53 protein-coding genes (1 of these 53 only partly in view) are annotated in these 55,875 nt (G+C 68.2%); 30 read left to right on the top strand and 23 right to left on the bottom strand.

The window, feature by feature from the left end; all coding sequences use genetic code 11:
- Window positions 1-741, bottom strand: the 5' portion of a protein-coding gene (locus tag ATO4_RS19095) for a glutamine synthetase beta-grasp domain-containing protein (protein WP_083593159.1). 300 nt of this gene lie to the left of the window's left edge; only the first 741 of its 1,041 coding nucleotides appear in the window; its start codon is at window positions 739-741; its stop codon lies off the left edge, out of view.
- A gap of 481 nt (window positions 742-1,222) precedes the next feature.
- On the opposite strand from ATO4_RS19095, the gene ATO4_RS19090 reads away from it, so the two are divergent.
- From ATO4_RS19090 to ATO4_RS19070, 5 genes are all read left to right on the top strand, one after another.
- Complete coding sequence (locus ATO4_RS19090) at window positions 1,223-1,417, top strand: DUF2735 domain-containing protein (protein WP_083593135.1); 195 nt, start codon at window positions 1,223-1,225, stop codon at window positions 1,415-1,417.
- 182 nt (window positions 1,418-1,599) lie between these two features.
- On the top strand, window positions 1,600-2,367 hold the full coding sequence (locus tag ATO4_RS19085) for a TlyA family RNA methyltransferase (RefSeq protein ID WP_083593134.1): 768 nt from the start codon (window positions 1,600-1,602) through the stop codon (window positions 2,365-2,367).
- Window positions 2,358-3,584: a class I SAM-dependent RNA methyltransferase gene (locus ATO4_RS19080; protein WP_245308833.1), complete on the top strand. Its 1,227-nt coding sequence runs from the start codon at window positions 2,358-2,360 to the stop codon at window positions 3,582-3,584. Before ATO4_RS19085 ends, ATO4_RS19080 begins: the two co-directional genes overlap by 10 nt.
- A 101-nt stretch (window positions 3,585-3,685) precedes the next feature.
- A complete protein-coding gene (locus tag ATO4_RS19075; protein ID WP_083593132.1) occupies window positions 3,686-4,321 on the top strand; it encodes a DedA family protein in 636 nt (211 codons plus the stop codon).
- 220 nt (window positions 4,322-4,541) lie between these two features.
- A complete protein-coding gene (locus tag ATO4_RS19070) occupies window positions 4,542-6,731 on the top strand; it encodes a methyl-accepting chemotaxis protein (protein ID WP_176223058.1) in 2,190 nt (729 codons plus the stop codon).
- Window positions 6,732-6,807: 76 nt separating this feature from the next.
- Here the strand turns inward: ATO4_RS19070 and ATO4_RS19065 are convergent, their stop codons facing one another.
- Window positions 6,808-7,671: a bifunctional helix-turn-helix domain-containing protein/methylated-DNA--[protein]-cysteine S-methyltransferase gene (locus ATO4_RS19065; protein WP_245308836.1), complete on the bottom strand. Its 864-nt coding sequence runs from the start codon at window positions 7,669-7,671 to the stop codon at window positions 6,808-6,810.
- A gap of 139 nt (window positions 7,672-7,810) precedes the next feature.
- Window positions 7,811-8,326 (bottom strand): DUF2244 domain-containing protein, encoded by a 516-nt coding sequence (locus tag ATO4_RS19060; RefSeq protein WP_245308835.1) that lies wholly within the window; start codon window positions 8,324-8,326, stop codon window positions 7,811-7,813.
- A 46-nt stretch (window positions 8,327-8,372) separates the two neighbouring features.
- Here ATO4_RS19060 and nth point away from each other — a divergent pair, with 46 nt between their 5' ends.
- Window positions 8,373-9,185: an endonuclease III gene (gene nth / locus ATO4_RS19055; RefSeq protein ID WP_139802554.1), complete on the top strand. Its 813-nt coding sequence runs from the start codon at window positions 8,373-8,375 to the stop codon at window positions 9,183-9,185.
- Here nth and ATO4_RS19050 read toward each other — a convergent pair.
- The 4 genes from ATO4_RS19050 to thpR all read right to left on the bottom strand — a co-directional run bounded on the left by ATO4_RS19050 (window position 9,139) and on the right by thpR (window position 12,247).
- Complete coding sequence (locus tag ATO4_RS19050) at window positions 9,139-9,912, bottom strand: sulfate transporter family protein (RefSeq protein WP_083593128.1); 774 nt, start codon at window positions 9,910-9,912, stop codon at window positions 9,139-9,141. The two genes, nth and ATO4_RS19050, sit on opposite strands and share 47 nt — an antisense overlap.
- 274 nt (window positions 9,913-10,186) lie before the next feature.
- Entirely contained in the window at window positions 10,187-10,693 is a 507-nt protein-coding gene (locus ATO4_RS19045; RefSeq protein ID WP_083593127.1) for an invasion associated locus B family protein, read from the bottom strand.
- Window positions 10,694-11,145: 452 nt separating this feature from the next.
- Entirely contained in the window at window positions 11,146-11,514 is a 369-nt protein-coding gene (locus ATO4_RS19040) for a YkvA family protein (RefSeq protein WP_083593157.1), read from the bottom strand.
- A gap of 136 nt (window positions 11,515-11,650) precedes the next feature.
- Window positions 11,651-12,247, bottom strand: a complete 597-nt coding sequence (thpR, locus tag ATO4_RS19035; RefSeq protein WP_083593126.1) for an RNA 2',3'-cyclic phosphodiesterase — start codon at window positions 12,245-12,247, stop codon at window positions 11,651-11,653.
- A 417-nt stretch (window positions 12,248-12,664) separates the two neighbouring features.
- Here thpR and ATO4_RS19030 point away from each other — a divergent pair, with 417 nt between their 5' ends.
- Window positions 12,665-13,300, top strand: coding sequence for a GNAT family N-acetyltransferase (locus tag ATO4_RS19030; protein WP_176223057.1), 636 nt, complete (start codon window positions 12,665-12,667; stop codon window positions 13,298-13,300).
- Here ATO4_RS19030 and ATO4_RS19025 read toward each other — a convergent pair.
- Entirely contained in the window at window positions 13,275-13,955 is a 681-nt protein-coding gene (locus tag ATO4_RS19025) for an arylesterase (protein ID WP_083593124.1), read from the bottom strand. The genes ATO4_RS19030 and ATO4_RS19025 overlap by 26 nt on opposite strands.
- Window positions 13,956-14,048: 93 nt before the next feature.
- Here ATO4_RS19025 and ATO4_RS19020 point away from each other — a divergent pair, with 93 nt between their 5' ends.
- The 4 genes from ATO4_RS19020 to ATO4_RS19005 all read left to right on the top strand — a co-directional run bounded on the left by ATO4_RS19020 (window position 14,049) and on the right by ATO4_RS19005 (window position 20,284).
- Entirely contained in the window at window positions 14,049-14,810 is a 762-nt protein-coding gene (locus ATO4_RS19020; RefSeq protein WP_083593123.1) for an ABC transporter ATP-binding protein, read from the top strand.
- Complete coding sequence (locus ATO4_RS19015) at window positions 14,807-17,404, top strand: ABC transporter permease (protein WP_083593122.1); 2,598 nt, start codon at window positions 14,807-14,809, stop codon at window positions 17,402-17,404. Before ATO4_RS19020 ends, ATO4_RS19015 begins: the two co-directional genes overlap by 4 nt.
- Window positions 17,405-17,578: 174 nt before the next feature.
- The gene (locus ATO4_RS19010) at window positions 17,579-19,330 is read left to right on the top strand and encodes a hypothetical protein (RefSeq protein WP_139802552.1); all 1,752 of its coding nucleotides are present in this window, start codon (window positions 17,579-17,581) and stop codon (window positions 19,328-19,330) included.
- Window positions 19,331-19,525: 195 nt separating this feature from the next.
- Window positions 19,526-20,284: a Bax inhibitor-1/YccA family protein gene (locus ATO4_RS19005; RefSeq protein ID WP_083593120.1), complete on the top strand. Its 759-nt coding sequence runs from the start codon at window positions 19,526-19,528 to the stop codon at window positions 20,282-20,284.
- A 125-nt stretch (window positions 20,285-20,409) separates the two neighbouring features.
- Here the strand turns inward: ATO4_RS19005 and fabI are convergent, their stop codons facing one another.
- From fabI to fabA, 3 genes are all read right to left on the bottom strand, one after another.
- Window positions 20,410-21,252: an enoyl-ACP reductase FabI gene (fabI, locus tag ATO4_RS19000; RefSeq protein WP_083593119.1), complete on the bottom strand. Its 843-nt coding sequence runs from the start codon at window positions 21,250-21,252 to the stop codon at window positions 20,410-20,412.
- 17 nt (window positions 21,253-21,269) lie between these two features.
- Window positions 21,270-22,499 carry a beta-ketoacyl-ACP synthase I gene (fabB, locus tag ATO4_RS18995; RefSeq protein ID WP_083593118.1) on the bottom strand — a complete coding sequence of 410 codons (1,230 nt, stop codon included), beginning with the start codon at window positions 22,497-22,499 and terminating at the stop codon, window positions 21,270-21,272.
- 134 nt (window positions 22,500-22,633) lie between these two features.
- Complete coding sequence (gene fabA, locus ATO4_RS18990) at window positions 22,634-23,161, bottom strand: 3-hydroxyacyl-[acyl-carrier-protein] dehydratase FabA (protein WP_083593117.1); 528 nt, start codon at window positions 23,159-23,161, stop codon at window positions 22,634-22,636.
- Between the two features lie 285 nt (window positions 23,162-23,446).
- Between fabA and ATO4_RS18985 the strand changes: the two genes are divergently transcribed.
- Together ATO4_RS18985 and irrA are read left to right on the top strand one after the other, a co-directional pair.
- Window positions 23,447-23,911, top strand: a complete 465-nt coding sequence (locus tag ATO4_RS18985; RefSeq protein WP_139802551.1) for a hypothetical protein — start codon at window positions 23,447-23,449, stop codon at window positions 23,909-23,911.
- A 164-nt stretch (window positions 23,912-24,075) separates the two neighbouring features.
- Window positions 24,076-24,525, top strand: a complete 450-nt coding sequence (gene irrA / locus ATO4_RS18980; protein ID WP_083593115.1) for an iron response transcriptional regulator IrrA — start codon at window positions 24,076-24,078, stop codon at window positions 24,523-24,525.
- 149 nt (window positions 24,526-24,674) lie between these two features.
- On the opposite strand, the gene ATO4_RS18975 is transcribed toward irrA, so the two are convergent.
- Window positions 24,675-26,222, bottom strand: a complete 1,548-nt coding sequence (locus ATO4_RS18975) for an SH3 domain-containing protein (protein WP_083593114.1) — start codon at window positions 26,220-26,222, stop codon at window positions 24,675-24,677.
- Between the two features lie 263 nt (window positions 26,223-26,485).
- On the opposite strand from ATO4_RS18975, the gene ATO4_RS18970 reads away from it, so the two are divergent.
- Window positions 26,486-27,337: a sulfotransferase gene (locus tag ATO4_RS18970; protein ID WP_083593113.1), complete on the top strand. Its 852-nt coding sequence runs from the start codon at window positions 26,486-26,488 to the stop codon at window positions 27,335-27,337.
- A gap of 102 nt (window positions 27,338-27,439) precedes the next feature.
- Here ATO4_RS18970 and ATO4_RS18965 read toward each other — a convergent pair whose 3' ends face one another.
- Both ATO4_RS18965 and aceA read right to left on the bottom strand, forming a co-directional pair.
- Window positions 27,440-27,697 (bottom strand): hypothetical protein, encoded by a 258-nt coding sequence (locus ATO4_RS18965; RefSeq protein ID WP_083593112.1) that lies wholly within the window; start codon window positions 27,695-27,697, stop codon window positions 27,440-27,442.
- A 256-nt stretch (window positions 27,698-27,953) separates the two neighbouring features.
- Complete coding sequence (gene aceA / locus ATO4_RS18960) at window positions 27,954-29,261, bottom strand: isocitrate lyase (RefSeq protein WP_083593111.1); 1,308 nt, start codon at window positions 29,259-29,261, stop codon at window positions 27,954-27,956.
- A gap of 428 nt (window positions 29,262-29,689) precedes the next feature.
- Here aceA and ATO4_RS27815 point away from each other — a divergent pair, with 428 nt between their 5' ends.
- From ATO4_RS27815 to ATO4_RS18950, 3 genes are all read left to right on the top strand, one after another.
- Entirely contained in the window at window positions 29,690-29,830 is a 141-nt protein-coding gene (locus ATO4_RS27815) for a hypothetical protein (protein WP_176223056.1), read from the top strand.
- A gap of 226 nt (window positions 29,831-30,056) precedes the next feature.
- On the top strand, window positions 30,057-31,478 hold the full coding sequence (locus tag ATO4_RS18955; protein WP_083593110.1) for an XRE family transcriptional regulator: 1,422 nt from the start codon (window positions 30,057-30,059) through the stop codon (window positions 31,476-31,478).
- A gap of 84 nt (window positions 31,479-31,562) precedes the next feature.
- Window positions 31,563-34,121: a M23 family metallopeptidase gene (locus ATO4_RS18950; RefSeq protein ID WP_083593109.1), complete on the top strand. Its 2,559-nt coding sequence runs from the start codon at window positions 31,563-31,565 to the stop codon at window positions 34,119-34,121.
- Between the two features lie 15 nt (window positions 34,122-34,136).
- On the opposite strand, the gene moaB is transcribed toward ATO4_RS18950, so the two are convergent.
- The 4 genes from moaB to ATO4_RS18930 form a co-directional block, all read right to left on the bottom strand.
- Window positions 34,137-34,688 carry a molybdenum cofactor biosynthesis protein B gene (gene moaB, locus ATO4_RS18945; RefSeq protein WP_083593108.1) on the bottom strand — a complete coding sequence of 184 codons (552 nt, stop codon included), beginning with the start codon at window positions 34,686-34,688 and terminating at the stop codon, window positions 34,137-34,139.
- Window positions 34,685-35,656, bottom strand: a complete 972-nt coding sequence (locus ATO4_RS18940) for a 4-(cytidine 5'-diphospho)-2-C-methyl-D-erythritol kinase (RefSeq protein WP_083593107.1) — start codon at window positions 35,654-35,656, stop codon at window positions 34,685-34,687. The genes moaB and ATO4_RS18940 overlap by 4 nt, the downstream gene beginning before the upstream one ends.
- 47 nt (window positions 35,657-35,703) lie before the next feature.
- On the bottom strand, window positions 35,704-37,623 hold the full coding sequence (locus ATO4_RS18935) for a tetratricopeptide repeat protein (RefSeq protein ID WP_245308832.1): 1,920 nt from the start codon (window positions 37,621-37,623) through the stop codon (window positions 35,704-35,706).
- A gap of 217 nt (window positions 37,624-37,840) precedes the next feature.
- The gene (locus tag ATO4_RS18930) at window positions 37,841-38,857 is read right to left on the bottom strand and encodes a polyprenyl synthetase family protein (protein ID WP_083593106.1); all 1,017 of its coding nucleotides are present in this window, start codon (window positions 38,855-38,857) and stop codon (window positions 37,841-37,843) included.
- A gap of 319 nt (window positions 38,858-39,176) precedes the next feature.
- Here ATO4_RS18930 and ATO4_RS18925 point away from each other — a divergent pair, with 319 nt between their 5' ends.
- The 4 genes from ATO4_RS18925 to ATO4_RS18910 all read left to right on the top strand — a co-directional run bounded on the left by ATO4_RS18925 (window position 39,177) and on the right by ATO4_RS18910 (window position 41,530).
- Complete coding sequence (locus tag ATO4_RS18925) at window positions 39,177-39,404, top strand: DUF2007 domain-containing protein (protein ID WP_083593105.1); 228 nt, start codon at window positions 39,177-39,179, stop codon at window positions 39,402-39,404.
- 17 nt (window positions 39,405-39,421) lie between these two features.
- Entirely contained in the window at window positions 39,422-40,249 is an 828-nt protein-coding gene (locus ATO4_RS18920) for a methyltransferase (RefSeq protein WP_245308834.1), read from the top strand.
- A gap of 134 nt (window positions 40,250-40,383) precedes the next feature.
- Entirely contained in the window at window positions 40,384-41,253 is an 870-nt protein-coding gene (locus ATO4_RS18915; RefSeq protein WP_245308831.1) for a S49 family peptidase, read from the top strand.
- A 94-nt stretch (window positions 41,254-41,347) separates the two neighbouring features.
- Complete coding sequence (locus tag ATO4_RS18910) at window positions 41,348-41,530, top strand: hypothetical protein (RefSeq protein ID WP_083593154.1); 183 nt, start codon at window positions 41,348-41,350, stop codon at window positions 41,528-41,530.
- A 95-nt stretch (window positions 41,531-41,625) separates the two neighbouring features.
- Here ATO4_RS18910 and ATO4_RS18905 read toward each other — a convergent pair whose 3' ends face one another.
- Entirely contained in the window at window positions 41,626-42,048 is a 423-nt protein-coding gene (locus ATO4_RS18905; protein ID WP_083593103.1) for a helix-turn-helix domain-containing protein, read from the bottom strand.
- A 126-nt stretch (window positions 42,049-42,174) separates the two neighbouring features.
- On the opposite strand from ATO4_RS18905, the gene ATO4_RS18900 reads away from it, so the two are divergent.
- From ATO4_RS18900 to ATO4_RS28120, 4 genes are all read left to right on the top strand, one after another.
- Window positions 42,175-43,029 carry an SDR family oxidoreductase gene (locus tag ATO4_RS18900; RefSeq protein ID WP_083593102.1) on the top strand — a complete coding sequence of 285 codons (855 nt, stop codon included), beginning with the start codon at window positions 42,175-42,177 and terminating at the stop codon, window positions 43,027-43,029.
- A 279-nt stretch (window positions 43,030-43,308) separates the two neighbouring features.
- Window positions 43,309-44,478, top strand: a complete 1,170-nt coding sequence (locus tag ATO4_RS18895) for a zinc-dependent alcohol dehydrogenase (protein ID WP_083593101.1) — start codon at window positions 43,309-43,311, stop codon at window positions 44,476-44,478.
- Window positions 44,479-44,736: 258 nt separating this feature from the next.
- A complete protein-coding gene (locus ATO4_RS18890; protein WP_176223055.1) occupies window positions 44,737-45,408 on the top strand; it encodes a DUF998 domain-containing protein in 672 nt (223 codons plus the stop codon).
- Between the two features lie 217 nt (window positions 45,409-45,625).
- Window positions 45,626-46,798, top strand: coding sequence for an HWE histidine kinase domain-containing protein (locus ATO4_RS28120; protein ID WP_083593099.1), 1,173 nt, complete (start codon window positions 45,626-45,628; stop codon window positions 46,796-46,798).
- A gap of 93 nt (window positions 46,799-46,891) precedes the next feature.
- On the opposite strand, the gene ATO4_RS27305 is transcribed toward ATO4_RS28120, so the two are convergent.
- The gene (locus ATO4_RS27305; RefSeq protein WP_139802549.1) at window positions 46,892-47,179 is read right to left on the bottom strand and encodes an SH3 domain-containing protein; all 288 of its coding nucleotides are present in this window, start codon (window positions 47,177-47,179) and stop codon (window positions 46,892-46,894) included.
- Window positions 47,180-47,517: 338 nt separating this feature from the next.
- Between ATO4_RS27305 and ATO4_RS18880 the strand changes: the two genes are divergently transcribed.
- Entirely contained in the window at window positions 47,518-48,468 is a 951-nt protein-coding gene (locus ATO4_RS18880; protein ID WP_083593098.1) for a glycine--tRNA ligase subunit alpha, read from the top strand.
- Between the two features lie 36 nt (window positions 48,469-48,504).
- On the opposite strand, the gene ATO4_RS18875 is transcribed toward ATO4_RS18880, so the two are convergent.
- Window positions 48,505-49,206 (bottom strand): Crp/Fnr family transcriptional regulator, encoded by a 702-nt coding sequence (locus tag ATO4_RS18875; protein WP_139802548.1) that lies wholly within the window; start codon window positions 49,204-49,206, stop codon window positions 48,505-48,507.
- 319 nt (window positions 49,207-49,525) lie between these two features.
- On the opposite strand from ATO4_RS18875, the gene ATO4_RS18870 reads away from it, so the two are divergent.
- The 3 genes from ATO4_RS18870 to ATO4_RS18860 all read left to right on the top strand — a co-directional run bounded on the left by ATO4_RS18870 (window position 49,526) and on the right by ATO4_RS18860 (window position 52,286).
- Window positions 49,526-49,777 (top strand): hypothetical protein, encoded by a 252-nt coding sequence (locus tag ATO4_RS18870; protein WP_083593097.1) that lies wholly within the window; start codon window positions 49,526-49,528, stop codon window positions 49,775-49,777.
- 346 nt (window positions 49,778-50,123) lie between these two features.
- Complete coding sequence (locus ATO4_RS18865; RefSeq protein ID WP_083593096.1) at window positions 50,124-50,327, top strand: hypothetical protein; 204 nt, start codon at window positions 50,124-50,126, stop codon at window positions 50,325-50,327.
- Between the two features lie 504 nt (window positions 50,328-50,831).
- On the top strand, window positions 50,832-52,286 hold the full coding sequence (locus ATO4_RS18860) for a glutamate synthase subunit beta (RefSeq protein WP_083593095.1): 1,455 nt from the start codon (window positions 50,832-50,834) through the stop codon (window positions 52,284-52,286).
- 195 nt (window positions 52,287-52,481) lie between these two features.
- Here the strand turns inward: ATO4_RS18860 and ATO4_RS18855 are convergent, their stop codons facing one another.
- The gene (locus ATO4_RS18855) at window positions 52,482-53,861 is read right to left on the bottom strand and encodes an SGNH family hydrolase (RefSeq protein WP_083593094.1); all 1,380 of its coding nucleotides are present in this window, start codon (window positions 53,859-53,861) and stop codon (window positions 52,482-52,484) included.
- Window positions 53,862-53,937: 76 nt separating this feature from the next.
- Entirely contained in the window at window positions 53,938-55,149 is a 1,212-nt protein-coding gene (locus ATO4_RS18850) for a lytic murein transglycosylase (protein ID WP_176223054.1), read from the bottom strand.
- Between the two features lie 543 nt (window positions 55,150-55,692).
- Between ATO4_RS18850 and ATO4_RS18845 the strand changes: the two genes are divergently transcribed.
- A partial coding sequence (locus tag ATO4_RS18845; protein ID WP_139802547.1) for a hypothetical protein occupies window positions 55,693-55,875 on the top strand: 183 nt, incomplete at its 3' end.

Raw genomic sequence — 55,875 nt, 5'->3', positions numbered from 1 at the left:
GAAATAGGCCTTCCCGCCGACTTCGCGCATGTGCTTGGTCGAGAAGTTGCAGTGCATGCCCGAGCCGTTCCAGTCGGTGTCGCCCAGCGGCTTGCAGTGATACTCGATGTCGATGCCGTAGCCCTCGGTGAGGCGCTGCAGCAGGTAGCGCGCGATCCACATCTGGTCGGCGGCCTTCTTGGAGCCCTTGCCGAAGATCTGGAACTCCCACTGGCCCTTGGCGACTTCCGCGTTGATGCCTTCGTGGTTGATGCCGGCGGCGAGGCACAGGTCGAGATGCTCCTCGACGATCTCGCGGGCGACGTCGCCGACGGCGCTGTAGCCGACGCCGGTGTAGTACTTGCCCTGCGGCTCCGGATAGCCCTGCGCCGGGAAGCCGAGCGGACGGCCGTCCTTGTAGAAGAAGTATTCCTGCTCGAAGCCGAACCAGGCGTCGTCGTCATCAAGGATCGTGGCGCGGCTGTTCGAGGCGTGCGGCGTGACGCCGTCCGGCATCATCACTTCGCACATGACGAGGGCGCCGTTGCTGCGCGCCGGGTCGGGGAAGACGGCGACCGGCTTCAGCACGCAGTCGGAGCTGTGCCCCTCGGCCTGCATGGTGGAGGAGCCGTCGAAACCCCAGAGCGGCAGCTGCTCGAGGGTCGGGAACTCGGCGAACTCCTTGATCTGGGTCTTGCCGCGCAGGTTCGGGACCGGCGTGTAGCCATCCAGCCAGATGTACTCGAGCTTATATTTCGTCATCATTCATCTTCCATGGTGGACGCGGCAGGCGCGTCGAAACACATCGATAGGTCCGGGGGCTCCACGGGAGCGCGCCGAGCGGAACCAACACCTGAGAAGCACGTTGCGTGCCAAGTGGGTTGCGCGGATCGGATCGGTCCGCCCGCCGCCTTGCTCCTGAACCATCTCGACACCGCCTCGGACCCCGCCAGGACGCTGCCGTGAGCGTTCAGCCTCCGGCTTCAGGCGGACCCCCGGTGGTTTTCTTGCCGACCGCCGTCCGTCCAGCCTGGCGCCGCCGAGCGATGGCACGATCGCAGCCGTGCCAATCATCGAAGGGATGATTGGGCATCGAGCAGCCCATCTCGATTGGGCGCTTGCGGGTGATCACGAAATCGGCAAGAATCAGCCCAAAAAAGTTGCATATTGCATAAGGGATATGCACACCTATTTACCGGAGGATCCTCCGGCACGGGGCAAGACAACGCAGAGGAAATGACCAATGACCGCAACGGAACATCATCAGGGCGCCGAGATTCTGCAGTTTCCGATCGAGGCTCGCCGCGCTGCCGTCGCAGCATCGCGGCGCTTTTCGAAGGATGCGCTGCCGGATCGTGTCGAATTCGCCATGGGCGGCGCGAGCTATCACGAAGACGCGATCCGCGAAGAGGCCGAACGCGCCAAGCAGGGCCATTGAGCGCCGGCGGTCTGTTCTGCCGAAACGGCGCCGCCTGTGCGGCGCCGGGCGTGAGCACGGTGGCAACGAAGACAGAAGCACCGACGTTTCTGATGGCCGCCACGCCTCCCGAATGATCGGCGGCTGCCGCCTTCGCCGATTTTCGGCTTGCCAAGGAAGCGACCGCGTCGCATCACCCGGGCATGGCCGAACATATTGAATCCCGCATCCGTCTCGATGCCTGCCTCGTCGAACGAGGTCTTTCGCCGACGCGCTCCCGCGCGCGGGACGCGATCCAGCGCGGCCATGTCCGCGTGGAGGGCCGGGTCGAGACGAAGGCCAGCCTCGCCGTCGATCCGGGTGCCGCCATCGCCATCGACGATCCGGCGCAGGCCTATGTCTCGCGCGCGGCGCTGAAGCTGAAGGCCGGGCTCGACGGGTTCGGCGCGAATCCGGCCGGTCGCAGCGCGCTGGACGTCGGGGCCTCGACCGGCGGCTTCACCCAGCTTCTGCTCGAACGGGGCGCGGCACACGTCCTTGCGATCGATGTCGGCCATGACCAGATGAACCCGGTGATCGCGGCCGATCCGCGCGTCAGCTGCATCGAGGGCTTGAACGCCCGGGAGATGACGCGGGAGGATCTCTTCGGGCGTTCGTTCGATTTCCTGGTCGCGGACGTCAGTTTCATCTCCCTGACCCTGGCCTTGCCTCCGGCGCTCGAACTGGCCGAGCCCGGAACCGAAGCCGTGTTGCTGGTCAAGCCGCAGTTCGAGGCGGGCCGGGAAGCGATCGGCAAGGGCGGCCTGCTGCGTGATCCCTCGCAGGCCGAGACGGTGGCTGCGCGCCTGCGGGACTGGCTGGATGCACAGCCGGGGTGGCAGGCGCTGGAACTCATCGATTCGCCGATCCTCGGCGGCGACGGCAACCGTGAATTTCTGCTGCACGGACGAAAGGCGAAATCTTGCACGTAACCATCGACAGCCTCGGGGCGAAGGGCGACGGCATCGCGCAAGGGGCGGACGGGCCGCTCTACCTGCCGTTCACCCTGCCGGGCGAGGTGGTCGAGATCGGATCGGACGCGCCGGGCGGGCGGCCGCAATTCACGCCCGTCGAACTGTCGCCGGAACGCCGGGAGCCGCCTTGTCCGCATTTCGGCGAGTGCGGCGGCTGCGATCTCCAGCATGCGAGCGAGGCGGTCTACCGGGAGTTCAAGCGCGACCTGATCGGTTCGACGCTGGCGCGGGAGGGGCTGGAAACACAGGTCGAACCTCTCGTCGGCTGCCTGCCCCGCTCGCGCCGCCGCGTGGCCCTGACGGCGACACGGCCCGGCAACCGCCTGCTTCTCGGCTACAACGCCGCGCGCAGCAACCGCGTCGTGGCGATCGAGACCTGTCCGATCGCACTGCCGGCAATCGAGGCGGCGCTGCCGTTCCTGCGCAGGCTCGCCTCGCTCCTTGCCGACCGCAAGCGGCCGCTGAAGCTGATGGTCACCGCGACGACGGCCGGCCTCGACGTCGCCGTGAGCGATGCCGCCAGGCTGTCCGAGAAGCTGCGGCAGCCGGCGGTGGCCATGGCGCTCGAGGCGGGCATCGCGCGCCTCAGCGTCGAGGGCGAGATCCTCGTCCAGATCCGGCCGCCGCTCGTCGACTTCTCCGGCGTCAGCGTCGAGCTTCCGCCGGGCGCCTTCCTGCAGGCGGTCGAGAGCGCCGAGGCCGTGATGGCGGAACTGGTGGTTGGACATCTGGCAGGCGCCAAACGCGTCGCGGACTTCTTCTCCGGCTGCGGTACCTTCTCGCTGCGGCTCGCGCGCCAGTCGGCGGTCCATGCGGTGGAGAGCGAGGCGGCGGCGCTGGCCGCGCAGGATCGGGCGCATCGCGGCGCCACGGGGCTGAAGCCGCTCTCGACCGAGCGGCGCGATCTGTTTCGCCGCCCGGTGCCGGCCAAGGAGCTCAATGCGTTCGACGGCGTCGTCTTCGATCCGCCGCGAGCCGGGGCGGAGGCGCTGGTGCGCGAACTGGCCGGATCGGGCGTCAAGCGCGTCGCAGCCGTGTCGTGCAACCCTGTCACGCTGGCGCGGGATCTGAAGATCCTCGTCGATGGCGGCTACCGGATCGTCTCGGTGACGCCGGTCGACCAGTTCCTGTGGTCCCATCACGTCGAGGCGGTGGCGCTGCTCGTGCGGGCATGACCGCGGGCCGCGGGGCCACGATCGCTTTGCCGTCTGCAGGGCTTCATGCAAGCCAGAGGCGGTATGACGGCCCTGCCTGACGCCGAGGAGAGACGCAGCCGGTGACGGAATATCTCGTACAATACGGCTGCGGCCTCCTGTTCATCGTCGTTCTTCTGGAATCGACGGGCCTGCCGCTGCCGGGCGAGAGCCTCGTCGTCGCCGGCGGGCTCTTGGCGGGCGAAGGCTCGCTGCACATCCTGCTCGTCCTCGGGGCGGCGTTCTTCGGCTCGATCATCGGCGACAACATCGGCTATCTGGTCGGGCGCCGGTACGGGCGGGCCATGGTGGTGCGGTGGGGCGAACGGTTCGGCCTCGGCGAGAAGCGCTTCAAGATGGTCGAGGAGCGGTTCCAGAACTACGGCATCGCCGTCGTCCTCGTCGCCCGCTTCATCATCATCCTGCGCCAGCTCAATGGCTTCGTCGCCGGCACCATGCACATGAACTGGCCGGTCTTCCTGCTCTACAACTCGATCAGCGCGGCGGCCTGGTCGCTTGCCTATGGCGGCCTCGCCTACCTGTTCGGCACGGCGTTCCAGACGTATTTCTCCGGCCATTCGACCTGGCCGCTCTATCTGGCCGCCATCGCCATCTGTCTCGTCGGCTGCGTCGGGACCTACAAGTTCCTGTTCAGCCGGGATGAGGCGGCTCCGCACGCAGAGGAAGGCGGCGACGTCGAGGCCGGGCAGAGGCGCTGAGCCTGGCGCGACTGCGCTTCCGCGCCGCTGGCCCGGCAGTCTTAGCGCCATTTTCCGATGCGACGGCCCATCGGAAGCGGTCGCCATCGCCGCTCGACTTCTGCCGGTAAGGAGAATCTGGCCGCCCGCGCCACGTTTTCGGATGACTTAACATTTCGTCAGATGAATCTTGGCAATGCTGCTGCAGCGCAAAACGGCCCTTGAGCCCCGGAGCCCTGCCATGCAGATGAAGTCGCTTGCCTCCAAACTTCTGGTCTTCGCCGGCGGAACCGTCGCCTCGATCCTGATCCTCGCCGTCGCCCTTTCGGCCTTCGAGACCAAGTCTCGCGTCGAGACCGACATCTACCGCTCCGCCAACACCGAGGCGCGCAATGTCGCCAGCGCCGTCGGCGCCGAGGTCGGGCTGGCGGTCGCGGCGGGCCGGAGCATGACCGGCATGATCGCCGCCGCCAATGCGGCGGGAAACCGTGATCGCGCGGCGGTGATCGAGATGCTGAAATCGGTGGCGATGCGCAACGAGAACCTCTTCGGCGCATGGATGGCCGAGGCGCCGAACGGCTTCGACGGCATCACCGAGAAGGGCGCCGTCGGCACCAATGCGGAAGGCATCTACACGCCCTACTGGACGAAGAATGCCTCCGGCGACGTCGTCTTCTCGACCTTCACGATGGATTACGCCGCCCCCTGGTACGATCTCGCCGCCAAGAGCGGCAAGCCGTCGATCACCGAACCCTACAAGGCCTCCGAGGTCGACGCCCTGATGTCGTCGATCGCCTTTCCGATGATGGCCGGCGACAAGCTCATCGGGGTCGGCGGCGTCGACTTCAGCCTCGACGGGCTGAGCCGCCTGGTGAGCACCATGGTGCCCTTCGAAGGCGGCCGGACCTACCTGCTTTCGGGCACCGGCAACTGGCTGGTGAGCGGTTCCGGCGACCAGTTGATGAAGCCCTATGACGAAGAGGGCAAGGATCTCGTCGACACGGCGCTGGCGAGCGGCGAGCCGCGGACCATCAACGGCATCGCCGACGGGGCGTTCGAACGGATCGTCTATCCCTTCGAGCTTCCCGGTCTCGGCAAGCGCTGGGCGCTGATCGTCGATGTTCCCGCGACGGTCTTCACGGCGCCCGTCTATGCCGAGGTCAGCAAGTTCCTGCTGATCGGCGGCGTCCTTTTGGCGGCGGTTCTGATCGCGATGGCGTTCGCTGCGCGCCAGGTCGTCACCCGCCCGCTGTCGCAGCTGCTTGCGGGCGTCGAAGGCCTTGCCAAGGGCAACTACGACGGCGCCGTCTCCGGCACGGACAAGCGGGACGAGCTCGGGACCTTTGCCAAAGCTCTCGAGGGCTTCCGTCACCAGCTGAAGAGCGGTGTCGCCGCCGAGGTCGCGGCCGAGAACGAGCGCGCGAACGCCGACCGCCTGCGCGACGAGAGCGAGAGCGAGCGTCGGCGGACCGCGGCGGAACAGGCGGCGGTCGTCGCCTCCCTCGGCTCGGGCCTCGCCCGGCTCGCCGCGGGCGACCTCGTCACGCCGCTGAAGGGCGAGTTCCCGAACCAATACCGACAGCTGAAGGACGACTACGAGGCCGCCCTCGACAAGCTGCGCCAGACGATGCAGTCCGTCAGCGCCTCCGTCGAGAGCATCGAGGCCGGGACCCAGGAGATCGGTTCGGCGACCGAGAACATGACCCACCGCATCGAGGGGCAGGCCGCCAGCATCGAGGAGAGCGTCGCGGCGCTGGGCGAGATCACCGGCCAGGTGGGCCAGAACGCCGATCTCGCCGGCGGAGCGGCGAAGTCGGTGCGCTCTGCCCGCGACGATGCCGAGCGCGCCGACCAGATCGTCCAGCAGGCGATCGACGCCATGCGCAAGATCGCCGAGTCCTCCCAGAAGATCGAGGCGATCATTTCGGTGATCAACGAGATCTCGTTCCAGACGAACCTCCTGGCGTTGAACGCCGGCGTCGAGGCGGCGCGGGCCGGCGAGGCAGGCAAGGGTTTCGCAGTCGTCGCCCAGGAAGTCCGCGAATTGTCCCAGCGGTCCTCCGCTGCGGCCGACGAGATCAAGGCGCTGATCAGCGCCGCCTCCGGCAATGTCGAAAAGGGTGTCGAATTCGTCGACAACGCCGCCGAGGCCCTGCGCCGGATCGTCGCCCAGGTCATGGAGATCGACGGCAAGGTCGAGCAGATCGCCAGGGGCTCGAAGTCCCAGGCGATCGGCCTGTCCGAGATCAACGGGGCGGTGGGGCAGATGGACCAGATGACCCAGCAGAACGCCGCGATGATCGAGGAGACCAATGCGGCGACCCAGGAACTGACCGCGCAGGCGGATGCGCTGAAGCGCCTGATCGCCTATTTCACGATCGCCGCCGTGGCCGCTCGTCCGGGCCACCAGCCGTTGCGCCGCGCGGCCTGATCCGAGGTTCGAGCGCCTTCCAGGATCAGGTGCTGAGCGCTGCGCGGGTGGCAGGAAGCCGATCGAGGGCGAGAGGCTATTCCCGCGCGAGCACGCCGCTCTCCCAGCCGAGCATCGCCCGCTTGCGGGTGATGCCCCAGTGATAGCCGGTGAGGGCGCCGCTCTTGCCGAGCACCCGGTGGCACGGCACGACGAAGGAAACCGGGTTTCGCCCGACCGCCGCCCCGACGGCGCGGGCGGCCTTCGGCGCCCCGATCCGCTCGGCGATGGTCGAATAGCTGGTGGCGGAGCCGAGCGGTATCTGCAGAAGGGTCTGCCAGACGCGGATCTCGAAGTCGGTCCCGATCAGGACGACCTTCAGCGGGCGATCCTCCTGCCAGCGCGAGGGCTCGAAGATCCGCCTGGCGAAGGGGGCGGTGCGCATGGCATCGGCGGTGAACCGCGCCTTCGGCCAGCGCCGGCGCATGTCTTCCAGCGCCTGTCCCTCGCCGCCGTCGGTCGGATCGGCAAAGCCGATGCCGGCGAGGCCCCGCTCGGTCGCCACCACGATGGCGAGCCCGAAGGGCGTCGGGTGGTAGCCGTAGAAGAGGTCGATCCCCTGCCCGCGGGCCTTGTAGTCGCCGGGCGAGACCGCCTCGTGCTTGACGAACAGGTCGTGCAGCCGCGACGGGCCGGAATAGCCCACCTCATAGGCGGCATCGAGCAGGGACGCGCCGTCGTCGAGCAGCCGTCGGGCATTGTCCAGCGTCACCGCCTGCAGGAACGCCTTCGGCGTCAGCCCGGCCCAGCGCTTGAGCAGCGAGGTCAGCGTCTCTTCCGAGCGGCCGACCGTCTCGGCGATCTCGGCGAGGCTCGGCTGGCTGCGATATTCGGTCGAGATGAACTCGATCATCCGGCGGACGGTCTCGTAGTCGGTCAAGGCGGCGCGTCCGGTCGGCATGATGTCGGGCAGGGGAACCGTTTCGCATGGGGCAGTGGCAAATGACAGCATGGCGATGTCTCCTTCGCCGTCATCTGTGCATGGGATCGGGCGTGTCGCCACCCGATTTCCGGTCGACCCGGAGGGCCGAGAAAGATTTTCAGCCGCGCCTGGCCGTGATCAGCGCCTTCTGGAACGCCGCGGCGAAACTGTCCTTGTCGTCGGGATTGAGGAAGCTGCCGATCTCCGTCGAGACGTTGCGCGAATCGACGCTCATCCGGGTGATGCCGATCTCCTCGTGCCGGTTGACGGAGAAGCGCGCGAAGAACGGATTGTGGTGGTCCTCGCGCACGATGCCCTTCGGCGAGATCTTGCGGATGGCGCAGTCGGTGCGCGTCACGAGAACCTCCTCGCGGGCCCTGGCCGACCGATAGCTCGCCGAGAAGGCCCACCACAGGACGAGCACGTCGAGGCCGAGGAAGCCGAAGACGGGCCAGGCGCCCTTCACCCAGAAGGCGAGGCCGGCGACGAGGCTGACGAGGCAGAAGAGGCTCATCGTCACGACGAAACCGCGCCGCCCGAGCGAGCGATAGGGCGTCAGCAGCGCCTGGAAGATCGGCCGGTCGGCGGCAGCACGCGGCGCATCGGGCGCGCGGCGTTCCGGCTCCGGGGCCAGCTGATCGCGATTGTCATCCAACGGCCAAGCTCGCTATAGGGCGATGATGGTTGAAAAGATCGACAAGCCGGCCTCCCGGGTCAAGCCAGCGGGCGCAAAGACTGCGACGAAAGCGTCCGCCAGGGCACCCGCGGGCCGCGCGGCCAAGCGTCGCATCAAGATCCCCTACGCGCCCGAGGAGATATCGGAGATCTTCCGGCGCTTCGAGATCCAGCGCCCGGAGCCCGAATCCGAGCTCGAGTATCGCAACCCCTTCACGCTTCTCGTCGCCGTCGTTTTGTCCGCCCAGGCGACCGATGCGGGCGTCAACAAGGCGACGCGCGGCCTGTTCGCCGCCGCCGACGACCCGCATGCCATGGCGGCGCTCGGCGAGGAGACGATCCGCGACCACATCAAGACGATCGGCCTCTTCCGGAACAAGGCGAAGAACGTTCTGGCGCTCTCCCAGGCCCTCGTCGCCCGCCATGGCGGCGAGGTGCCGAACGACCGCGCCGCGCTCGAGGCGCTTCCGGGCGTCGGGCGCAAGACCGCCAACGTCGTCCTCAACGTCGCCTTCGGCGAGGAGACGCTCGCCGTCGACACCCACATCTTCCGAATCGGCAACCGGCTGCATCTCGCCCCCGGCACGACGCCGGACGAGGTCGAGGAAAAAATGCTGCGGATCATCCCGCAGCCCTATCGTCGGCATGCCCATCACTGGCTGATCCTGCACGGCCGCTATGTCTGCAAGGCGCGAAGGCCCGAATGCGAGGCCTGCGTCATCGCCGATCTGTGCAAGGCCGAGGTCAAGACCAACGCCGTTCCGGCCGAGCTCAGGCCCCTGCCGCCCGGTCCGCCGCCGGCTCTCCCGAAACCCTGACATCGCCCGGATCGAGACCGACGAGGCCGCCGTCCCGCGCCGAAATCCTCTGGTGGAGATGCACCATCAGGCTGGCGGCGAAGAGCGGCGTCAAGAGATTGACGATCGGGATCGCCATGAACAGCGCGACGAGAAGGCCGGCGAGGAAGACGGTCGTCGAATGGCGCGAGCGCATGTCCCGCGCGCCCTCCTCGCGGCGGTAGCGCATCGCCGCGAACTCGAAATACTCCCGCCCGACGAGATAGCCGTTGACCAGGAAGAAGGCGACGAGGTTGACGCCCGGAACGAGGAGGAGGGCGAGCGCGATCAGATTGCCGAGGATGACGACGCCGAAGAACTTCACCGACAGGACGGCGCCCCGCCAGAACGGCATCGGCCGGCCAGCCGGCGAGCCCGGATAGGCGCCCCGCTCGACCACTTTGGCGACGTCGTCGAGGAAGAGGCCGGCGATGATCGCGCTGATCGGGCCGATCAGGAACAACAGGCCGATGGCGAGCGCGATCCCGGCGCCCCAGCCGGCGACCGTCCCCGCCTGGTCGACCCAGCCCGGGGCATCCGGAAAGAGGTTCGACAGGAAGGGCACCGCCAGCCACTCGAACACCGTCTCGACCAGGAACCACAGGACGACCAGGCACACGGCCGTCAGCCCCAGCGACTTCCACAGGGCGGCGCGGAAGGGCGGCGAGAGGACGTCGGAAAGGGCGAGGCGGGCGCTGGTGAAGATCATGGGCGTTCTCTCGTCGTCGGTTGACGATCGGCATCGTCAGGGGACGATCGGCATCGTCAGGGGACGATCGGCATCGTCTGGTGACGAGATAGGCGGCCGCAGGGCCCGCCGCAACGCCGCGGCGGCGGGCCGGTTGCTTGGGGCCGATCAAACGCGATCGGCCCCGCCGTGAGGCAGGGCCGGAAAACGTCGCTGCTCGCCGGGACGGCAGGTGAAGGACGAAGACGGTGCGGCCGATGCGGAACCCGCGTGGCCGACGCGTCGGCTCGCTGGCCTATCGGCAGTCCTTGATCGAATTCAGCGCGGCCGTCACGCCGGAGAGCGAATAGGTGTAGTTGGTGCTGGTGCCGCGCTGGGACGTCGCCTGGATGCTCAGCGACCGGCCGGACCGCATCGCCGAGACGAGCTGCGGCTCCTCGGCGGCGTTCTCCATCCAGGCCGAGTTGCCCTTGGTGAACATCATGAACTTCCGGCCGTCGACGTCGACGGTGACCTTCGAGCCTTCCTTCAGATCGTAACCCATCACCGCCTGGGGCTCGTAGGAGACGCCCTCGCCGGGTTTCTGGGACACGAGGAAGAAGATGTCGCCGTGATCGACATTGGCGGGAGCCAGCTTCTTCGGCGTCGAGAGGATGTAGCAGACCTTTCCGCCGGTGCCGGAATAGGCGTAGGTGCCCCAGTCGTTGAAGGTGTTCATCCGGGTCGGGGTCGGTGCGGCGATGACCGCGCTGGACCAGATCAGCAATGCCGCCGCGGTCGTCAGGATCGTCTTCGGATTCATGGTTTCCTGCTCTCCGGTGTGCGTCTTTCGGGCGATTGCCGCGACCTCGCCGAGGCCCGGCGACCGACAAAAAACGATGACTTGCGCCAATTTAGCCGACGGCGGTTTAGCGATGGTAAACGAACGGCAAAAGGCCACGAGGCAATTTTCAGGGTCCATGACGTTTCATCGCCATGGTCGAGGGATCGGGCCGCATCGCCGCCGATCCCGGGAAGCAGCCCCGAAAGGCGTCTCACTGCGAAAGATACGTCGAAGATCGTGCGCGGACCGCGCAACGAACAAGAAAAGGAATCGGGCGAGAGTTTGACCTTGCAGCATTTTTCGCCCGGCCGGGCTGCCGTGGCTCCACCCGGGCAGGCCCGTCCGGGGTGCCTGCCCGAGAGGGACGTCGCGCCGGTCTTCGGCCGCTTCCGGTCGGCCCTGGGCCAGCCACGCTGCGGCCGGCAAGAGGCTCAGAGTTCGTCGAGCGTCGCCCGGGCGCGCTGATAGTGCTCCGGCCGGATGTTGCCGCGCACGGCGTTGAAGGCGGTCAGGAGGACGGCGATGTCGTCGGTGAAGCCGATGCCGAGCAGCATGTCGGGCACGAGGTCCACCGGCAGGACGAAATAGGCCAGCGCCGCGATCAGGACGCCGCGGGTCGCCGATGGCGTGTCGGGATCGATCGCGCAATAATAGGACGCGACGACGTCCTCCATGAAGGGGACGTGGCGGAGCGCCCGGCGCACCGTGTCGAAGAACGACGAGCGGACTCGCTTCTCGCGCCTGGTCTGATCCTCGCTGGATCCGATCCTGAGAATGTCCTCGATCTTGCGCTCGTCGATCGTCATCGTCGTCTCCCATGCTGGTCGCAGATAGAGATGGCGAAGACCATGGCGCGGCTCAAGCCCCCGGCGCGCGCGCTGCGCGCCGGTTCGGCGTTTTTCCCAAAGGACTTAGCGTCCCTGGAACGGGCTGCCCTCAGCCGAAATCCTGCGCCAGCGGCGCATAGTCCCGGGGCGCGGCCGGCACGTAGGCGTCGCCGCCGGAAAGCTCGAAGGCTTCCTCCAGCACATAGGGGCCGCCGCCGATGGAATCGCGCGAGGAGAACAGGCCGAACCGCTCCACCGTGAAGGACCGGCTGCGGAACCCCCCGCGCAAGGCGAGGTAGTGCGCGACGTCCGCCGGCTTGCCGTTCTTCAGGCGCGCCAGCGTCACATGGGGTACGAACTTGCGCTGGTCGGGGTCGAGGCCGAGCCGCTTGCAGGCCCGCTCGATCTCGGCCTGGAGGCCGGCGAGCTCCGGCGAGGGGGCGACTTCGGCGTGGATGGAGTGAGGCTTCTTGTTGCCGAAGGCGCCGAGGCCGCTCAGCGAAATCCTGAAGCTGCGACGTTCGACCCTGTCGAGGGCGGCGACGATCTCGTCGGCAAGCCGGGGTTCGATATCGCCGAAGAAGCGCAGCGTCAGGTGATAGTTCTCCGGGTCGATCCAGCGAGCCGAAGGCAGTCCGCCTCGCAGCAGCGAGAGGGAAACGGCCACATCCTGCGGGATTTCGACGGCTGTGAAGAGTCGCGGCATCGGAAGACCTCCGTGCGTCGTGCTGGCCCCGGACGCGCAAGCGCCTTATCGCGTCACCCGTTTGCCGGCCTCACGGCCCGCCCCGGGGCATTGGGATGAGCTGCCCGGCCTGTCGCGAAGCGCGGCGATTCGCCTCGCAGGCCGATCGTCTCGAAACCGAGACTTTCATCATGCAAGCCATGTTTCAAGGACAGGGCAGCTTTGCACACGGCTTTTCGCGATTGTTTATGCCGCAGCGCACAATTATCTCGCCCTCCGGGAGGCTCGAGGAACCGAAGGCCGGATCGGCAACTTCGGACAGGCCAGGCGACCGACATCATGCATGCTCCCGCTCCCGATACCCTTGCCACCCCGCACGGTCGCCCCGAAGCCGCCGCTCCGACGCTCGGGCAGGGCGGTGCGAGCGGGCGAGGTGGTTTGGTCCCTGACGCGCCCCTGCCGGCATCCGGCGAGAGCTTCGTCAGGCGGCTGCATCCGGACGAGCAGGATCTGGTGCGGCACCATCTCGGGCGGCTCGATGCGCGGTCCCGCCGCCTGCGGTTCGGCAACTGCGTCAACGACGCCTTCATCGAGCGCTATGCCGAGGCGAGCATCGGTCTCCGCGGCACCGTTATCGCGCTCTTCGTGGGCGGCGTCGTGCGGGGCGTGGCGGAGCTTCACTTCACCTCCCGCACCGGCGAGGAGGCGGAGATCGCCTTCTCGATCGAGCCGGATCACCAGGGGCAGGGTCACGGCACCCATCTCTTCGGCCGGATCCTCGATGCCGCGCGCAATCGCGGGGTTCGCCGCCTGTGGCTGACCTGCCTCAGCGAGAACCGGCCAATCCTGGCGATCGCGAGAAAGTTCGGCGCGAGGGTGACCGTCGTCGGCGACGAGGCGACGGCCGAACTCGGCGACCAGCATCCGGGCCCGGGCAGCCTGTCGCGGGAGTTCGCCGAAGAAGGCGCGGCGAGCGTCCTTGCGATGATCGACCGGCGCCAACGCCGCTTCGCGCGGCTGCTCCGCCCGTTCCGGCGGGCCGCAGCCCCTACTGCGACGCAGTCTCCGAACTGAGCGCCTTCTCGATCACCGGCTTCATCGAAGCGACGATCTTCTCGACCCCTTCGGCGGTCGGATGCATGCCGTCGGCCTGATTGAGATCCGATTCGGCCGCGACGCCTTCGAGGAAGAACGGGTAGAAGGTGACCGGGTACTTCTTCGCCAGCTCGGGATAGATCGCGTTGAACGTCCTGCCGTAGTCGGCGCCCATGTTGGGCGGCGCCAGCATGCCCGCAAACACCACCTTCTGCCCCCGCTCGGTCAGGCGTCTCAGGATCTCGTCGAGATTGCTCCGGGTGATCTCCGGCGACACGCCGCGCAGGGCGTCGTTGGCACCGAGCTCGACGATGACGAGATCGGCCGTGGCCGGCACCGACCAGTCGAGGCGCGACAGCCCGCCGCTGGTCGTGTCGCCGGAGACGCCGGCATTCTCGACGACGACGTTCATGCCGTCCTCGCGCAGCGCCGCCTGGAGCTGCTCGGGAAACGCCTTGCCGGGGTCGACGCCGTAGCCCTGGGTCAGGCTGTCGCCGAGGGCGACGATCTCGATCGGCTCGCTCCCGGCGGCCGGCGCCTGGGCAGACGCCGGCGTTGCCGCGACGGCGAAAAGCCATGACAAGGCCGTGAGGACGAGGGCCAGGCGGCCGACGAGCGGTTGGAAGCGTTGCATGTGTCACCCATATGGTCAGCCGAGCCGGCCGTATCGCCGCGCGGACCGCATGGCCCGCAGAATTCACTGATCCTGACATAGGAAGCGACCATCTTGGCGGAAGCGGCGATCCGATTACGAAATGTTCAACTCACCCTCGGCAGCGGTCGCAGCACCGTCCATGTGCTGAAGGGCATCGACCTGCACGTCGATCGCGGCGAATCGGTCGGCATCGTCGGGCCGTCGGGTTCGGGCAAGTCGACGCTCCTCATGGTCCTCGCCGGGCTGGAGCGGGCCGACGAGGGCCTCGTCGAGATCGCCGGCACCGCCCTCGGCGACATGAACGAGGACGGTCTCGCCGCCTTTCGCGGCCGCAATGTCGGCATCGTGTTCCAGTCGTTCCATCTGATCCCGAACATGACGGCGCTGGAGAACGTCGCCGTGCCGCTGGAACTGGCGGGGGCGGGCGACGCCTTCGAGCGCGCCGGGCGCGAACTCGCCAATGTCGGGCTCAAGGACCGCGCCGGCCACTATCCGGGCGAACTCTCCGGCGGCGAACAGCAGCGCGTCGCCATGGCGCGGGCGCTGGCGCCCGAACCCGCCATCCTCATCGCCGACGAGCCGACCGGCAATCTCGACCAGGAGACCGGCCGCCAGGTCGCCGACCTGTTGTTCGCCGAGCAGGCGCGCCGGCAGATGACGCTGGTTCTCGTCACCCATGATCCGGCGCTGGCGGGACGCTGCGGCCGGACCATCGCCGTCCGCTCTGGCATCATCCATGACGACGGCCTGCGCGACGACGGCCATGGCGAGGCGAGGGGGCCGGCGACGGCCACGCCGGACGGGGCGAACGCCGCCGCGCAGGCGGCGCGATGACCGTCGCCACCGAAGACATCGCCCGGGCCCGCCACCGGGAAAGGCAGGATGCGCTCGGCCACCGGGCGCGGCTCCGGCTGGCCCTGCGCTTCGCGCTGCGCGAGATGCGCGGCGGGCTGTCGGGCTTCTACATCTTCCTCGCCTGCATCACCCTCGGCGTCGGGGCGATCGCGGCGGTGAACTCCGTCGCCGGCATGATGTCCGATGGCATCGCGCGGGAGGGCAAGGCGATCCTCGGCGGCGACCTGCGCTTCGCGCTGGTCCAGCGTGAGGCGACGCCGGAGGAGCTCGGCTATCTGAGCGGTCTCGGCGAGGTCTCCGAGACCCAGTCGCTGCGCTCGATGGTGCGGCTGCCAGACGGCAGCGACCAGGCGCTGGCCGAGGTGAAGCCGGTCGACGGCGCCTATCCGCTCTACGGCCGCATGGAGACGACGCCGCAGCAGCCGCTCGCCGATCTCCTCGCCGAGACGCCGGACGGCTACGGCGCCGTGGCGGTCGAAGGGCTCTATGATCGTCTCGGCGCCCGGCCCGGCGACAAGGTCAGGCTCGGCGATCTCACCCTGACGCTGACCGGCATCATCGACCGCGAGCCCGACCTTTTGTCGGAGGGCCTCGCCTTCGCGCCGCGCCTGATGATCTCGGAAGAAGCGCTGGCGGCCACCGGCCTCGTCCAGCCGGGCAGCCTCATTTCCTATAACTACAAGGTGAAGCTGCCGCCCGGCGCGAATGCCGAGGCGCTCGCTGCCGAGGCGAACGAACGCTTTCCCCAGTCGGGATTTCGCGTGCGCACAGCCAAGGATGCCTCGCCCTCCCTGCAGAACAACATCGAACGCTTCTCGCAATTCCTGACGCTCGTCGGCCTCACCGCCCTCATCGTCGGCGGCGTCGGCGTCGCCAATGCGGTCCGGGCCTATCTCGATTCCAAGCGCCACGTGATCGCGACCTTCAAGAGTCTCGGGGCGAGCGGCCGCTTCGTCGTCGCGGTCTATCTCATCCAGATCATGGCGCTCAGCAGCGTCGGCATCGTCCTCGGTCTCGTCCTCGGCATCATCGCGCCCTTCGTCACCGCGCGCTTCCTGGAGAGCATCATCCCCGTCGCGGCGGATGCCTCGTTCTATCCGGGCGCCTTGCTGGTCGCTGCGCTGTTCGGCATCCTGACGTCGCTCGCCTTCGCGCTGATCCCGCTCGGGCGGACCCGCGACGTTCCGGCGACGGCGCTGTTCCGCGAGGCGGGAGGCAGCGGCAGCGTGCCGATGCGCTGGTTCTATCTCGGCGCCTCGGTGGTGCTCGCTTTGATGATCTCCGGCCTCGCCATCGCCATGGCCAGCGACAGGAAGGTCGCGCTGATCTTCCTCGGCGGCACGGCGGCGGCCTTCGTCATCCTGCGCGTCGTCGCCACCGGGATCGCCGCGCTGGCGCGGCGCTCACCGCGGGTGCGCTCGACGCCGCTGCGCCTCGCCATCGGCAACATCCATCGTCCCGGCGCGCTGACGCCCTCCGTCGTCCTCTCCCTCGGCCTCGGCCTGACGCTGCTCGTCACCCTCGCCATCATCGACTACGACCTGCGCCGCGAGGTCGGCACCGGGCTCGCCAGCCGGGCGCCGGACTTCTTCTTCATCGACATCCAGAGCAGCCAGATCGATCAGTTCCGGGCAAAGGTGGCGGAGCTGGCGCCCGGCTCGACCCTCGACGCCGCGCCGATGCTGCGCGGGCGGATCACCCGGCTGAACGGCCAGGATGTCGCCACGATGACGATCCCGGCCGAGGGCGGCTGGGTGCTGCGCGGCGACCGCGGCATCACCTATTCGCCGACCGTGCCGGAGAACTCCTCGCTCAGCGAGGGCGAATGGTGGCCGGAGGACTATTCCGGCGAGCCGCTGGTCTCGTTTGCGGCCGAGGAGGGCGGCGAGCTCGGCCTCAAGATCGGCGACACGCTGACGGTCAACGTGCTGGGCCGGAACATAACCGCGAAGATCGCGAACTTCCGGCAGATCGAGTGGGAAAACCTCGGCATCAACTTCGTCATGGTGTTCTCGCCCAACGCCTTTGCCGGGGCGCCCCATGCGTGGCTTGCGACGCTGTCCATCGACAACGACACGGAAGCGGCCGAAAAGGCGGTCGTGAACGGCATCACCAACGCCTTCCCGGCGGTGACGAGTGTGCGCGTCAAGGAGGCGCTCGACGCCGTCAACGCGCTGATCGCCCAGCTGGCGCTGGCGATCCGGGTGGCTGCGGCGGTGGCGCTGGTCTCCTCGGTGCTGGTGCTGGCGGGGGCGCTCGCCGCCGGCAATCGCGGCCGGATGCACGACGCCGTCGTCCTGAAGACCCTCGGGGCGACGCGGATCACGCTGATCCAGGCCTTCGCGACGGAGTACCTGCTGCTCGGCCTGGCCACCGGCGTCTTCGCCGTCGCGGCGGGCGCTGCGGCCTCCTGGTTCGTCGTCGACCAGATCATGATGCTGCCCTTCATCTTCGACTGGACCGTGGCGCTGACGACGCTGATCGTCTCGCTGGTGCTGACGGTGGGCTTCGGCCTTGCCGGCACCTGGCGCATCCTCGGCCAGAAGGCGGCGCCGGTGCTGCGGAACCTGTAGCGGGGTGAAAGCTCGGCCGCCGAGGCAATGGCTTCGACGGCGATCGGCGCCGACGGGCGTCAGACGGGGACGGTCTGCCGGAACCGGGCGCCTTCTGACTTAACGGAAATTTCAGCCCGAGCCGCGAGCTTGGCGGGCGGCGATCGCCGCCTCGTCCAGCCTCCCGGGATCGTCATGTCCGTTCGTGCCCTCGCAGCGCCCATCCTGTTCCTGACGGTCGTCGCCGGCGTCTTCCTGCTTCTCGCCCTGCCGCTGTCGGTGCCGGTCGGCCCGTTCTACTGGGACACGCTGATCTACTATGACGGCGCGGCACGCATCGCCGCCGGCCAGACCCCCAGCGTCGACTTCATGTCCCCCGGCGGGCCGCTGGGCTACTGGCTCTTCTACGCGGTTCTGAAGGTGTTTCCGCAGGCGCAGGGGCTCTATGCCGCGTCCTTCATGCTGCTGATCGTGACCGGGCCCCTGATGGCCCTGGTCGTCCATGACGTGGCACGTCGCAACGGCTGGGTCGCGCTCGCCCTCGCCGTGCCGTTCCTGATGTTCTCGGTCCTTCCCTTCAACGTGGAGCAGCACTACCCCTATCCCGGCGCGGACGGCTTCGGGATCTACAACCGGCAGCCGGCGCAGCTCCTCTATCTCCTCCTTTCGGCGCTCCTCTTGGTCGAGGCGCGCTGGGTCCGCGTGGTCAGCGTCGCCGGCTGCCTCCTCGCCCTGTTCCTGATCAAGATCACCGGCTTTCTCGTCGCCCTGCCACTGGTTGCGCTGGCATGGCTGTCGGGCCGGCTCACCGCGCGCCAGCTCCTCGCGGTGCTGGCCGCGTTCGGGGTCGTCGTCGCCGGCCTCGAAGCCTGGAACGGAGTGGTCGGCGCGTATCTTCGCGACATCGTCCGTCTGGTCGAGCTGAATGACGGGTCGATGGTGTTCTCGCTCCTGCGGGGCGTGTCGATCCATCTCGGCCAGATCGTCCTCGCGCTGCTTCTCGCCGCGGTGCTGCTGGTCCTGGAGCGCCGCGGGATCCTCGCCGGCTTGAAGGCCGCCGCGTTTCTCAAGGTGGATCGCGCCGGACTGTCGGCCGTCTTCGACACGCATTCGGCATGGATCCTCGTCGCCATCGCCGCAGGAACGCTCTTCGAGAGCGAGAACTGGGGCGGCCAGGCCTTCATCTTCCTGTGGCCGCCGGTCATCCGCTGCCTCACCGACCCCGCGCTCGCACGGGGACGCCGACAGCTCCTCCTCTGGGTCATCGCCGTGGCGGCGCTGGTGCCAGCCGCCGAAAGCGTCGCGGGCCGCGCGATGCGCAGCTATGTCGCCCAGCTTCGCTACGAGCGCATGGTGGCGCCGGCGCTGGGGCCGATCGCGGCGGTGAGCCAGCATCCTGAGAGCTTCGAGAGGGCGCGCCTGATGCGCGAGCTGGCCGTCGCGTTTCCAGCCTATTATGCCCTGGCGGCCGATCGCGGCCGGCTGCCGAGCTACATCATGTACAACGAGCCGGAGTTCCAGATTGCCTGGCTCGCGGCGGTGGCCGAGGGGGTCTCGGCGATCGAGGCATACGAGGCAAGGACCGGCACCCGCTTCGAGACGATCCTCAGCCTCAACTTCGTCAACCCGTTTCCCTATCTTCTGGAGCGCAGGGCGCCGCGCTACGTGTCGATCGGCGCCGACCCGTTCCGCACGATCCCGCCACTGGATGCACGCACGACGAGGTCGCTGGAGGAGACGGATCTGGTCCTCTGGCCACGATGCATCGAGACGGTGGCGAACCGCCGGATCCGCGCCATCTACGCCGCGGGTCTCGCCGGTCGCCGGACGATCGCGCTGTCGCCCTGCTGGGATGGGTTCGTCAGGCCGGACCCGGCGAACGGGCGCTCTCCTCCCGGCGGCGAGGCCGAGGTTTCCTCGACACTTGCAGCGGTTGGAATTCGTTAACGAAGCTCACGGCGAATTCAGCGGCGAAAGCTTCGAAATCCCGCCGAACCGACACGCTCGCTCTTGTGCGGCAAAACGGCAATCCGCATATTGAGCGCAGGACTGCTGGGCGTCCCGCCAGCGGCGCCTCCACGCCTGCCGCGAAAGTTGCGGGCGCGGACACCGGACGGGACACGCAGAAAAGGAATTCGCTTCATGGCTGATTATCGGAATGCCAGTGTGCGGTCCGTACCCGCTGCCGGTACCCGGACTGACATCGACCAGGGCCTTCGCAGCTACATGCTGAAGGTCTACAATCTGATGGCGGGCGGCCTCGCGCTGACCGGCGTCGCAGCTTACGTGCTCTACTCGTTCTCCGTCGTCACCAACGGCGCGGGCGATGTCGTCGGCCTGACCGAACTGGGCAACGTCGTCTTCAACTCGCCCCTGCGCTGGGTGCTGATGCTGGCGCCGCTGGCGATGGTGTTCTTCCTGTCGTTCCGCGTCCACAAGATGAGCGTTGCGGCCGCGCAGGCGACCTTCTGGGCCTATGCGGCGATGGTCGGCCTGTCGCTGTCGACGATCTTCCTCGTCTACACGCAGGAATCCATCACCCAGGTGTTCTTCATCACCGCTGCCTCCTTCGGCGCGCTGTCGCTCTGGGGCTACACGACGAAGCGCGACATCTCGGGCTGGGGTTCGTTCCTGTTCATGGGCGTGATCGGCATCGTCATCGCGATGATCGTGAACATCTTCCTCGCCTCGCCGGCGCTGACCTTCGCGATCTCGGTGATCGGCGTCCTGGTCTTCGCGGGCCTGACCGCCTACGACACGCAGCAGATCAAGGAAATGTACTACGAGGGCGACGGCTCGGCCGTCATGGGCCGCAAGGCCGTGATCGGCGCGCTGCGCCTCTACCTCGACTTCCTCAACATGTTCCTCTTCCTGCTGCAGCTCTTCGGCAACCGCAACTAAGAGCGGCTGAGGACGGAAACGAAAGAAGGGCGGCCCGGCGGGCCGCCCTTTTTGTTTGTCTCGATGCCTGTTCCCAATGCGGTGGCCGGCGTCAGGCGCTGGAGCCGCGCGAGCGCCGCCCGGGATCAGCCGTCGATCGGATCCACGCCCTCGACCATCACCTTGCGCTGTTCCTGCGCCTTCAACTCGTCGAGGGCCGGCATCGACATGATGTTGTAGCCGGAATCCACATAGTGGATCTCGCCGGTGACGCCGTTGGCGAGCTCCGACATCAGGTAGAGGCAGGCGCCGCCGACCTCCTCGATGGTGGTGTTGCGGCGCATCGGCGCGTTGCGGCGCTGGTAGTTGAACATCAGCCGCGCATCCGAGACGCCGGCGCCGGCCAGCGTGCGGACCGGGCCGGCCGACACCGCGTTGACGCGGATGTTGCGGGGCCCGAAATCGGCGGCGAGATAGCGCACCGACGCCTCGAGCGCCGCCTTGGCGACGCCCATGACGTTGTAGTTCGGCATGACCCGGACGGCGCCGCCATAGGTCATCGTCACCATCGAGCCGCCGTTCTCCATCATCGCGGCGGCGCGCTTGGCCACCTCGGTGAAGGAGAAGCAGGAGATCACCATCGTCCGGGTGAAGTTCTCCCGGGTGGTGTCGGCATAGAGGCCCTTCAGCTCGCTCTTGTCGGAGAAGGCGATGGCGTGGAGCACGAAGTCGATCGAGCCCCATGCCTCCTTCAGCGTCGCGAAGACCTGGTCGAGGGAGGCCGTGTCCTCGACGTCGCAGGGGATGACCAGCTTGGAGCCGATCTCCTCGGCGAGCGGCTTGACCCGCCGTCCGAACGCGTCGCCCTGATAGGTCAGGGCGATTTCCGCGCCCTGGGCGGAGAGGGCCTTGGCGGCCCCCCAGGCGATGGAATTGTGATTGGCGACGCCCATGACGAGCCCGCGCTTGCCTTGCATCAGATCGCCCATGGCGGTCTCTCTCTTCGTCATTCGAGGATGCGCTGGAAGACCAGGCAGGCATTGGTGCCGCCGAAGCCGAAGGAATTGGACAGGACGCGGTCGAGCTGGACGTCGTCGCGACGCTCCTGCACGATCGGCGCGCCGACGAATTCCTCGTCCAGCTCGTCGATGTGGGCGCTCTTGGCGATGAAGCGGTCCCGCATCATGATGAGCGAATAGATCGCCTCGTGAACGCCGGTCGCCCCCTGGCTGTGGCCGGTCAGCGACTTGGTGGCGGAGATCGGCGGGATCGCCTCGCCGAACACCTGGCGGATCGCCATCATCTCCATCCGGTCGCCGACCTCGGTCGCGGTCGCATGGGGATTGATGTAGTCGACCTGGCCGTCCAGCGTGCCGGAGAAGCCGGCGAGCGCCTGGCGCATGCAGCGCACCGCGCCCTCGCCGGAGGGGGCGACCATGTCGGCGCCGTCCGAGGTCGCGCCATAGCCGACGATCTCGGCATAGATCTTCGCGCCCCGGGCCTTCGCCTTCTCGTAGTCCTCGAGCACGACGACGCCGGCCCCGCCCGCGATGACGAAGCCGTCGCGGTTCTTGTCATAGGCCCGCGAGGCGACCTCGGGGGTCTCGTTGAAGGCCGAGGAGAGGGCGCCCATGGCGTCGAAGAGGTTCGACAGCGACCAGTTGAGGTCCTCGCAGCCGCCGGCGAAGATCATGTCCTGCTTTCCGAGCATGATCTGCTCGGCGGCGTTGCCGATGCAGTGGCTCGAGGTGGAGCAGGCGGAGGAGATCGAATAGTTGACGCCCTTGATCTTGAACCAGGTCGCGAGCGTCGCCGAGGCCGTCGAGGACATCGCCTTCGGCACCACCGTCGGGCCGATGCGCTTCGGCCCCTTCTCGCGGGTGATGTCGGCCGCCTGGACGATCGAGATCGTCGATGAGCCGCCCGAGCCCATGATGATGCCGGTCCGCTCGTTGGAGATCTCCGCCTCGCTGAGGCCCGCATCGGCGATCGCCTGGTTCATGGCGACGTGGTTCCAGGCGGTCCCGCCGCCGTGGAAGCGCATCGCCCGGCGATCGAGCACCGTCGCCGGATCAAGCGTGGGCTTGCCGTGGACGTGGCTGCGGAAGCCCAGTTCCTTGTATTCGGGCGCAAAGGAAATGCCCGATCGCGCTGCCTTCAGGGAGCTTGCGACCTCTTCGACATCGTTTCCGATGGGCGATACGATCCCCATCCCCGTGACGACGACCCGTCTCATCGCGTGCGTCCTCTCCTGTCTTCTGGAACATGATCCGGAACGCCCGGCACCGGTTCGTGGAGGTACCCATCATGCTCGCGCAATACAATAGAGCGATCGCACCTCAACCGGAGGGCGCCCGCTCCCGGATCTCGTCACGCGCCGGGAAGCGCGACCTCGTCGCTGAACAGTCCGACCCTGAGGTCGCTCGCCCGGTAGATGATCTCGCCGTCGGCCTTGACCCAGCCATTGGCGATGCCGAGCTTCAGCTTGGAGCGCATCACGCGCCGGAATTCGACGCCGTATTCGACGAGTTTGACCTGCGGCGTCACCTGGCCGGTGAACTTGACCTCGCCGACGCCCAGCGCCCGTCCCCGGCCGATCTCGCCGAGCCAGGTCAGGAAGAAGCCCGTCAGCTGCCAGAGGGCGTCGAGGCCGAGGCAGCCGGGCATCACCGGATCGCCCTTGAAGTGGCACTGGAAGAACCAGAGCTCGGGATTGACGTCGAGTTCCGCGGTGATCATGCCCTTGCCGTTCTCGCCACCGGTCTCGTCGACACGGGTGATGCGATCGAACATCAGCATGGGTGGGAGCGGCAGCTGGGCATTGCCGGCACCGAACAGCTCGCCGCGACCATGGGCGAGAAGATCGTCGTAGTCGAAAGAGGATTTGCGCGCTGTCATGGGTCTCGAGTGTCCGCCCTGTCCATCGGTCCCGCCACGGTTCGGCGAGCCTCCGTTGCGGCCTTAGCATGGTCGCTGCGTGGGTGAAAACCGGAAGTCGTCGCGATCGATCGCCCCGCCCGGATGCCAAAGCCACAGCAATCTGCCCCCGCCAACGCGGAATGGCCGTTCGTCGGGGCAGATGTGGCAGCGCATGGCGCATTTAAAGGCCTGTCCCTCGCTGGATGACGATGACGGGGCGCACCACTTGCCCGCCTCGGAACGGGCGATGCGACAGGAGGAGGAATGGAAATGCGATCTCGGGCCCTTCTTGCCGCCGGCGTCTCGCTCGGGCTGGCCATGGCGGTCGTCCCGGTCGAGGCGGCGGGGTGGCGCTTCGTCGCCGGCGAGGCGGGGCTGTGGGTGGATGGCGGATTGAACGGCCTTGCCGTCGGCTGCGGGCCGCAGGGCCTGTCGCTCAGCGTCTTCGGCTTTCCCGCGCGCCTGGAGACGGGAACGCTCCACTCCGTCGTGGTGACCATAGACGGGACGGCCCGCCGCTTCCGCGCACGGGCAGGCCAGCGCCCGGGCGCGCCCGGTTCGGCCCTGACGGCGACGCTCTCGGGCTTTGAGGCGGAGAGCCTGGTGGATGCCCTGCGGCGGGGCAGGACGGCGGAGGTCGCGACCCCGGCGGGGCGCTACGAGCTGCCGCTGTCGGGCTCGGCGAAGGCGCTCGATGCCCTCGGCCAGTCGCCGGGTTGTCCCGGCTGACGCGGGAACTGCCGACGGCACTCTGGAAAGCTGATGCAGATTGTCAGCAATATCGCCAATTTTTGATGCGCGCCTCATGACTCTGTGCTATGGCCGGAAAGATGGACCGAGCGCACCCTCGATGTGCGACGACAACGAAAAGACGGGCAGTGGCGTTTTCAGCGATGGAAAACCGGACGCGGAATCAGAGCTTTTGTGTATTCGAGCGGCTTCGCTCGGTGGGCCTCAGGCCGACCCGGCAGCGGGTCGCCCTGTGCAACCTCATGTTCGGCTCCGGCGATCGGCATCTCTCCGCCGAGGAGCTCTACGAGGAGGCGCAGAAGGCCGGTGAGACGGTGTCGCTGGCGACCGTCTACAACACGCTGCACCAGTTCACCGACGCCGGGCTCGTGCGCCCGCTCTCGGCCGAGGGCCAGCGGACCTATTTCGACACCAACACCTCCGATCATCACCACTTCTTCATCGAAGACGAAAACGAGATGGTCGACATCCCCCTCGGGACGCTGAAGCTCAACGAGCTTCCCGAGCCGCCGGAAGGGATGGAGATCGTCAATGTCGACGTCGTCGTGCGCGTGCGCCGCAAGAGCGGCGCCAGCCGAAACGACGCGCACTGAGCGTCGTGCCTCAAGCGTCGTGCCGCGGCCGCTGAACGGCGCCGGCTGACAGATGAATGCGGAGCGGCGCCTGATGAGCGATCATCGGGCGCTTTTTTTTGTCCGGTCCGGGGGGCGGCCCCGCCAACTCGAAGTCTGGAACTGCCGGCCTATTGCTGCGCCGCCTCGTCCTCGGGCGGGTCGATGGCAAAGCGCTCGCCGCGATCGGCAAATGTCTCGGCGTGGCCTCCGACGAACCGGGCCGAGACCCAGCCCCTGGTGCCGGCCCGGCTGACGGCGTACCAGACGCCCTGGTCGTCCGCCGTCACCCGGCAGCCCGTCACCGTGATCTCGCTGCCGGCACTGAGCGTCGTCACCACCTGGCCGTTCCTGCCGGGGGCGTCGCGCAGATAGACGTCCCGCTTGATCTTCGGCCGAGTGTCCTCCGTGAAGGTTTCTGGCAGGATCGCATTGTCGCGGCAGGAATAGGCCTCGGCGAGGAAGAAGTTGCTGACCGTGTCGACGGCGGTCGGCGGCGCGGCGCAGATCGCGCCCGGCTCCTTGTCGCTGGCCCCCTCGCAGCCGGCATTGCCGCGCCAGATCCCGATGCCCACCCGAGACGCGTCGTCGACGCGGACCTGGCAGGAGAACCAGCCGCCGGTGATGTCGAAGGACCTGTCGCCGGCGCTCATCAGCTGGGTCAGGAGGGGCAGGTCGGCGCTGCTTGCGCCTTCGGAGAGGATGGGCTGGAAATTGGTGAACTCGTCTTCCGCGCCGCTCATCCGGATCGGGCCGGCGGCAAGGCCGAGATTGCACAGCATCCCGATGGCATCGGTGTCGAGGCCGGCCGGCCCGATCTCGCTGACCTCGCCGGCCGCTGTGACCGGCGTGAAGCCCATGCGCCAGGCTTCCAGGTCCGATTCGAGCACATAGAAGGACGTCGCCGTGCGGTGGCGCAGCATGCGCAGGAAAAGCTCCGGCGGATTGGCGCTGTCCTGAAGGAGCCCGACCATCTCGGCGGCGACGTCGTAGCCGAGGCCGAGCATGTCGCGCGCGCCGGCGCCGCTCGTGTCGGCCCCGTCCGGAATGTAGGGCATGTGGAAGCCGAGCCTGCCGCCGCGCTGGATGAACCGATTGTCGCCGGTGTCCGTATGGACGCGGTCGACCGATGCGGCGAAGGCGACGGCGCAGGCCGAGAGGCATTCGTCGCCGGCAAGAACGATCAGCCCCGCGATCCGCGGGTCCTGGCCCTCGATGTCGTAACGAAGCGCCTCGGCGATGCGGAAGGCCTCGGCGAAGACGCCGCCGGGGCTGTCGAAGGAGACCACCAGCGGGTAGTACGTCCAGTCCTCCAGCGCCCGCTTCACCTTCTCCGCATCGCCCTTCTCGATCGCACCCTCGATGCGCAGGACGGCGGGGTTGGTTCCCCCATCGGGGTTGGCCGGAAAGGCCTCGAGGCTGGTATATGCGTCGCTGTCCGCCGCCTTGACGCCCTCGGTGCCGGCGAGCGAGCGGGGCGGAAACAGCCGCTTCAGCCCGTTCGTGCGAGAATAGAGGTCCGGCCGCACCGTCACCTCGGCGGCGAGCGACGCCGGCGGTGCGAGTGCCGCGGCCAGGGCAGAGCCGGCGGCCGCGATGCGGATGACGGCTGCAGCGGCGAAAGCCGCGAGACGGCGGCGAGGCTGGATCCGGTGCGAGCGGGAAGAACTGGCGAACATCGTCGATGGAGATCCTGACGGCGAAGAGACCAGCCGTTGCGCGCGCTCTGCCGGGTTTGGCGGCTGTGTGGCCCGGCAGTCGAGCCGTGGCATGACGCAAAGTCAAGCGGCCAAGCCGGCAACCGCGCTGCGCGGGTACTCCGCCGCCACCCGCCGCCGGACTTTTTTGCCGGGCCGTCGATGATTTCGACCGACGGGCGCTTGATCCGGATCGGGCGCTCGTGAATGGTGCGCCGCGACGCAATCAATGAGGACATGCCGCGATGAAGACGGTCCTGCCGGATAAGCTGTTCCTCGGCGCAGGGGCGATGAAGGCCGGTACCACCTGGATGTACCGGGTCTTCCGCAGCCATCCGGAGATCTATTTCCCGCCGGAGAAGGAGCTCCACTACTTCGCGCATCGCTATGCGCACGGACCGTCGCCGCTGGGCCCTGGTCACCGGCTCAGCCGGGCGATCGCCCATACGAGGATCGACCCCGAACACTCCCAGCTGGTCGGCGTGCGATCGCGGCTCCTGTGGACGGCCGACTACCTGTCGGATCCGATCGACGATGCCTGGTATTCGCGCCTGTTCCGGGCGGCCGGCTCGCGCTGGTCGGCGGATTTCAGCAACCTGACCTGCCAGGTGAGCGAGGCCGGGTGGCGGGAGATCCGGACCAAGACGGGCAATCTCAAGGTGTCCTTCGTGATGCGCGAGCCGATCGACCGGCTGTGGTCGCAGATGCGCTTCAAGCACCAGCTGGCCGGCGACGGCCGTCCCTTCGATGAACTCGGGCCGCGTGACGCCGAGGCGATGCTGCGCCCCGAGGGCGAGTGGCGCCACGCCGAATACGGCGCGATCGTGCGGCGGATGAAGGCCGGCCTCGACCCGGCCGATCTGAAGCTCGTCTTCTACGAGGAGATGCAGGCCGATCCCGCCGCCTTCGTGCGCGACATGGAGCGCTTCCTCGGCGTCGCCCATCACAACTATCCGGCCGATCTCCTCGGCCAGCGGGTCAACGAGACCCGCGCCGGCAAGATGCCCGGCTGGTTCGTCGACATGTTCGCCAAGGACGCCAGGCGGATCGGGACGGAGCTCCGGGACGCCGGAATGACCCTGCCGAAGTCCTGGTAGGAACTGTCTGGGGCAGCATCGCAGCCGCCCCGTTTCCGCTGACATGGCATGACGGGCGGCCGAGTCTCGGCCGCCCGTTGCTTTTTCATGACACTGAAAGCCTCAGTCGCCGCTCTTCAGCACGACCGGGATGAGCAGGTCGCCCCAGTTGCCGTTGCCGCCATGGTGGCGGGCGGAGCGCACGAGTTCGACCGAGACGCCGGCCTCGACGGCCTTCATCACCGACTGGTTGAGGCGATGGAGATCGTTGGCGAGCATGCGGATCGCGCTCTGCTGCGCCTCGTCCATCGAGGAGGACTGTTCCTCCGCCCGCTCCTTGACGCGGGTGCGGGGGCGATCTTCGTTGGCGACTGCACTCATGAGACTTCTCCCTTGCTACCGGAGCCGGCCCTCGGCCGAAGCGCCCCGATCCGATGTGCCGCTTTGCGGCGGATGACGTCTGGGGGCCGGGCGAACCCTCCCGGTGGCCCGGCCCCGGGAGCTCTGCTCGAGGCATCCGGCGGGACGCGCGAGCAAAGCTCCGTTCGTCGCGGTGGCGCACCGCTCGGCCGAGAGAAAATCTCGGTTTCGGGGCGATGCAGCCGGCCGCATGGCTGGCCAACTGGCCGGCCGAAGCTCACTCCGCCGCGACGTGGAGCGGCGTCTCCTTCTTGAACTGGGCGCTCTCGGTGGATTCGCCCATGGCCGTCGTCGAGGAAAGCCCGCCGGTGATCGCCATGGAGACGGCGTCGAAATAGCCGGTGCCGACCTCGCGCTGGTGCTTGGTGGCGGTATAGCCGTTCACCTCGGCGCCGAATTCGGCCTCCTGCAGCTCCGAATAGGCGGCCATCTGCCGCTCCTTGTAGCCGCGGGCGAGCTCGAACATGCCGTAGTTCAGCTGGTGGAAGCCGGCCAGCGTGATGAACTGGAACTTGTAGCCCATCGCGCCGAGTTCGCGCTGGAATCTCGCGATCGTCGCATCGTCAAGGTTCTTTTTCCAGTTGAAGGACGGCGAGCAGTTGTAGGCGAGGAGCTGGTTCGGATGCTCCTTCTTGACCGCCTCGGCGAAGCGCCGTGCCTGGTCGAGATCGGGCTTGGAGGTTTCGCACCAGATCAGGTCGGAGTGGGGCGCGTAGGCGATGGCCCTTGCGATGCAGGGCTCGAGGCCGTTCTTCACCCGGTAGAAGCCTTCGGCCGTGCGGCCGGCGTCATAGTCGACGAAGGGCTGGTCGCGCTCGTCGATGTCGGACGTCAGAAGCTTGGCGGCTTCGGCGTCGGTGCGGGCGACGACGAGGGTCGGAACGCCCATCACGTCGGCGGCGAGGCGCGCGGCGGTGAGGTTGCGGATATGCGCCTGGGTCGGGATCAGCACCTTGCCGCCGAGATGGCCGCACTTCTTTTCCGACGCCAGCTGGTCCTCGAAATGGACGCCCGCGGCGCCCGCCTCGATATAGGCCTTCATCAGCTCGAAGGCGTTGAGCGGTCCGCCGAAGCCGGCCTCGGCGTCGGCGACGATCGGGGCGAACCAGGTCTCGACCGACAGACCGTTGCCTTCCGCCTGCTCGATCTGGTCGGCCCGCTGCAGGGTGCGGTTGATGCGCCGGCAGAGCTCCGGCCCGGCATTGGCGGGGTAGAGGGACTGGTCCGGATACATCGCCGAGGCGGTGTTGGAGTCGGCCGCCACCTGCCAGCCCGACAGGTAGATCGCCTTCAGCCCGGCCCGAACCTGCTGCATCGCCTGGTTGCCGGTCATGGCGCCGAGCGAGTTGACGAAATCTTCAGAATGAATCAGCTGCCACAGCCGGTTCGCGCCATTCTCGGCGAGGGTGTAGCGGATCTGCACCGAGCCGCGCAGGCGCTTCACGTCCTCGACGCCATAGGGGCGGTCGATGTCGTCGAAGCGTCCTTCCGGAGCCGAGGGGACGAGGTTGTAAAAGTCGGTCATGGCATGCTCTCCGCTCTGCGATTGTCACTGACGGTTCCCGGCTGCGTTCGCCGGTCGGCCGTGTCGGTCGCCGCAATATCTGTCAGTTATGCCGCGGAATGCGAAGAGAGCGGGCGCTCGGGGGCGGCCGATTTCGGGTCGGGATGTCTTGCGTTTGACAGGACCGGATTGTAATTTTGTCAAGAATGTAAATCTGCGGCGCCGGCATCTCCGCCTGGCTGGTGAGGACGGATGCCGGCGCGGCAGCGGCAGCGGGCGTGGCACACCGGGCACACCCGAAGCGGAATCATGCGGCGGGGCGACGAACGGCTGGTCGGATGGTCCCAGAATGCATGTAACCGCCTCAATTCATTCGCAGTTCATCAAGCTTCGGGAATTAGTCTCGTGCTTCCATTGGGAGGTGGAGGAACGAAACCGTCGAGGGTGTCATGACAGGCACGAATCTCATCATGTCCATGATCCGGACAGTCACCGAGTTCTTCCGCCCGAGCTATCGGCCGGAGCGCCACTACATGCGCGGACCAGGCCCGGCCTGCGCCCGCAAGAGCCGCGGCCCGCTGGCGGTCTGACGGCGGAGGGCGAGCTGCGGGCGGTCTTCCGGCGCCTTGCGCGCGCCTGCCGCGCTGAGTGCGCGGCGGACGCGGAGCGCTGCGAGGGGCTCGGTCGCCGTGGCCTCGCCCGGAAGGACGGGCGGTCTCGGCAGGCCGCTTTCGCCGGCTCGAGGCTTCATCCGCAGCCGGCGTCCCTGCCGGCAGCTCCTCTCGCCCGCAATCATGTCGAGGGAGGGCGCTAGGCGTGGCCGACAACAAGATCTTCGCCGGGCCGCGCATCCGCCGCATCCGCAACGGCCTCGCCCTGACCCAGACGGCGATGGCCGAGGAACTGGGGATTTCGCCGTCCTATCTGAACCTCATCGAGCGCAACCAGCGCCCGCTGACCGTCCAGCTCCTCCTGAAGCTGTCGGAGACCTATCAGGTCGATCTCGCCGACCTGCAGGCCGGGCGCCAGCAGGGCGTGTTCTCCGAGCTGAAGGCGATCTTCTCCGATCCGCTGCTTGCCGGCGAACTTGCCGGCGACCAGGAGCTCGTCGAACTCGCCGATGCCGCGCCCAACGCCGCGGCGGGCGTCGCCAAGCTCTACCGCGCCTATCGCGAGCAGCAGACCCGTCTCAGCGACCTGTCGCAGCTGCTCGCGCGGGAGGGGCGGATGCTCGGCTCGGCGGGCGCCCGCCTGCCGATCGACGAGGTGCACGAGGTGTTCGAGACCCGGCCGAACTTCTTTGCCGCTATCGAGACGGCGGCCGAGGCGCTGCATGGCCTGCTTTCGGCCGGCGACGATCTCTTCGGTGCCATGCGCGCCTGGCTGCGCAAGGAGCACGAGGTGTCGGTGCGGGTCCTGCCGCTGGCGACCATGCCGCTGTGGCGCCGCCGCTTCGATCGCCACTCCCGCCGGCTGTTCCTCTCCGAGCGCCTGTCGACCGCCGACCGGGCCCGCGAGACCGCCATGGAGGTCTGCCAGCTCGCCATGGGCGAGGTGATCGAGGCGGAGAGCCGCACCTTCAGCTTCGCGAGCGACGAGGCGCGCCGTCTCGCGCGCTTCGAGCTCCTGCGCTATGCCGCCCACGCGCTGATGATGCCCTATGGCGCTTTCCAGAGCGCGGCGGAACGCGCCGCCTACGACATCGACGTGTTGAAGGGCCGGTTCCAGGTCTCCTTCGAGCAGGCGGCGAACCGGCTGACCATGCTGCAGCGGCAGGGCGCGCCGGGGGTGCCCTTCTTCATGCTGGAGATCGACAATGCCGGCAACCGGTTCCGCCGGGCGGGCGCCCGCGGCTTTCCGCTGCAGCGCTTCGGCGGCGGCTGCCCGAAGCTGCCGATCCACGCGGCCTTCGCCCAGCCGGGCCAGATCCTGGTCGAGCGGGCGGAGATGCCGGACGGGGCCGAGTTCCTGCTCGTCGCCCGCACGCTGGAAGGCCTGTCCGGCGGCTTCGAGGAGCGGCCGCGGCGCACCGCGATCCTGATCGGCTGCGACATCGGCTTCAAGGACGAGACGGTCTATGGCCGGCACATCGGCGAGAAGCCGTCGACGGTGAAGATCGGCCCGGCCTGCCGGCTGTGCGAGCGGCAGGGCTGTCTCGCCCGGGCCGAACCGCCTTTGACCCGCCCGCTCGGCCTCGACGAGATGGTCACCGGGCTTTCCGCCTTCGACTTCCAGTAAGCAGAAATTGTAATTAATCAATCCCAGGTAGAATACAGGATCGTCCTGGGCTAGCATGCCGCCTCTTCCCTCGAGGCGGCGACGATGGCGGCTGGCGACGAAGCCGACACCCACCGGATCGATCCGGCCTTCCGGACCGAGCGGATCGGCCGGAACAGACAGCGCGCCGGACGACGGTTGCGCCAGCGCGTCCTCGCCGGCGGGCTCGCTGCCGCGCTCTCCGCCGTTGCGGCCGTGCTGACGCTCCTGCCGGGCGAGGCGCCGATCCCGATCGATGCCGAGCTGGTCGCCGTGCCGGAGGACGAGGCCGTGGCGGCCGGGTTCGGGGCTGACCCCGGCGAGGCGGCGTTGGCCCGGCCGGTGATGCTCGACCTGCCCGGCGATCCGCTGATCGTGACGCTGGGCGGGGCCGGCGGCCCATCCTCGAAGCTGCGGCGCATCGACCGGCCGCCGGCTCTCGAGGAGAGCATCGCGGCGCAAGAGCTGGTGCTGCTCTCCGACCGCATGGTCAGCACCAGCCAGAGCCTGGTGGTCGAGATCCCGTCGAGCCAGGCCGATTTCGCCTTCTTCCAGGCCCAGCGCGGGGCCGGCCCGGCCGCCATTCCCGAAGCCGCGGCAGCGGCAGAGATGACCGCCGCCGTGCCTCCGGCAGAAGCGGTGCCCTTTGCCGATACGGGGCTCGCGGCCGAGCCGGACGATCCCGGCACCGGCATCGAGGATGCCGAGGGCGCCGGCTGGGGCGAGACGATCGACGCCGGGGAAGCGCCGCTGCCGGTCTTCGAGAAGACCCGGATCGAGGACAATACCAGCATCGCCCGGCTGCGCCCGGAGGAGGAGCGCTTCGCCGCCACCGAGGATGTCGCCCTGCGCATCCTCGCGCCCGCTTCGCTCGCAGCTTCGCTCGCCGAGCACGGGTTCGACGAGGCGGACGCCGCCGCGGCCGCGGCCGCGGCCGTGCAACTCATCGGCACCGCGGATCTGGCCGCCGGCGACGTCCTCGCCATTCGCGGCTTGCGTCGCAGCCAGGAGGCTAGGCTCGCGGTCGCCCAGCTGTCGCTGTCGAGCGGCGAGACCTATCGCAGCACGCTCGCTCTCGACGACGAAGGCGCATTCGTCCTCGGCGCCGATCCCTTCGCCGCCGACGCGCGTCTTGCCCTGTCGGAGCCGCCGCAGGCGGAGACGCGGCAGTTCCGGCTGCTCGACGCGCTCTATTCCACGGCGCCGCGCAACGGCGTCCCGATGGAGGTGGTCGGCGAGGCCATCATGCTCCTGTCGAGGCGCCATGACCTCGACGCCATCGCGACGCCGGAGGATCGCCTCGAGCTGCTCTACGACGCGGCGGGAAGCGGGACGGCCGGCAAGGGCGAAGACGACGACAAGGGCATGGGCGAGGGCGAGGGCGAGGGCAACGGCGCAGCGGGCAGGGTGCGCTATGCCGCGCTCCACCGCCGGGATGCGCCGCTCGCCTGCTTCGTGTTCCGATCGGCGGGCGAGACGCCGGCCTGCTTCGACGAGGCGGGCTCGGCGTCATCCGGCAACGGCGGCGCGCCTGCGGGCGGTGGCGCCGGCGGCGGCGGTGGCCCGAGGGGCATGATCGTGCCGGTGGAAGGCGTCTTGACCTCGACCTTCGGGCCGCGGCGCCATCCGATCCTGCGGACCGTGCGCATCCACAAGGGGGTCGACTGGGCGGCGCCCGTCGGCGCCGAGGTCCGCGCCGCCTTCGCCGGGACGATCGTCCATGCCGGCGACGGCAAGGGCTACGGCAATGTCGTGCGGATCGACCACGGCGGCGGACGCGAGACCCTCTACGCCCATCTCAGCCGCTTCGCGCCGGGGGCAAGGCGGGGGCGGGCGATCGCGGCGGGCGAGCCGGTCGGCCATGTCGGCACCACCGGTCTGTCGACGGGGCCGCATCTGCACTTCGAACTGCATGAGGGCGGTGAGGCGGTCGATCCGATGTCCCGCGACGCGCGCGCCTCGCCGCTGCGCACTGCCGATGCCGATCCGGCGCCGGCCGGCTCGGGCGACGGGGCGGTGGACCAGCTGGTCGGCTGGATCGTCCGGGTGGAGAGCGGCGGCAATGCCCGCGCCAAGAACCCCCTGTCGAGCGCGACGGGGCTCGGCCAGTTCATCTCCTCCACCTGGCTGCGGATGATCCGCACCTATCGGCCGGATCTGTCGAGCGGCCTGTCGGAGCGCGAGATCCTCGATCTGCGCTACGACCCGACCCTGTCGCGCGAGATGATCCGCAACCTTGCCCGGGAGGGCGAGGCGTATCTCCTGCGGCGCGGCCACGCGATCACCGCCGGGCGGCTCTATCTTGCGCATTTCCTCGGCATGGAGGGGGCCGCGACGGTGCTGGCCGCCGATCCCGACGCTGATGTCGTCGACGTCGTCGGCGCCGGAGTGATCCGGGCGAACCCGTTCCTCGCCGGCCAGAAAGTGCGCTACGTCGTCGACTGGGCGGAGCGGAAGATGAGTTCGGCGCGGCGCCGCGGCCGGGCGCCGGTTCGGGCGGAAAACGTCACGGTCCCCGGGGCTCCGGCCGTCCGGCCCGCGCCGCCGCAAGGGCCGGATCCGGCCTTCGTCGCCTATCGCGAGGCGGTGCTCGGCCTCTTTGCGGCGAACGGCGCTTCGCCCTGACGGGGACGCCGCCGATCAGGCGCTGCGGCCGGCGCCCCGGCGCAGATGCTCGTCCAGCCGCGGCATGATCTCGACGAAGTTGCAGGGGCGATGGCGATAGTCGAGCTGGTCCTTCAGGATGTGGTCCCAGCCGTCGCGGCAGGCCCCGGGTGATCCCGGCAGGACGAAGACGAAGGTCGCGTCGATGACGCCGCCGGTGGCCCGGGACTGGATCGTCGACACGCCGATCTTCTCATACGAGATGCGGTGGAAGATCGCCGAAAAGCCGTCCATCCGCTTTTCGAACAGCGGTTCCAGCGCCTCCGGCGTCACGTCGCGGCCGGTGAAGCCGGTGCCGCCGGTGGTGATGACGACGTCCACGTCCGGCCGCCTGCACCAGGCCCCGACGACGGCGCGGATTGCGTCGACGTCGTCGGTGACGATCTGGCGGTCGGCGAGGTGGTGGCCCGCCTCGCCGAGCCGCCCCGCGAGCGTGTCGCCGGACCGGTCGTCGGCCAGGCTGCGGGTGTCCGACACCGTCAGGACGGCGATCGACAGGGGCACGAAGCTGCGTTCGCTCTGGCTCATGATCGGCTTCCTTGCATCGTGGGCCCCCCTTGCATCATGGAGCTGTGCGACAGCCACCAGCGCGGATGGTGTTCGCGGATCGACCGGGCGGCCCGCAATGCGGCATCGTCGTCGGCAAACAGGCCGAACACCGTCGCGCCCGAGCCGGACATGCGGGCAAACAGCGCGCCGGCCTCGATCAGCCGGCCGCGCGCCATCTCGATGCCGGGGGCGAGCGAGCCGGCGGCCAGGGCGAGATCGTTGCGGCATTCGGAGAGGAACGCGACGAGGTCGCCCACCGACGCGAAGCCCGCGGCCGGCAGCGACGGCATCGGCGGATTGTCGCGCCGCGCCAGCATGCGGAAGACCGCGGCGGTCTCCACCGCGATGCCCGGATTGACCAGCAGCATGGCGAGCTTCGGCATGGCGGCGACCGGCTCGATCGTCTCGCCGATGCCGGTGATGCGGGCCGGCTGGCCCGCAAGGCACATCGGCACGTCGGCGCCGAGGCGGATGGCGGCGGCGGCGAGCGCGGCGCGCGCATCTTCTGGCATATCGGTGGAGACGAGGTCGATGAGCGCCGCCGCATCCGCCGAACCGCCGCCGATGCCGGCGGCGACGGGCAGGTTCTTCGTCAGGTGGATCTCCAGGAGCGGAAGGCTGCGGCCGAAGTCCTGCAGGATCTCGCGGGCGAGCGCCGCGGCGGCGAAGAGGATGTTGTCGCCGCCCGCCGGAACGGCCGAAGCGAAGCGCCCCTCGACGCGCAACCGGTCGACGCGGCCGCCGGCGGCCGCGCCGTCGCCGTCACTCTCGCCGTCGTTCCCGCTGGCGCGCGGGGTGGCCGTGACGGTGTCTCCGGCGATGTCGTCGAAGACGACGAGGCTTTCGAGCAGGTGGTAGCCGTCGTCGCGGCGGCCGACGACATGGAGCGCGAGATTGACCTTGGCGGCGGCAAAGCGCGGCCCGGGCGGCAGGATCACGGCGTCCATTGCGCTGGCTACCCCGTCAGTTGCCGTCGTCGTCGACGAACCGGTCGTCAGTTGGCCGGCGCCGGCCCGGCGTCCGGTCCGGTCGCCGGCGCGGCTGCCGGGTCCGCATCCGTCGGCGCCTCGGGGGCATCCGCTTCCGGCGCCTCGGCGGGGCTTTCGGCCGGGGTCTCGTCACCCATCGCCGGCTGCGCGGCGTCGGTGCCGGCGTCGGCCTTGATGGTCGCCGCCGAGGGATCGTCGAGGCCGTCCTTGAGCTTCGCCTCGATGGCCTTGCGCTGTTCGGCCTCGGGTTCCGGCTTGGCGACGAGGGCCCGCTGCCACTGGAACCTCGCCTCGCGGCGGCGGCCGACATGCCAGTAGGCGTCGCCGAGATGGTCGTTGATGGTCGGATCCATCGGCGTGATCAGCACCGCCCGCTCGAGCTGCTCCACGGCGTCCTCGTAGCGGCCGAGCCGGAAATAGGCCCAGCCCAGGCTGTCGATGATGTAGCCGTCGTTCGGGCGCAGATCGACCGCCCGCTTGATCATGTCGAGGCCCTCGTCGAGGTTCCTGTTCATGTCGACCCAGGAATAGCCGAGGTAGTTCAGGACCTGCGGCTGGTCCGGGGAGAGCTCCAGCGCCTTCTTGAAGTCCGGCTCGGCCTTGTCCCAGAGCTTCTGGCGCTCGAAGGCGATGCCGCGCTGGTAATAGAGGTTCCAGGTCTCGGCATCGTCGGCCTTGGCGAGCTCGATCGCCAGATCCAGCTGCTCGGACGCTGCGGCATATTCCTTGTTGGCCGACAGGACGTCGGCGAGCGCGGTGTGGGCGCGCACGTCCTCCGGATAGTCGCGAACGGCCCGCTCGAGGTGCGTCTTGGCCTCTTCCTTGCGCTCGGCATACCAGAGGTCGAGGCCGATCTGCAGGTCGGCGGTGCGGCGGAAAGCGGAGTTCTCTGGCACTTCCCGGTAGTAGGCGATGGCGAGGTCGAGCTGCTCGGCCTGCTCGGCAATGCCGGCGAGCGCCGTCAGCAGCGCCGGATTGCGCGGCGCCAGCGCCCGGGCGAGCTGGAAATACAGGAGCGCCACGTCGCGGCCGTCGCCGCGGTTGATCGCCTGGCCGAGGACGTAGAGCGTCTCGGCGGCGCCCTCCTGCACCGATGCGACGGCCGGCTCGATGGTCTCGCCGCGATCGATCCGGTCCCGCAGGAACTGCAGCGGCGTGTAGTTGGGCGCGATGGCGAGGCCCGCATCGACGGCCTTCAGCGCGGCGTCCTTTTTGCCCTCGCGCGATTCCAGCCGGGCGAGCGCGTCGGCGGCGCCGAGATAGGCGTCGGGCGAGGTGCGGGCGAGCGTCTGGTCGTCGACGACCGCCTCGTAGGCCCGGCGGGCGACCTGCGGCCGGCCGCTGAGCGAGGCGAGGAGGCCCTTCTGGTAGTCGTTGAAGATGCCGTACCAGGGCGTGCCCTGGGTCTGGTCGATGCGCGACAGGCCCTCGTCGACGCGGCCGGCGCCGATCTCCGCCCAGGCCGTCAGATGAGAAAGCAGGAGCGCGTCGAGGTCGCTCGGATTGACGATGTCGAATTCGGCGATCGCGGCCTCGAAGTCGCCCTTGCGCAGGGCGTCGACCCCGAGCGTGATCCGCGCGACCTTGGAGACGGTCGCGTCGTCGCGCAGCTTGGCCGCGATGTCGACGCCGTCGATGAACCGACCGTCCGCCAGATAGGCGAACATCGCGTCCTGCTGCAGCGTCTCCGAGGTCGGATCGATGGACAGCGCCTGGGTGTAGAAGTCGGTGGCGGTCTTGAGGTCGCCGTTGGCCTGGGCCGTCTTGGCGGCGAGATAGGCGCCGGAGAGGGAACCGGCGACCGCGACGGGCGGGCGGCCGGGCGTCGCCGCCGCATCCTGTCCGGCGGACAGTGCCGTGCCGGCGCCAGCGAGCGTGATCAGCACGGATGCCGAGACGGTTGTGAAGAGGCGCGAAAGCGTCACGAGCGTTCCTTTCCTCCGGCAGGGCCGGTGCGGTTGTCCTTGCGAGCGCGCCCGGCAGGGGGCTTCGATCCCGTGGCGCGTGCCGACATGTTCCGGCGAGGTGAAGCGAAGCCGGCGCAATATGCAAGTCTCTTCGGCGTGTTGCACAAAGACCTTGGCCGCAATGCGACGCGGCGTCGGGCGAGATGGCCCGTGGCGGGCGGTCCGGAGGAGGGCCTCAGTTCAGCCTGTCGATGCAGAAGTCGACCACGCCCAGCATCGCGTCCCGGGCCGGCGAGGGCGGCAGGGTCTCGGCGGCCGCATAGGCCTCCTCGCCATAATCTCGGGCCCGCTCGATGGTCGCCTCGAGAGCACCGTGGCGCTGCATCAGATCCTTCGCCTTCGTCAGGGCGGCGTCGCCGTTCTCGCCCTCTTCCATCGCGCCCCGCCAGAACGCCTTCTCGGCGGCGTCGCCCCGGTCGTAGGCGAGGATCACCGGCAGGGTGATCTTGCCCTCGCGGAAATCGTCGCCGGTGTTCTTGCCGAGCTCGGCGGCGTTGCCGCCATAGTCGAGCACATCGTCGACGAGCTGGAAGGCAAGGCCCAGCGAACGGCCATAGTCGCGCATCGCCCGGCGCTCGGCTTCGCCCTTGCCGGCGACGACCGGGCCGACCTCGGTCGCGGCGGAGAACAAAGCGGCGGTCTTGGCGTCGATGACGGCGACGTAGTCGGCCTCGCTGGTGGTCATCTTCTTGGCCGCCGCGAGCTGCCAGACCTCGCCCTCGGCGATCACCGCGGAGGCGGCCGACAGGATCGCCAGCGCATCGAGCGAGCCGACCTCGACCATCGTCTTGAAGGCCTGGCCGAGCAGGAAGTCGCCGACGAGGACGCTGGCCTGGTTGCCCCAGATGGTGCGCGCCGTGCTCTTGCCCCGGCGCAGGTCGCTCTCGTCGACGACGTCGTCGTGGAGCAGCGTCGCGGTGTGCATGAACTCGACGCTGGCGGCGAGCTTGACGTGGTCGCCGCCGGCATAGCCGTGGGCGAGCGCCGAGGCGATGGTCAGCATCGGCCGCAGCCGCTTGCCGCCGGAGGAGATGAGGTGTTCGGCGATCTCGGGGATCAGCGTCACGTTCGAGCCCGCCATCGCCAGGATGAGGTCGTTGACCCGGGCCATGTCGGTCTTGGTCAGCGCGAGGATCGGGTCGATCGACCCGCGGGTCTGCCGTTTCGCGGCGCGGATGGCCAGGCTCACCATGCTTCTCCGTTGATTCGAACACTCGTCGCTGTGGCTTGCGCGCTGCCATACGGCTTCGACGCGGCCTTGGGCAAGGCCGGCCCCGCGCGCCGGGTACCTTCGCGCTGCCGGCCACTCTGGCCGACGTAGATGGCACGGCGGCGCCCCGCGTCCATTCGATGGCCCGTCAAAGCCGCATTTTCCCTGTCCGGCGAAGGGTGGGGCGGAGGGGACGGCGGACGGGTTTCTCGTGCCTTGCCCTCGACAAGCGCCGCCGCCATGCCGAAAGATGGCCCAAGGCCGCGTTCCGGCACGGCGAACAGCTGAGAGAGAATCCCCCATGAAGGAACTCGTGCGCTCCAATGACGCGGTCCTCATATCCTTCATCGACGCCCTGCTGAAGGATGCGGACATCCCGCATTTCGTCGCCGATTCGCACATGAGCATCCTCGACGGCTCGCTCGGCGTCTTGCCGCGGCGCATCCTCGTCGATGCCGATCATCTCGAACAGGCGCGGCGCATCCTGCGCGACGCCGACCTCGGCCACGAGCTTTCCGAGGCAGGGTGAGGGAGCCGGACGTGATCATGGCGCTTCCGGCCTCGGCAACCACCGAGGCAGCGCCCCCCGACGAGCCGGACGACCGGCCGGTGCGGCTCGACGCCTTCTATGGCGGCGCCTTCGCCGTCCTGCAGCCGAAGGGCTGGGGCTACCGCTCCGGGCTGGACGCGCTTCTGCTCGCCGCCGCGGTCCCGGCACGAACGTCCGGCCGCATCGCCGATCTCGGGGCCGGCTCGGGCGTCGTCGGCCTCGCCGCGGCCGCCCGCGCGCCAGCGGCTCATGTCACCCTGGTCGAGGCACAGCCGGTGATGGCTGCGCTCTGCCGGCGCTCGCTCGCCCTTGCCGAGAACGCCCGGCTCGCGCCGCGACTGGCGATCGCCCATGTCGATATCGCCGAACGGCGCGCGACGCGCGAGGCGGCCGGGCTGACGGACGGAGTCTTCGACCTCGTTCTCACCAACCCGCCGTTCCATCCGGCGAACCACCGCCGTCCGCCGGATCCGGTGCGCGAACGGGCGCTGTTTCCCGCCGACGACATGCCGCTCGACCGCTGGCTCGCCGTCGCGGCGGCGCTGCTCTCGCCGCGGGGCCGGCTGGTGACTGTGCTGCGGGCGGACCGTCTCGGCGAGGCGCTGGCCGCGCTGCAGCCCCGCCTCGGCGGGCTGGCGATCCTGCCTGTCCACACGCGGGTCGGCGCGCCGGCCGAGCGGATCGTCGTCGCCGCGAGAAAGGGCACCCGCGCGCCACTGCGGCTTCTCGAAGGCATCGCGGCCGCGGACGGGGCCGGCAAGACGAACGATCTCGCCCTTCGGATTTCGGCGGGCACGGCGGACCTGCCGCAGCTGTTCGCCTGACGCTCCCATCCACGTCCATCCGATGCCGCGGCTGAAGCCGGCCGCCTTGCCGAAAGCCGCATGCCTTTGCGAAGGCCGGCCGAGTGCTTACATCGCGTCAAAGCGATCCCGAACAGCACCGAAGGCAATCCGACTTGGCCAATTTCCTGAAGAGATTTCTCCCGAAGCGCTTTCGCAAGGAAGTCGTCACCATCCCGGTGGTGAAGCTCTCCGGCACGATCATGGCTTCGGGCTCCGCCTTCCGCTCGTCGCTGTCGATCGCCAGCGCCGCGCCGCTCCTCGAAAAGGCCTTCTCCGACAAGGCCGCGCCCGCCGTCGCGATCGTCGTCAACTCGCCCGGCGGCTCGCCGGTCCAGTCGCGGCTGATCTACAAGCGCATCCGGGACCTCGCCGAGGAGAAGGAGAAGACCGTCCTCGTCTTCGTCGAGGACGTCGCCGCCTCCGGCGGCTACATGATCGCCTGCGCCGGCGACGAGATCATCGCCGACCCGTCCTCGATCGTCGGCTCGATCGGCGTCGTCTCGGGCTCCTTCGGCTTCGTCGAGGCGATCGCCAAGCTCGGCATCGAGCGCCGCGTCCACACCGCCGGCCAGAACAAGGCGACGCTCGACCCGTTCCAGCCGGAAAAGCCCGAGGACGTCGCCCATCTGAAGTCGCTGCAGCTGGAAATCCACGACACCTTCATCGATCTCGTCAAATCAAGGCGCGGCCCCAAGCTCGCCCATGACGACCAGATGTTCTCCGGGCTGTTCTGGTCCGGCAAGCGGGGTCTCGATCTCGGCCTCGTCGACGGGCTCGGCGACCTGCGCGAGACCCTGCGGCTGCGCTATGGCGACAGCGTGAAGATGGAACTGATCAGCCAGGGCCGGACGCTGTTCGGCCGCAAGCCGAAGGGCGTCAGCGCCGGGTTGACGCCGGATCTCGCCTCGGTCGGGGCGGGCTTTGCGGACCGGCTGCTGGTCGAGGCCGAAGATCGCGCGCACTGGGCCCGCTTCGGCCTCTGATCCCGAAGCCGCCGCGCCGAAACCGGCGATTTGCCGCGGCGGTCCCGAAGGCGCATAATAGCTATGGAAGGTGCTTTTGGAGATGATGGAAGCGATGCCGCAGCTCATACTTCTGGGCCTCGTCGGAGCCGCCGCCTGGCTCGGCTTCAAGCAGATGGCCCGCGATGCGGAAAAGGTTTCCGAGCGCAACCGCCAGGCCGAGGCGGAAGTGCGCAGCGGCGCCCAGGGCACCCTCGTGCGCGGCCCGGACGGCGTCTACCGCGTCCGCAAGGACTGAGGCGCCCGAGGACTGACGCGACCGAAGACTGGCGCGCCGAGGACTGACGCATCCGAGGCGTCCGCACCAGATCGATCCGGACTTCGACGTCCCGTTCAGCCCCGTCCTGCCGCGACCTTTGCGGCGGGCCTGTCCTGCCGCGTCGTCTCGATCGCCGGCAACGCCGCCTCGATCCAATCCGCCAGAGCCGTCACGTGAGCGGACGCCTCCCGGCCGAGAGGGGTCAGGCTGTATTCCACATGCGGCGGCACGACGTCGCGGGCATGGCGCTCGATCATCCCGTCCGCCTCCAGCCATTGCAGTGTCTGGGCCAGCATCCGCTCGCTGACGCCGCCGATCCTGCGGCGCAGTTCGCTGAAGCGGTGCGTGCCGGTGCCGAGCACCATCAGGACGAGGACGCCCCAGCGGCTGGTGACATGGCGCAGGATCTCCCGGGACGGACAATTGGCCGCGAGGAGGTCGCCGCGGATGACCCTGTCGGAAAAGGCCGGTCCCGAGTGCCCGTTCTTCGTCGGCATCGCGTTCTCCCGTCGTCGTCATGGCTCGCGCGGCTCGTCGATCTGACGCTTACAGAAATGTACGTACTTACGAAAAATAAGCAACAGGTCTATCTCTCCTGACGCACCCAATTTCGGAGATCGACCATGAGCATTGCAATCACCGGCGTGAGCGGCCAGCTCGGCCGCCTCGTCGTCGCGGCACTCGCCGGGAAGGGCGTTATTGAGCCGATCATCGGCCTCGCCCGCACGCCCGAAAAGGCCGTCGACCTCGGCATCGAGCTGCGCGCGGCCGACTACGGCCAGCCCGACACCCTCCTCGCAGCCCTTCAGGGCGTCGACACGCTCCTGCTGATCTCCTCGAGCGAGGTCGGCCAGCGCACCGCCCAGCACCGAAACGTCATCGACGCCGCAAGGAGCGCCGGCGTCGGCCGCATCGTCTATACCAGCCTGCTGCACGCGGACACGACGCCACTGGCGCTCGGCGAAGAGCACCGTGCGAGCGAGGCGCTCATCCGCGAATCCGGCCTTGCCGCCACCATCCTGCGCAATGGCTGGTACACCGAGAACCACGCCGCGGCGATCCCGGCGGCGCTTGAGACCGGCGCATTTTACGGCTGCGCCGGCGAGGGTCGCTTTGCCTCGGCATCGCGCCGGGACTACGCCGAGGCCGCGGCGGCGGTGCTGGCGGGCGAGGGCCATGCGGGCCAGGTCTATGAACTCGCCGGCGACACTGCCTACACCCTGGCCGAGCTTGCGGCCGAGGTATCCCGGCAAACCGGCCGGACCATCCCCTACCGCGACCTCAGCGAAGCGGACTATGCCGCGCTCCTCGAGAAGGTCGGCTTGCCGAAACCCTTCGCGGACCTCCTCTCCGACAGCGATGCCGGCGCCGCGAAGGGTGGCCTGTTTTCCGACGACAAGGTGCTGTCGGGTCTGATCGGCCGGCCGACGACACCGATGCCGGCCGTCGTCGAGGCCGCGCTGGCCGATCTCGCCTGAGGCGATCCGGCCGGCTGCGGGCGATCCACGCCCGAGGCGGCAGCCGTAACGACCCGGCTGCCGCATCCGGCAGGTCGCGACGGCGGGGCCGCACATCATGGGCGACAGGCTGGCCCCGGCGGGGCCGCCGTCCACCGCCCGGCGGAGCGCCTGTCGGAGCCGCATCTTGTGCCGCGATGACCTTTAGCCGCCTGTGGAAAGCAGCGGCCATGACATGGAACATGACCCTGCTCCGCGAGATTGCCGAGACATACGCTCGAATTTCACGGAGTATCCGCCATGAAGGCCATCACCTGGCACGGCAAGCACGACATGCGCTGCGAGACCGTCCCCGATCCGACGATCGAGGACGGCCGCGACGTCATCATCAAGACCACGGCCTGCGCCATCTGCGGCTCGGACCTGCACTTCTACGACGGCTTCATGCCCGGCATGGAATCCGGTGACATCGTCGGCCATGAGTTCATGGGCGAGGTCATGGAGGTCGGCCGCGACACCAAGAAGCTGAAGGTCGGCGACCGGGTCGTCGTGCCCTTCACCATCGTCTGCGGCGAATGCGACCAGTGCAAGCGCGGCAACTTCTCGGTCTGCGAGCGCTCCAACCGCAATGCCGACGTCGCCGCCAAGATGTTCGGCCACACGGCCGCCGGCCTCTACGGCTACTCGCATCTGACGGGCGGCTATTCCGGCGGCCAGGCGGAGTTCGTCCGCGTGCCCTATGCCGATGTCGGCCCGGTCAAGGTTCCCGACGGCATGACCGACGAGGAGGTGCTGTTTCTCGGCGACATCCTGCCGACCGGCTGGCAGGGCGCCAAGAACTGCGACATCCAGCCGACCGACACGGTGGCGATCTGGGGCGCCGGCCCGGTCGGCCTGTTCGCCCTGCAGAGCGCGATCATCCAGGGGGCGAAGCAGGTCATCGTCATCGACGAGGTGCCCGAGCGCCTGGCGATCGCCCAGCGGATGGGCGCCATCACCATCGACTTCCAGAACGAGAGCACCGTCGAGCGGCTGAACGAGCTGACCCAGGGCAAGGGCCCGGAATGCTGCATCGACTGCGTCGGCATGGAGGCCCATTCCGGCTACGGGGTCGAGCATCTCTACGACCGCGCCAAGCAGGCGGTGATGGCCGAGACCGACCGGCCGCACGTCCTGCGCGAGATGATCTATGTCTGCCGGCCGGGCGGCACGATTTCGGTGCCGGGCGTCTATGGCGGCCTCGTCGACAAGATCCCCTTCGGCGCGGCGATGAACAAGTCGCTGAGCTTCAAGATGGGCCAGACCCACGTCAACAAATGGGTCGATGACCTGCTGGTGCGTATCCAGGAGGGCCAGTTCGACACCACCTCCTTCATCTCCCACCGGGGTTCGCTGGAAGACGGGCCGGAACTCTACAAGACGTTCCGCGACAAGAAGGATGGCTGCACCAAGGTCGTCTTGAAGCCGTAGTCGGTCCAGCCGTTCCAGGAACGCTTCGCTGGCCGCGGCTGATGCCGCGGCCATTTCGTGTCGCACAGGGCTTCTGCTCCGATGCGACCGATCCGTCATTTCCATGACGACGAGCTTCGCCATGGTCGGGCCGAACCGGATCAGCAATTCGGCTGAGGATCCAGGCGAGCGACGTCGGCGGCGGGCCGGATGACGAACGGTCGCTGCCGAATAGCGCATTTCCGCCGCCGATCTGACGCCGAGAGGAGAGCGAAACCAATGCTGGACATCGAGGCCGGCCACGGCAAGGAAAGCCATGACGACGCCAGCCATCCGCGCCTCTTCTACTTCTGCGGCGTCGTCGGCATCCTCGGCTGCATCGCCGCCGTCGTAGCCAACATCGTCGCGGTGATCGTGCAGCCAAGCGAGGGCATGATCGCCGACACGATCAGCGCGAACGCCGCAGGCCCCTACGCCGTCATCATGGATATCGGCCTCTATGCCTTCGCCGCCGGCATCCTCGCTACTGCGGCCGGCCTGCGTCGTCTCCATTGGGGGCACTGGTGCTGGACCGCCGGTTCCTGGCTCCTGACCCTGATGGCGGTGCTCATCGTCGTCATCGGCGCTTATGGCGAATATGGCGACGGCGAGCCGGGCGGCCTCGTCATCCATCTGCCGGTGGTCGGCGTGATGGCGCTGGTCTTCACCGCCTCGGCGCTCCTGACGGCTGCCGGCTTCTACCGCTTCCACCCCCGCTGGTTCTGGTTCAACATCGCCTGCGCCGTCCTCTGGGTGGCGGGCGCGGCGGTCTTCTGGTTCTCGCCGACCTCGATCGACGGGCTGATCGAGCGCTGCGTCGGCATGGTCATGGTCGTCTGGCTGCTCGCCGTGTCGAAGCTTCTGATCGACCGCTCGAAGGGCAAGGCGACGCGGTTGCCGGTGCTGGGGTGAGGGAGAAGTGCTGACCAGCCGTTGGTGGGGGCGATCTCGACATTTCCGACTGGTGTCCGGCCGCCGCCCTGCCCGGACGGTCTCCACAGACGACGGATCGACCTTGGCCGAAGCGCAAAGGTCGCCGGATCGCCGCCAGTTCCCGGTCGCAAATCGACAGGACCTCTCGATTTGACTAAACAGGCGAGGTGCGAGTCCCAGTACAGAAGGCATCCCCGTGCGGTCGACCGAAGCGACGGACAGAGACGGCAATGGTCGCCGCCGTCATCAGGACGAGACGGAGATCGAGCGTCTGCGCAAGGAGAACGCGGCCCTGAGGGCCGAGGTCGCCTTGCTGCGAAGCCGGGATGGTTCGGCCCTGTCGGACGGCGAGCGCGATGCGGTCATCCGGCAGGCCGTGGCCGGCGAGGCGGAACGCCGTGAACGCGAACTCGCCACCCTGACGGCGCAGCTCGACGCGCTCGTGCGCTCCTCGTCCGAAGTTCGCTACCTGATCAACGCCGACTGGAGCGAACTCGCCCAGCTTTCGGGCGGCGGTTTCATTCCGGACACCTCCGAGGGCAACGCGAACTGGCTCGAAGAATACATTCCGGAAGAGCATCGCGGCCTGGTCCGGGCCGAGATCGATCGTGCGATCCGGGCGAAGGATACCTATCACCTCGAGCACAAGGTGAACCGCGTCGACGGGTCGGTCGGATGGGCCCTGTCGCGGGCGGTGCCGCTCTTCGACGAGCATGGCGAGATCACGAGCTGGATGGGGGCGGCATCCGACATCACGGACCGCAAGACCACGGAAGAAGCGCAGCATGTCCTCAACGAAGAGCTTGCGCATCGCATGAAGAACACGCTCGCCATGGTGCAGGCGATCACCACCCAGACGCTTCGACAGGCCTCCAGCGTGGAAGAGGGCCGCGTGGCGATCGCCGCACGTCTAGGCGCTCTGGCGCGCGCGCAGGATATCCTGACCCGGGCGAACTTCGACGCGGCCGGCATCCATACGGTGGTTGCCGCCGCGCTCGCGCCGCATCAGGACGGGGCGGAACGCATCGTCGCGGACGGTCCCCCCGTCGATCTGACCTCGCAGCAGGCGCTCGGCCTCTCCCTCGCGATCCATGAACTGGCGACCAACGCCGCGAAATACGGATCGCTGTCGAACGACGCGGGCAGGGTCTCGATCCGATGGAGCCTCGCCGGCGGGGCCTTCACCTTCGAGTGGATCGAATCGGGTGGACCGCGCGTCACCGGATCTCCCCGACGCGGATTCGGCTCCCGCCTGATCGAGCAGATCGTCGGATCCTATTTCGAGGGCGACGGGAAGATCGACTTCGGGTCGCAAGGCATCCGGTTCCGCTTGACGGGCAAGGCGAGCGGCTCTGAAGCCGCCGCCTGAGGCCGCGCCGCGTCGTCACCGTCAGCGCCGTCCGCTGGTTCGACCACCTCGACCTGATGGTGGGCGGCGATCGCCACGGCAGGACAAGGCCGATCAGCAAACGAGCAATGGCAAAAATATGAATCCCCAGCTGCGCCAAAATCCATTGTAGTCGCCCTCGACCCAGGCCCATGGGCGGCCCAATGTATCGTTGCGATAGTAGTTCACCTGGACGACACGCCCGTTCCGCAGCCGGTTGATGATCTTCCCGTTCGGTGACGCTCTGACATTGACCGCGTCTTCGGTCGGATCATAGACGATGCATCGGGTCTGCGCGTGAGCGGCGGGCGCTATCGGCAATGCAACAGCAAGAAAAGAAATGAGAAATACGAGATACCGCATCGGATATTCATCCATCCTGCCGGAAATGACGCAAGGATAGGTTGCGGCATCCCGATTGTCAAAGGCAGGAGCCGCGGGCACGACGCGCCACGACCGGGGCCAAGCGAACGCGTTTGCCCTCCGATCGACCCGCGGTGATGCCCGGTGAGGCCGGCTTCGTCTTGACCAGGATTGGCGGCCATGGCACGTCGCCGGCCAACTCCTGCGTCGCGCAGCCGGATCCGCCGGCCGCTGGCGCCAGGGTCGCAACTTTGCCGTTCGACCGGGACTTGCCTGATCCGTCTTTTGGGCCGGCCTGCGAGGGTCGAGGTCGGCGTATCACGGATCGATCAAATCGCATGTCCGCGACAGCTCCTCTGCCCCCCCACATGGACCCGCGCCGCTCCTTCCAGGCGCTGATCCTGACGCTGCATCGCTACTGGGCCGATTACGGCTGCGTGGTGCTCCAGCCCTACGACATGGAGGTCGGCGCCGGCACCTTCCATCCGGCGACGACGCTGCGCGCGCTCGGGCCCCGGCCCTGGAACGCCGCCTATGTCCAGCCGTCGCGGCGGCCGAAGGACGGGCGCTATGGCGAAAACCCCAACCGGCTGCAGCATTACTACCAGTATCAGGTCATCCTGAAGCCGAACCCGTCGAACCTGCAGGAGCTCTATCTCGGTTCCCTGAAGGCGATCGGCATCGATACGGCCCTGCACGACATCCGCTTCGTCGAGGACGACTGGGAGAGCCCGACGCTGGGCGCCTGGGGCCTCGGCTGGGAATGCTGGTGCGACGGCATGGAGGTCTCGCAGTTCACCTACTTCCAGCAGGTCTGCGGCATCGAATGCGCGCCGGTCGCCGGCGAGCTGACCTACGGGCTCGAGCGGCTGGCGATGTATGTCCAGAACGTCGACAACGTCTACGACCTCAACTTCAACGGCCGCGAGGGGGCGGAGAAGGTCACCTATGGCGACGTCTTCCTGCAGGCCGAGCAGGAGTATTCCCGCTACAATTTCGAGATCGCCGACACGAAGATCCTGCACCAGCACTTCATCGACGCGGAAAGCGAGTGCAAAGCGGTGCTGGCGGCCGGCGCGCCGAAAGAGGCTGGCGGTCTGCACACATGCGTCCTGCCGGCCTACGACCAGTGCATCAAGGCGTCCCACGTCTTCAACCTGCTCGACGCCCGCGGCGTCATCTCGGTGACCGAGCGCCAGAGCTACATCCTGCGCGTGCGCAACCTCGCGAAAGCCTGCGGCGAGGCGTTCCTGCTCACGGATGCCGGCGGGGCGAACTGGCGGGGCTGAGGCCCCGGCCTTCCGGGTCTTCTGCCGGGCGCCCGGTCAGTCGAGGTCGGCCATCAGCCGGAGGCTCTTCTCGTCGAGGACGATGAGCCAGCCCTCCTTCAGGTCGACGATCTCCTGGCGTTGCCAGCCCTTCAGGCAGCGATTGACGTTTTCGCGGGCGCTGCCGATCATGTTGCCGAGCTCCGTCTGGGAGAGCGACAGGCGCACCGGCCGCTTGGCGCCCGCCTCCGGCCCTTCCAGGATGCGCAGCAGCGCCCGCGCGAGCCGCGTCGAGATGTCGAGGAAGGCCAGTTCCTGCATCCGTTCGTCGGATCGGCGCAGCCGGCCGCAGAGCAGCTCCAGGAGCCGCAGCGCACCGTCCGGATGACGCGACAGGACGGCCAGCACGTCCCGCCGCTCCAGCATCAAAAGCTCGACATTGGTCAGCGCCCGCGCGTCGGCCGATCGCGGGCCGTTGTCGAACAGGGCGACCTCGCCGAAGACCTCGCCCTGGTGGCAGTCCTTCAGCACGACCTCGCGGGCGGTCGAGGTGACGATGCCGACGCGCACCGTGCCCTTCACGACGGCCATCATGGTCTGGCCGGGATCGCCGGCGGCGAAGATCAGATCCCCGGCGGCAAAGCTCTTCGGATAGGCGTGGGCGGAAAGTTCCTCCCGCGTCTCGGCGCTGAGCGCCTCGAACACCAGGCAGCCGGCCAGTGCTGCGGCCTTGTCCGTCGGTTTGGAGGCGGCAGCCATGACAGACCTTCGTCGAGGGGTTGCGTTCGTCCAGCGATCATAAGGCGGGCAGGCGGCTGAGTCACGACGCATCATGCCCGGCGCCGGCAATGGCGAGAGAGCACGTTCCAGAAAGGCGGTGGCCGGCTCCAAGGCCCTCGAGGCCGCGGAAATCGTCCGGGCGTCGCCCTTGTGACCCTCGTCACTGCGACCGGGAGAGGGGGCGGCTAGGTTCAGTCCATCGGCGGACGAGATGCACCGCCGCACCATGAACCCCGAGGGCCACGAGGCCCGCCACACTCAACGGGCGAGCCCGCCCATCTCGAGAAGGAACGACATCATGATCCGCAAGACCGTCATCGCTCTCGCCACCGTCGCCATCGCCGCCACCGCCTCGATGAGCGGTGCCGAGGCCCACGGCTTCCGCTTCGGTCATGGCCACGGCCATGGTCACGGACACGGCTTCCACAAGCGCATCGTCATCAGCAACGGCTTCGGCCACTGCAAGTTCGTGGTGCGGAAGGTCGTCGTCGGCCACAACCACTTCGGCAAGCAGATCATCAAGGTCAAGCGCGTCAAGGTCTGCTTCTGAGCCGGACCCCGCAACGCGGCACGATCACCGGACCCCGGGTGCCATTGCGGCGCCCGGGGCTCGTTCGCGTGGAGCGTCCGGCTTGCGCGCGGAGCGTACGGCTTGGCCGGAGAGCTCGTCACTCCGTCGGAGTTCGGCGCCGAGAGGCGGCCGCGGCATTGCGATGCCGGCGGCGAGGCTTCGGCCCGATCTGGCCGAGCAGATCCGGTTTTCCACTAACATCATGCGACGAAACGAGTATTCGAGATGACGCGCGCGGCTCGATAGGGCAGGCTCGGTTCGGCCATCAGGACGGTTTTCGTCGTGGGGACAACTCGCCGATGTCGTGGACTCAGAGGGGCAATCCATGATCCGAAAGATCGTTCTCCCCGGCGTCACGATCGTCGTCGCCTCCTCTGTCACGGATGAGCGGCCGTCCCGCGAGGAGGACGACGTCTTTGACGTCTTCGGCGTGGAAATGGATCGCACGCTCTGGATGGCGGAAGGCGCCGTTTCCAGTGCTCCCGTCGCGTCGGACGCTCGGCGGCAGAGGACGTTCGTCGACCGCTGACGGCGCGGATGTGCCCGCCAGCGCGGCGATCCATGGCACAAGGCGCCGCGGCGAGGTCGGTCGTCGTCATGATCCTGCCGACGTCGGCTTCGGCGATCGTCCCCGTAAAAACCGTGCGGCATCGGCGAAGTCGCCATGGTAGGTCCCCGGCTCCGGACACATCGCTCCCCGTGACGGTCCGCGCGGGAGGGCTTGCCGAGAATGGGCAAATGGGGCAGTAGAGCTGTCCTAACGAACACGGGACGTCTCGTGCGATGGAATTTCGCACGCGGGCCGCTGTCGCGACGCCGGATCGGGCGCGTGTCGAGCGGCGGGACTGCATCGAGGCCGACGCTCTGCCAGGGCGGTTCGCAGGCATTCATTCGCCGGGCGGATGATCCGGGGCGGTGCGGACGCATGCGTCGATGAACCGATACGATCCGCGTTGCGGCATTCGTCCGATGCGGGCAATGATGCGGCGCGGCACAGAAGAATGGCCGTTGAAGCGGCGAAGGTGGGGTGTGAATGGGCAAGGTGACCGGATTTCTCGAAATCGATCGGCAGACCCACAAATATCAGCCGGCTTCCGACCGGATCCGTCATTTCCGCGAGTTCACCCTGCCGATGTCCGACGAGGAAGTCGGCAAGCAGGCGGCACGCTGCATGGACTGCGGCATTCCCTATTGCCACGGCCCGACGGGCTGCCCGGTCCACAACCAGATCCCGGACTGGAACGACCTCGTCTACCAGGGCGACTGGGAGACGGCGATCCGCAATCTCCACTCGACCAACAACTTCCCCGAATTCACCGGCCGCATCTGCCCGGCGCCTTGCGAGGAGGCCTGCACCCTCAATCTCGAGGACACGCCGGTCGCCATCAAGACCGTCGAGCAGGCGATCGCCGACAAGGCCTACAAGCTCGGCCTGATCAAGCCGCAGCCGGCCACGCACCAGACCGGCAGGCGCGTCGCGGTGATCGGCTCGGGTCCGGCCGGCCTTGCCGCGGCCCAGCAACTCGGCCGCGCCGGCCATGCCGTCGACGTCTATGAGCGGGAGTCGCGACCGGGCGGGCTGATGCGCTACGGCATCCCCGACTTCAAGATGGAAAAGCACTGGATCGACAAGCGGGTCGAGCAGATGCGCGGCGAGGGCGTGACGTTCCACTGCGGCGTCAATGTCGGCGTCGACCGCACGCTCGCCGAACTGAAGGCCGAATACGACGCCGTGCTCTTCTGCGGCGGCTCGGAGACCCCGCGCAACAGCGGCATTCCCCATGACGGCCTCACCGGCGTCTACGACGCCATGCCCTATCTGGTGCAGCAGAACCGCCGGGTCGGCGGCGAGACCGTCCAGAGCAGCGGCTGGCAGGCCGAGGAGATCTGGGCCGGCGGCAAGCACGTGGTCGTCGTCGGCGGCGGCGACACCGCGTCCGACTGCGTCGGCACGGCATTCCGCCAGGGCGCGGTCAAGGTCACCCAGCTCGACATCCGCCCGCAGCCGCCGCAGACCGAGGACAAGCTCACCGTCTGGCCCTATTGGGCGACCAAGATGCGCACCTCGTCCAGCCAGGCCGAGGGCGCGGTGCGCGAGTTCCAGATCGCCACGCTCGAATTCATCGGCGAGGACGGCGTTCTCACCGGCGTCAAATGCGCCGAGGTCGACGCGGCCCGCAAGCCGATCGCCGGCACCGAATTCGTCATCAAGGCCGACCTCGCCTTCATCGCCATCGGCTTTGCCGGCCCGCTTGCGACCGGCTTCCTCGCCGATGCGGGCGAGGGGCTCGCGACCAGGGCGGACCGCCGCGGCAACGTCTCCATCACCGCCGACGACGAGCACTATCTGACATCGCTGGACAAGCTCTACGTCGCCGGCGACGCCCGGCGCGGCCAGTCTCTGGTGGTCTGGGCGATCCGCGAGGGCCGCCAGGCGGCGCGGGCGATCGACTACGACCTGATGGGCGCGACCACCCTGCCGCGGTAGATTTCGAACCATGACGAGGTGAGCGGCGCGCATTGCGCCGCTCCGGCCCAATCCCCCCGACGGGGCGACCGCGGATGTCACACTCCGCGTCATACCGTCAAGCCTGGTCTTCGACCGGCGCCAAGGGGTTAACGCTCGAGCGCCGCGCGGGCTCGATACCGGTTGAGCGGGAGACCGACTGCCGGGCGGCCGGTATCAGTTCGCCTCGCTGGCCTCCCGGCCGCTCTGCGCCCAGTCGTCGATGATCGCGTCGAGGATCGACGGCATCTCCCCGGGCGGCTTGATGCCCTGCTCCTGGCGCACCTTGTCGAGGTCGATGGAGCCGCGATAGGCGACGGGCTTGTCGTCGGCGGCGACGGCCGCCGCCTTGTCGTTCCAGGCGAAGTCGTCGGCCCGCCCGTCGATGTTGCCGGTGCCCCGGCCGATGAGGACGAGCTTGTCGCGCGGCGACGTCTCCAGCGTCAGCCCCACCGCCATCGATCCGCCGCCCAGCAGCGCGTCGCCGCCGTCGAGCGAGGGATCGCTCAGGGACACCGGCGGCGCCCTGACCGCCGTCGCCGCATTGGCGATCGGCGGCAGCTCGATGCCCGCGGGCACCCCCGAGAGAAGGGGCGCGTTCGTCGAGATGAAGCGGTCGATCGCCTTCTTGGCGAAGAAGGCGAGCTTGTCGTCGCCGGCATCGGTCATGGTGATGCCGTCCGAGTTCCTCAGCTGGACCGTCTGCCCGTCGACCCCCGGGCCGCTGTAGACGAAGCCGTCGTTCTCATCGACGAAGCCTTCCCACACGTCGACATACTCGCCGGAGACCTTCTGCGCGGCCTGGCGGTAGATGTCGTTGAGATAGACCATGTCCTCGCTCATCCGGTCGAACTTGAACGGCGGCGCCCCGACCCAGACGAGCGGGATCTGGCGCTTCTGGACGATCTCCGCGATCTCGCCGACGCGGCGGGCGTATTCGGCGTCCCACTCGGGCGAGCGCAGCGACAGGGTGCCGGTCTTGCCGGAGAATGGCTGGCGGTCGTTGGAGCCTACCATCATCACCACCACGGCGGGCTCGTTCGCCTCGATCAGCGGCCCGAGCTGCTTGCTCCAGTCGTAGTGGTCCTGCCGGACGAGGCCGGAGGAACCGCTGGCGGCGGCGGTGACGTCGACCATCGGATTGTCGGCATAGGCATCCTTCAGGCCCTTGGCGAGGGAGGCGGCGAGAAAGTCGCCTACGACCAGGATGGTCTCGGCGTCCTCGGCCTTGGTCGTCTCTGGCGGCGGCGGCGGCGGCGGCGCGGCGGCGGCTGCGGGCTTGGGTGCGGCATTGCGCGATCGCGGCTTGCGCTGGCTTCGCCGGGGCGCGGGCTCCGAGGGCTCCGGATTGGTGATCCGGTAGCGGGGCGTGACGCCGCGCGGCGGGCGCCGGCTGGCGCCGTTGCCCCCGAAGAGCATGTCGAGGATCGTGCGCGGTCGCTCCTGCGCGGCCGCCGGAGGCGCCGGAGCGACGACGACGGCCAGGACGACGGCGAGCGAGGCCACGACCACGGCGCCGATCGCTCCGGCCCACCGCTGGCGTCGCTTCCCCTGCATCCCGTTCATCGTTCGTCGCATGACCTGCCGTTTCCGTTGCCAGACGCGGCGCCCGCTGGCGCCGCATCTGGCAAGTCTAGCGCTTGCGGAGGAATTCCAGTAGCGCTTTCGAGGCATTCCCGTCCTGAGGCATGCCGGCCTGTTGCTGCAACGCCATGATCGCCGCTTTCGATCCCGAGCCGATCTTGCCGTCGATCTTGCCGTCATAGAGCCCGAAGCGGGACAGGTGCTTCTGGAGTTCGTAGCGCTCGTCGGTCGACAGCGGCTTGTAGCCCCGCGGCCAGTCGACGACGAGGCCGGAATAGCCGCCGATCTGGTCGGCGAGGAGGCCGACGGCCAGCGCGTACTTGTCGGCATTGTTGTAGTTCTTGAGGACGAAGAAGTTCTTGGTCATCAGGAAGGCGGGGCCGTTGTCGCCGGCAAGGCGCATGAGGTTCGCCCGCTCGCCGCCGTCCGGGAACGGCCTGCCGTTGGCGCGGCGGAAGCCGAGGCTCGCCCACTGGCTGATCGAACGGTTGTCGCGCTCGAGCTTGCCGCGATACTGCGGCGGCACGACGACCTCGTAGCCCCAGGTGCGGCCGGTCTGCCAGCCGTTGCGGCGGAGCAGGTTGGCGGCCGTCGCCAGCGCGTCCGGGACGGATTCCCAGATGTTGGCGTGGCCGTCGCCGTCCATGTCGGCCTTGTAGGCGAGGTAGCTCGTCGGGATGAACTGGGTGTGGCCCATGGCGCCGGCCCAGGAGCTGATCAGCTCGCTCACCTTGATGTCGCCGGACTGCACCACCTTCAGGGCCGCGATCAGCTGCTGGCGGGCGAACTTCGCCCGCGACTTGTCGAGATAGGCGAGGGTGGCCAGCGAGCGCGGCAGGGAGCGCATGACGTCCTGGCGCTGGAGGATCTGGCCGTAATTGGTCTCCATCGACCAGATCGCCAGCAGGATGTCGCGGTCGACGCCGAAGCGGCTCTCGATGCGGTCGAGCCAGCTCGACAGTTGCGCCCGGGCGGCCTGGCCCTTGGCGACCTGCTCGTCATTGACGCGGTTGTCGATGTAGTCCCACACCTTGTCCCGGAACTCCGGCTGGTAGCGGGCCTTCTGGATCACCTCCATGTCGGGTTCGGTGATTCCGGCGAAAGCGGCGCGATAGACCTCGCGCGACACGCCCGCCTTGGCGGCCACGCTCTCGAAACCCTGGATCCAGCGCACGAAGCCGGCATCCGCGCTGGCCGGCGCCGGCGTCGCGGCGATCAGGACCAGAGCCAGGAATCCGGCGGTCAGTCGGGCAAAAATCATGGTCGTCCTTGGCGAATGCATGGGGTCCCTCTCGGGCTGGTCTGTATCCAACGAAAGCAAGGCGATTCTGCAGCAAAGTCGTTAACGGGATGTTTACCATCGAAACGCGGCCGGCGAGTCGTCTGGCGGAGGCGGGCATGCCGGCGCGGCGGTGTCTGGCGGCGGCCGAGGCTATCCACCGGCATGCGGCCTGCAGCAGCCGCCATGCAGCCAGCGACGTTCCACCGCGGGGTTTCTGCCGCTCCCCTCTTGGATCAGGGACGTGCGAGGCTATGGGGCCTGTTTGAAGGAGGATATGAAAAGAGGAGTTCGCTTCCCGTTCAGCTGGATGGTCTCGCGAATTCAATCGGAACATCATAATCGTCATGGAAAACAACGTCACGATGTCGTCTTGTGGAAATCTTCGGTGAATACCTGCCACAAGGCGCCAAGATCGCCATTCGTCCTTCCGGGTGCGTCGAAAAAATCGGAGCGGCGTTGCGGAAGGTAATGCTCTCTGCCAATCTATCTTTCGTCGGGCGCTGACGAAACGAGTGGAACACGATGACACATACGCAGATCGTTCAGGGCTCGAATGGCGACTGGACCTTCATCCTTCCGGACCAGATCACCCTCACCCAGGGCGACGGGACGGGGCCGCTGATCCTTGATGGCACGCAGCAGCCGGCACTGGTCTTCAACATCCATTACGACGTCGCGGCATTCAACAATCTCGCCGGCCTCCTG

Source organism: Aurantimonas sp. 22II-16-19i (assembly GCF_002088275.1).
Lineage (GTDB): Bacteria > Pseudomonadota > Alphaproteobacteria > Rhizobiales > Rhizobiaceae > Jiella.
The sequence above is the reverse complement of the archived record's forward strand: the minus strand, read 5'-3'. Positions and strand labels throughout refer to the sequence as shown.

Excerpts from the sequence above, each read along its gene's own strand:
- ATO4_RS18875 (WP_139802548.1), bottom strand. The coding sequence starts at position 49,206 with ATGGCTGCCGCCTCCAAACCGACGGACAAGGCCGCAGCACTGGCCGGC.
- ATO4_RS19005 (WP_083593120.1), top strand. The coding sequence starts at position 19,526 with ATGGCTGATTATCGGAATGCCAGTGTGCGGTCCGTACCCGCTGCCGGT.
- fabA (WP_083593117.1), bottom strand. The coding sequence starts at position 23,161 with ATGACAGCGCGCAAATCCTCTTTCGACTACGACGATCTTCTCGCCCAT.
- ATO4_RS18920 (WP_245308834.1), top strand. The coding sequence starts at position 39,422 with ATGGCGCTTCCGGCCTCGGCAACCACCGAGGCAGCGCCCCCCGACGAG.
- ATO4_RS19085 (WP_083593134.1), top strand. The coding sequence starts at position 1,600 with ATGGCCGAACATATTGAATCCCGCATCCGTCTCGATGCCTGCCTCGTC.
- thpR (WP_083593126.1), bottom strand. The coding sequence starts at position 12,247 with ATGCCGCGACTCTTCACAGCCGTCGAAATCCCGCAGGATGTGGCCGTT.
- ATO4_RS19065 (WP_245308836.1), bottom strand. The coding sequence starts at position 7,671 with ATGCCGACCGGACGCGCCGCCTTGACCGACTACGAGACCGTCCGCCGG.
- ATO4_RS19045 (WP_083593127.1), bottom strand. The coding sequence starts at position 10,693 with ATGAATCCGAAGACGATCCTGACGACCGCGGCGGCATTGCTGATCTGG.
- fabI (WP_083593119.1), bottom strand. The coding sequence starts at position 21,252 with ATGGGCGATCTGATGCAAGGCAAGCGCGGGCTCGTCATGGGCGTCGCC.
- ATO4_RS18905 (WP_083593103.1), bottom strand. The coding sequence starts at position 42,048 with ATGCCGACGAAGAACGGGCACTCGGGACCGGCCTTTTCCGACAGGGTC.
- ATO4_RS18975 (WP_083593114.1), bottom strand. The coding sequence starts at position 26,222 with ATGTTCGCCAGTTCTTCCCGCTCGCACCGGATCCAGCCTCGCCGCCGT.
- ATO4_RS18910 (WP_083593154.1), top strand. The coding sequence starts at position 41,348 with ATGCCGCAGCTCATACTTCTGGGCCTCGTCGGAGCCGCCGCCTGGCTC.
- ATO4_RS18930 (WP_083593106.1), bottom strand. The coding sequence starts at position 38,857 with ATGGTGAGCCTGGCCATCCGCGCCGCGAAACGGCAGACCCGCGGGTCG.
- ATO4_RS18950 (WP_083593109.1), top strand. The coding sequence starts at position 31,563 with ATGGCGGCTGGCGACGAAGCCGACACCCACCGGATCGATCCGGCCTTC.
- ATO4_RS19090 (WP_083593135.1), top strand. The coding sequence starts at position 1,223 with ATGACCGCAACGGAACATCATCAGGGCGCCGAGATTCTGCAGTTTCCG.
- ATO4_RS19010 (WP_139802552.1), top strand. The coding sequence starts at position 17,579 with ATGTCCGTTCGTGCCCTCGCAGCGCCCATCCTGTTCCTGACGGTCGTC.
- ATO4_RS18880 (WP_083593098.1), top strand. The coding sequence starts at position 47,518 with ATGTCCGCGACAGCTCCTCTGCCCCCCCACATGGACCCGCGCCGCTCC.
- ATO4_RS18940 (WP_083593107.1), bottom strand. The coding sequence starts at position 35,656 with ATGGACGCCGTGATCCTGCCGCCCGGGCCGCGCTTTGCCGCCGCCAAG.
- ATO4_RS18850 (WP_176223054.1), bottom strand. The coding sequence starts at position 55,149 with ATGATTTTTGCCCGACTGACCGCCGGATTCCTGGCTCTGGTCCTGATC.
- ATO4_RS18865 (WP_083593096.1), top strand. The coding sequence starts at position 50,124 with ATGATCCGAAAGATCGTTCTCCCCGGCGTCACGATCGTCGTCGCCTCC.
- ATO4_RS18985 (WP_139802551.1), top strand. The coding sequence starts at position 23,447 with ATGGAAATGCGATCTCGGGCCCTTCTTGCCGCCGGCGTCTCGCTCGGG.
- aceA (WP_083593111.1), bottom strand. The coding sequence starts at position 29,261 with ATGACCGACTTTTACAACCTCGTCCCCTCGGCTCCGGAAGGACGCTTC.
- ATO4_RS19015 (WP_083593122.1), top strand. The coding sequence starts at position 14,807 with ATGACCGTCGCCACCGAAGACATCGCCCGGGCCCGCCACCGGGAAAGG.
- ATO4_RS18890 (WP_176223055.1), top strand. The coding sequence starts at position 44,737 with ATGCTGGACATCGAGGCCGGCCACGGCAAGGAAAGCCATGACGACGCC.
- fabB (WP_083593118.1), bottom strand. The coding sequence starts at position 22,499 with ATGAGACGGGTCGTCGTCACGGGGATGGGGATCGTATCGCCCATCGGA.
- ATO4_RS18895 (WP_083593101.1), top strand. The coding sequence starts at position 43,309 with ATGAAGGCCATCACCTGGCACGGCAAGCACGACATGCGCTGCGAGACC.
- ATO4_RS18870 (WP_083593097.1), top strand. The coding sequence starts at position 49,526 with ATGATCCGCAAGACCGTCATCGCTCTCGCCACCGTCGCCATCGCCGCC.
- nth (WP_139802554.1), top strand. The coding sequence starts at position 8,373 with ATGGTTGAAAAGATCGACAAGCCGGCCTCCCGGGTCAAGCCAGCGGGC.
- ATO4_RS18970 (WP_083593113.1), top strand. The coding sequence starts at position 26,486 with ATGAAGACGGTCCTGCCGGATAAGCTGTTCCTCGGCGCAGGGGCGATG.
- ATO4_RS18965 (WP_083593112.1), bottom strand. The coding sequence starts at position 27,697 with ATGAGTGCAGTCGCCAACGAAGATCGCCCCCGCACCCGCGTCAAGGAG.
- ATO4_RS19025 (WP_083593124.1), bottom strand. The coding sequence starts at position 13,955 with ATGCAACGCTTCCAACCGCTCGTCGGCCGCCTGGCCCTCGTCCTCACG.
- moaB (WP_083593108.1), bottom strand. The coding sequence starts at position 34,688 with ATGAGCCAGAGCGAACGCAGCTTCGTGCCCCTGTCGATCGCCGTCCTG.
- irrA (WP_083593115.1), top strand. The coding sequence starts at position 24,076 with ATGGAAAACCGGACGCGGAATCAGAGCTTTTGTGTATTCGAGCGGCTT.
- ATO4_RS19050 (WP_083593128.1), bottom strand. The coding sequence starts at position 9,912 with ATGATCTTCACCAGCGCCCGCCTCGCCCTTTCCGACGTCCTCTCGCCG.
- ATO4_RS18860 (WP_083593095.1), top strand. The coding sequence starts at position 50,832 with ATGGGCAAGGTGACCGGATTTCTCGAAATCGATCGGCAGACCCACAAA.
- ATO4_RS18925 (WP_083593105.1), top strand. The coding sequence starts at position 39,177 with ATGAAGGAACTCGTGCGCTCCAATGACGCGGTCCTCATATCCTTCATC.
- ATO4_RS18900 (WP_083593102.1), top strand. The coding sequence starts at position 42,175 with ATGAGCATTGCAATCACCGGCGTGAGCGGCCAGCTCGGCCGCCTCGTC.
- ATO4_RS27305 (WP_139802549.1), bottom strand. The coding sequence starts at position 47,179 with ATGCGGTATCTCGTATTTCTCATTTCTTTTCTTGCTGTTGCATTGCCG.
- ATO4_RS18855 (WP_083593094.1), bottom strand. The coding sequence starts at position 53,861 with ATGCAGGGGAAGCGACGCCAGCGGTGGGCCGGAGCGATCGGCGCCGTG.
- ATO4_RS27815 (WP_176223056.1), top strand. The coding sequence starts at position 29,690 with ATGACAGGCACGAATCTCATCATGTCCATGATCCGGACAGTCACCGAG.
- ATO4_RS19070 (WP_176223058.1), top strand. The coding sequence starts at position 4,542 with ATGCAGATGAAGTCGCTTGCCTCCAAACTTCTGGTCTTCGCCGGCGGA.